The sequence below is a fragment of the Enterobacter sp. 5-4 genome (assembly GCF_000612205.1).
GTDB lineage: Bacteria > Pseudomonadota > Gammaproteobacteria > Enterobacterales > Enterobacteriaceae > Enterobacter > Enterobacter roggenkampii.
In genome coordinates this window covers 341,502-399,172 of sequence record NZ_JFHW01000010.1, presented here as the reverse complement: position 1 = coordinate 399,172, position 57,671 = coordinate 341,502, and the positions used below count along the sequence as shown (strand labels likewise).

The following is a 57,671-nucleotide window of genomic DNA, read 5'->3' as shown; positions in this document are numbered from 1 at the left end:
GTACCCCACAGGACAGCATGCCGTTCCCGATGCCTGTTCCAGTGCCGTTCAATATGGGTATGCCAATGCTGGGTGGCCCAATCTCCACCGCCGGTAACGTGCTGTTTATCGCGGCAACCGCAGATAACTACCTGCGCGCGTACAACATGACCAACGGTGAAAAACTGTGGCAAGGCCGTCTGCCAGCCGGTGGACAGGCAACGCCAATGACCTATGAAGTGAATGGCAAACAGTATGTTGTCATCTCCGCGGGTGGTCACGGTTCGTTTGGCACGAAGATGGGCGACTATATTGTCGCGTATGCACTGCCTGACGACGCTAAGTAACGAAAAAGCCCGGTGGCGCTAACGCTTACCGGGCCTACGATTTCCATATGTTGGCCGGGTAAGGCGAAGCCGCCACCCGGCTTTTTTTATACGGTAAAACCGAGCATCATCCCCGTATCTTCATGCTCCAGCAGATGACAGTGGGCCATATAGGCAAACTCTTTCGGTGCCTCGTGGTCGAACTTCACCAGCACCTCGCTGACGCCGCCTTCCACCTTCACCGTATCCTTCCAGCCCGCGCGATGCGCGTCCGGGGCTTTGCCGTTCTCAGAGAGAATGCGGAACTGCGTGCCGTGGATGTGGAACGGGTGCAGCATCATGTCCCCTTCACCTGAAATCACCCAGCGCTCAAGCTGCCCTTTTGTCGCTGCAAACATCGGCGTGTTCATGTCGAACGCTTTACCGTTGATCATATTGGCGTTGTGGAAATCAAAGCCATGGTCGCCGTGATTCATGTTCCCCATGCCGCCCATGTTGCCGTGGTCCATGTTCATGTGACCCATCATCTGCCCGTGATGCATCCCCGCCATCGCCTTATCGCCATATTTCGCCATCAGCGCCTGCATGCCCATCATATCGAGCATCGGGTTCATGGAGAGCTGCAGTTTCCGTTGCGTAAGCCCATCCAGCGACGGAAGTGCCGGCAGCGTGGTTAACGTATCAGGGAGCGTGCCGGAAGCGGTCACCCGTAACGGCTGGATACGCAGCACCGGATGCGGCTTGTCAAACGGCGCGACCGCCATCCCCATCTGGCTAACCGGCAGGGTCACAAGATCGAACGGCTTGCCGTCGCTGATATCCACCAGCACCTCAAAGCGCTCCCCCATCAGCATCGGCAGTTCGTTGACCTTCACCGGCTCAGGCAGCAGCCCGCCGTCGCTGGCGACCACGTACAGCGGACGCTTATCGCTGGTGGCGAAGTTGAGGGAACGCGCGTTACAGCCGTTAAGCAGACGCAGGCGCAGCCAGCCTTTCGGCGCGGCGTGCTGAGGATAAATGGCGCCGTTGGTCAGCAGCGTGTCGCCAAACCAGCCGACCGCCGCGCTCATCACATCCAGCTGGTAGTCGATTTGCCCGTCAGCGGTGAATTTCTTGTCCTGCACAATCACCGGCACATCGTCGATGCCCCACTGCTTCGGCAGGCGCAGCAGGCGGCTTTCGTCGTCTTCAATCAGCACCAGCCCCGCCAGCCCCATCGCTACCTGATGGCCCGTTTTGCCATGCTGATGCGGATGGAACCAGCAGGTCGCGGCGCGCTGGTTGGGCGTAAAGGTGACGCTGCGCGTGCCGCCCGCTTTGATGATGCCCTGCGGCCCGCCGTCTACCTCGCCCGGCACTTCCAGTCCGTGCCAGTGCACCGTCGTCTCTTCAGCAAGCGTATTGTGGATATCCACCGTCACCGCTTTACCTTTGCGCAGCTGTAGCGCAGGACCGAGAAGATTGCCGTTATAGCCCCAGGTTGTCGCGTTGTGCGCACCGAACAGCGTGTTACCGGACTGAACGACAAGCTGGAAACGGCTGCGGGCGTCAGCGGTCAGCAAATCAGGGATGGGTAAGGCAGGCCTGTCAGCCGCGAAAACCGCACGGCTCCAGAGGGGTAAGGCGCTGGCAGCCCCCAGAGCCACGGAATATTTTAAAAAATCACGACGTTGCATGTTCATTTCCTTATTTCCAGCAGGCGATCTTTTGAGCATAAACCCTCCCCTTACCGGAAGGTCAAGTAAAGCGGCAATAATAAAGATCGTCGCACTGGCATCAAGTATGCTAACGTTAATTTTCCGTGAAGAAGTGGTAGAAGCAATGAAGACGTTTTTCAGGACAATTTTGTTCGGTAGCCTGATGGCAATGTGTGCGAACAGCTATGCGCTCAGTGAAAATGAAGCGGAAGATATGGCCGATTTAACGGCGGTTTTTGTATTCCTGAAAAATGATTGTGGCTACCAGAATTTACCCAACGGGCAAATTCGCCGCGCGCTGGTCTTTTTTGCCCAGCAGAACCAGTGGGATCTCAGCAACTACGACAGCTTTGACATGAAGGCGCTCGGCGAAGACAGCTACCGTGACCTAAGCGGTATTGGCATTCCCACGGCTAAAAAATGCAAAGCGCTGGCTCGCGATTCGCTCAGCCTGCTCGCCTACGTCAAATAACCTTCCCGACGCCTCCTGTTAAACCTATAGCCGTGCAACCACGGTTATAGTTAGCTATCATGTTTCGCTCATTTTTTGTGAGCGTAACGGATGTTAACAAAGGAGGAGTCCGCGTATGGCCGACCACACGTTGTGGCATGAAACACTGCATGACCAGTTTGGTCAGTACTTTGCCGTTGATAACGTGCTCTATCATGAAAAAACCGATCACCAGGATCTGATCATCTTCGAGAATGCTGCCTTTGGCCGCGTCATGGCCCTGGACGGCGTCGTGCAAACGACCGAGCGAGATGAGTTTATCTATCATGAAATGATGACCCACGTCCCGCTGCTGGCTCACGGCCATGCGAAGCATGTCCTGATTATCGGCGGTGGCGATGGCGCAATGCTGCGTGAAGTTTCCCGCCATCGTTCCATTGAAACCATCACCATGGTGGAAATCGATGCGGGCGTCGTCTCGTTCTGCCGCCAGTACCTGCCCAACCACAATGCCGGTAGCTATGACGATCCGCGTTTTAATCTGGTGATTGATGACGGGGTTAACTTTGTTAACCAGACAACCCAGACCTTTGATGTCATTATCTCCGACTGCACCGACCCTATCGGCCCTGGCGCGTCGCTGTTTACCTCCTCGTTCTACGAAGGCTGCAAGCGTTGCCTGAACCCGGGCGGGATCTTCGTCGCCCAAAACGGCGTCTGCTTCCTGCAACAGGATGAAGCGCTGGATAGCCATCGCAAGCTCAGCACCTATTTCGAGGATGTCAGCTTCTATCAGGCGGCCATTCCGACGTACTACGGTGGGATCATGACCTTTGCCTGGGCGACGGATAACGACGTATTACGTCATCTTTCCACCGAAATTATTCAGGCCCGCTTCCATCAGGGAGGTCTACAGTGCCGATACTACAATCCGGCTATTCATACCGCAGCGTTTGCTCTGCCGCAGTACCTGCATGACGCATTATCCACTAAGGGGGTGAGCTAATTGAAAAAGCTTAAACTGCATGGCTTTAACAACCTGACCAAAAGCCTGAGTTTTTGTATTTACGATATCTGCTATGCCAAAACAGCGGAAGAACGCGATGGTTACATCGCCTATATCGACGAACTCTACAACGCCAACCGTCTGACCGAGATCCTGTCAGAAACCTGTTCCATTATCGGCGCCAACATCCTGAATATTGCCCGACAGGATTATGAACCCCAGGGCGCCAGCGTGACCATACTGGTCAGCGAAGAACCGGTCGATCCGAAGCTTATCGACAAAACGGAACATCCGGGCCCGCTGCCGGAAGTGGTGGTTGCTCACCTGGATAAAAGCCATATCTGCGTCCATACCTACCCGGAGAGTCACCCGGAAGGCGGGCTGTGTACGTTCCGCGCCGATATTGAAGTGTCGACCTGCGGCGTGATTTCCCCACTGAACGCACTGAACTATCTCATCCACCAGTTGGAATCGGATATCGTCACGATTGATTACCGCGTGCGCGGTTTTACCCGTGACGTCAACGGCATGAAGCACTTCATCGACCACGAGATCAACTCTATTCAGAACTTTATGTCCGAGGACATGAAGTCGCTGTACGACATGATGGACGTGAACGTGTATCAGGAAAACATCTTCCATACCAAGATGTTACTTAAGGAGTTCGACCTTAAGCACTATATGTTCCACACGAAGCCGGAAGATTTGAGCGAAGAAGAGCGTAAGGCGATTACTGACCTGCTCTGGAAAGAGATGCGCGAGATCTACTACGGCCGCAACATTCCGGCCGTGTAAGTGTTGCCCGGAGCAGGGATGCTTCGGGAAATTACCGCTGTTTCATGAACTCGCGGTAGGCATTCACCACCTGAAGGAAGTCTTCTACGCCGCACAGCGACAGGCTTTCTTCGTCATAGTAGCTCATCCCCTCTTCCATCTCGTCGCCTGAAAACTCGAGCTGGTTGGCACGCACCATGACCTCTTCACCGTCCATCCACAGCGTGTATTCGTGCCCGGCGCGTTGCCAGGAGCGCTCACTGCCTTTCACCGTCTTTGCCGCCTGTTCAACCTCATCAAGAAGGGAGAGATTTTCTTTCACCTCTTCGTTAAACCAGTGTCCAACGGCTTCGTGGCCCATCGACATACGCACTTTCACCACTCCGGTGATGTCGCGCAGAAATTCGTAATCCATAGTGTTTTCCTCTGCAAAGCCATTAAGGTAATTATCGCAGCAGCGAGGAAGAAAAAAAGCGTGGGAGGTGGGAGGAATGAAAATAAAAAGGTGAGAGCAAGACCCTGCGGCCTGATGCCCTCACCCCGTCCCTCTCCCACGGGAGAGGGTGCAAACACTAAAAACCGTCTCGTAGAGACGGTTTTGCTGTTTATACTGCCGTCTGGAAGATCACCCCGTCAGCCTTCTCGGTGTACTGAGAGAGCTGGTCGAAGTTCAGGTAGCGATAGGTATCCACCGCGGTCTTATCCACCTGCGCCACGAAGGTCTGGTACTCTTCCGGCGTTGGCAGTTTGCCAATCAGCGCCGCAACCGCCGCCAGCTCAGCAGAAGCCAGGAAGACGTTCGCACCGGTACCTAAACGGTTCGGGAAGTTACGGGTCGAGGTGGAGACCACCGTCGCGCCGTCGGCTACGCGCGCCTGGTTGCCCATACACAGGGAACAGCCAGGAATTTCGATACGCGCGCCGCTCTTACCAAACACGCTGTAGTAGCCCTCTTCGGTCAGCTGAGCCGCGTCCATACGGGTTGGCGGCGCCACCCACAGACGGGTTGGCAGCTGGCCTTTGTGGGTATCCAGCAGCTTACCGGCCGCGCGGAAGTGACCGATGTTGGTCATGCACGAACCAATGAACACTTCGTCGATCTTCTCGCCCTGGACCTCAGACAGCGGACGCGCGTCGTCCGGATCGTTCGGTGCACACAGGATTGGCTCTTTGATATCCGCCAGATCGATGTCGATCACCGCCGCGTACTCTGCGTCAGCATCGGCTTCCAGCAGCTGCGGATCGGCCAGCCATTTTTCCATGCCCTGGATACGACGCTCCAGCGTACGACGGTCGCCGTAGCCTTCTGCAATCATCCACTTCAGCAGCACGATGTTAGAGTTCAGATACTCAATAATCGGCTCTTTGTTCAGCTTGATGGTACAGCCCGCAGCCGAACGCTCGGCGGAGGCATCGGTCAGCTCGAACGCCTGCTCTACTTTCAGATCCGGCAGACCTTCGATTTCCAGGATACGGCCAGAGAAGATGTTTTTCTTCCCTTTCTTCTCAACGGTCAGCAGACCCTGTTTAATCGCATACAGCGGGATCGCGTGAACCAGGTCGCGCAGGGTAATACCCGGCTGCATTTTACCTTTGAAGCGCACCAGCACCGATTCCGGCATATCCAGCGGCATCACGCCGGTCGCGGCAGCAAACGCCACCAGACCGGAGCCCGCCGGGAAGGAGATACCGATTGGGAAACGGGTATGGGAGTCACCGCCGGTACCCACGGTATCCGGCAGCAGCATGCGGTTCAGCCAGGAGTGGATAACGCCGTCGCCCGGACGCAGGGAGACACCGCCACGGTTCATAATGAAGTCAGGCAGCGTGTGGTGCGTGGTCACGTCAACCGGCTTCGGATACGCCGCAGTGTGGCAGAAGGACTGCATCACCAGATCGGAAGAGAAGCCCAGGCACGCCAGGTCTTTCAGTTCGTCACGGGTCATTGGGCCAGTGGTGTCCTGAGAGCCTACGGAGGTCATCTTCGGCTCGCAGTAGGCGCCAGGACGGATACCGGCCACGCCGCAGGCGCGACCGACCATTTTCTGTGCCAGCGAGAAGCCGCGGTTGCTTTCCGCCACGTCTTTCGCATGACGGAACACGTCTGAGTGCGGCAGGCCCAGCGCTTCACGCGCTTTGGTGGTCAGGCCGCGGCCGATGATCAGCGGAATACGGCCACCGGCGCGCACTTCGTCAATCAGCACGTCGGTTTTCAGCTCGAAGCTCGCCAGCAGCTCGTTGGTTTCGTGGTTACGCACTTCGCCTTTATACGGGTAGACGTCAATCACGTCGCCCATGTTCAGGTTAGAAACATCCACTTCAATTGGTAGTGCGCCCGCATCTTCCATGGTGTTAAAGAAGATTGGCGCAATCTTACCGCCCAGGCACAGGCCGCCGCCGCGCTTGTTCGGCACGTGCGGAATGTCGTCGCCCATGAACCACAGCACGGAGTTGGTGGCAGACTTACGGGAAGAGCCGGTACCCACAACGTCACCCACGTAAGCCAGCGGGAAGCCTTTTTTCTGCAGGGCTTCGATCTGTTTGATCGGGCCGACAACGCCCGGCTGATCCGGCTCAATGCCTTCACGGGCGTTTTTCAGCATCGCCAGGGCGTGCAGCGGGATATCCGGGCGAGACCACGCGTCCGGTGCCGGAGAGAGGTCATCGGTGTTGGTTTCACCGGTCACTTTGAAAACAGTAACGGTAATTTTTTCAGCCAGCGCTGGACGATTCAGGAACCATTCGGCATCAGCCCAGGACTGCATCACCTGCTTCGCATAGACGTTGCCTGCTTTGGCCTTTTCTTCCACATCGTAGAAGTTATCGAACATCAGCAGCGTAGACGAGAGCGCTTTAGCGGCAATCGGTGCCAGCTTGTCGTTATCCAGCGCGTCAATCAGCGGATGAATGTTGTAACCACCCTGCATGGTGCCGAGCAGTTCGATGGCTTTTTCAGGAGTAACCAGTGGGGAGGTGGCTTCGCCTTTGGCGATAGCAGCAAGGAATCCGGCTTTTACGTAGGCAGCTTCATCTACGCCAGGCGGTACGCGGTTGATCAGCAGATCTAACAGGAATTCTTCTTCGCCCTTAGGCGGGTTCTTCAGCAGCTCGACGAGCGCGGCCATTTGGGTTGCATCTAAAGGTTTGGGTACAATTCCCTCGGCGGCACGTTCTGCTACGTGCTTACGGTATTCTTCTAGCACGACGGTTCTCCTCGCTCTCATTGTCATATGCGGCGGGCGTTCTCTTCACGCTCCTGTGAGACAGCAGTTTGTAGGGTAAATGCCCGATACCGCGTCGGGCAGCATAGCAGGATTTCTGCACAGTGTTAATCCGTTTACAAAAAAGCAACATTAAAAAGTTTGCTGAATCGTTAAGCATGGTGTAGCGGGGATTTAGGGCATCATTTTGCGGTTCTTCTGCACCGTGACGCTTCAGTTTTTTCTTCATCAGATATAATTGTGTAATAAATACTCACACTCTTTATCCGGACGTACCGGACGCTTCCCAATAAAAGTCAAAACAGCAAAAGACGGGTGAATAATACTCACGCCAACCGTAACGCCTCACGGCACAGCGCTGGTCTCGTTGGAGTCATTTTATGAAGTTGCCCTTTAAGCCACATCTGCTCATCCTTCTGTGCAGTGCCGGGCTGCTTGCCGCCTCAGGCGTCTTGTTTGTCAAAAGTCGTGCAACGGAACCCGTTGCGCCAGCCCCCGTCGCTCAACAACCGGCGGCACCTGCCGTAGCCCAGCCCGCCCCTGTGGTCGCGCCGACCTACACTGCCGCGCAAATCGATCAGTGGGTTGCCCCCATTGCGCTCTACCCTGACGCCCTGCTTTCGCAAATTCTGATGGCCTCGACTTACCCGGCCAACGTGATTCAGGCGGCTCAGTGGTCAAAAGACAACCCTAAAATGGAAGGGGACGCCGCCATTCAGGCCGTTGCCAGCCAGCCCTGGGATCCGAGCGTAAAATCGCTGGTCGCGTTTCCTCAGCTTATGTCGCTGATGGGTGAAAACCCGCCGTGGGTACAAAATCTGGGCGATGCGTTTCTCGCGCAGCCGAAAGACGTGATGGATTCCGTTCAACGCCTGCGCGCGCTGGCACAGAAGACCGGTGCTTTACAATCTACGCCTCAGCAGACGGTCACCACCGTGACAAAGCCAGCACCAGCGAAAACCCGCGCCACCGAGGCAACGACAACAACCGCGTCTGCGCCCGCCCCAACGGTGATCAAAATTGAATCTGCCGATCCGCAGGTCGTTTATGTTCCCACCTATAACCCCAATACGGTTTACGGGACCTGGCCCAACACCGCCTATCCACCCACCTATCTCCCGCCCACGCCCGGAGAGCAGTTTGGCAACAGCTTCGTCAACGGCTTAGGCTTCAGCCTGGGCGTTGCCACAACCTATGCCATTTTCAGCAATATCGACTGGGATGACGACGATGACTGGGACCACCACCATGACGGTGACTGGGATAATCACGGCGGCTATAACCGCAACGGTGATAACAACATCAATATCAACGTTGAGAACTTCAATAAAATCAGCGGACAGCGTCTGACGGACGCCAACCGTACCTGGCAGCATAACCCGGCCTACCGAGAAGGTGTGCCCTATCCGACTAACCAGCTCAACACCCGTTTCCACTCCACCAGTACAGTCACCGGGCTAAGCTCAACGCAGCAAAAACCGGTTAACCGGGATAGCCAGCGTCAGGCGGCCCTGAGCCAGATGGAGAAATCCACGGGGAAAACCTTCCCGCAAACGGCACGTCCCGGCACGAAGGATGTGCAGCGTCAGGCCTCGAGTGAACAGCTGAAGCAAATTTCGCAGCGCAACAACTACCGTGGCTACGACACCAAACCGCAGACGGCGAAGCGGACCACCACGCAGCAGCGAGAAAATCGTCAGGCTGTAACCCAAAGACAGGAGAAACGCGTTTCACAGCCCGCGCAGCAACGCGCCCTGCAGCAGCGAAACGGTCAGCCCCGGGCCAATGCGCTGAGCGGCAACGACAGCCGTTCCGCGAACTGGCAGGCGCAGCAGCAGCGCGGTGCGCAAAGCAGGCAGCTTGCGGCTCGCCAGCAGCAGCCCCGTCAGGTGTCTGGTGGACGCGCTGAACGCCGTGAATTTAGACATCGCTAAGGGAACCGACATGAAAAGTAAACTACTCAGTGGAATGGTGTTGTTCATGCTTTCGGCCTCGGCGATAGCGCAGCAGTCCTTTAGCACGCCCGACCAGGCGACCGATGCGCTGGCCAGCGCCATTAGTGAGCATAATGAGCGCGCGATGAGCAATCTGCTTGGAGAGAACTGGCGCGATTTTCTCCCTCCCGAAGGCGTTGATCCGGATGCCGTCGATCGTTTCCTGCGCGACTGGAAAGTTCGTCATAACACCGTTGTCGAAGGAGATACGGCGCATCTTGTTGTTGGAGACAACGACTGGCAGCTTCCCATCCCGGTGATCAAAACCGCCGCCGGCTGGCAATTCGATATCAAAGAAGGGGCTGAAGAGATCCTGACCCGTGAAATCGGGCGTAACGAACTTGCCGCCATTGAAGCCCTGCATGCCTATGTTGATGCGCAGCAAAGCTACTTTGCGATGAACCAGAAATACGCGCAGAAGATTGTCAGCTCGGAAGGGAAGAAAGACGGTTTGTACTGGCCCGTCTCACCCGGCGAAACGCCCAGTCCGCTCGGACCGGCATTTAGCCCGAAAGAGCCGGGTACCGGCTATCACGGCTATCGCTTCCGGATCCTGCCGGATAATAACGGTTTTGCGATGGTGGCGTGGCCGGTCAGCTACGGTCAAACGGGCGTGATGAGCTTTGTGATAAATCAGGACGACAAGGTGTATCAGTCCGATCTCGGCAAGGATTCTGAGCAGAAAGCCCGGGCGTTAACCGCCTATAACCCGGATAAAACCTGGCAACCCGTGGCTCCCTGAACGCAGCGCATAAAAAAAGCGGCCTCAGGCCGCTTTTTTTCATCTGAAGAAACTTATTTCTTCTTCGCTTTCGCGTTTGGCAGGTCGGTGATGCTGCCTTCAAACACTTCTGCCGCCAGGCCCACGGACTCGTGCAGAGTCGGGTGAGCGTGGATGGTCAGCGCGATGTCTTCCGCGTCGCAGCCCATTTCGATAGCCAGACCGATTTCACCCAGCAGCTCGCCGCCGTTGGTACCGACAATCGCACCACCGATTACGCGGTGAGTCTCTTTGTCGAAGATCAGTTTGGTCATACCGTCTGCGCAGTCGGACGCGATAGCACGGCCAGAAGCAGCCCACGGGAAGGTGGCGGTTTCGTAGCTGATGCCTTTCTCTTTCGCTTCTTTCTCAGTCAGACCCACCCATGCCACTTCTGGCTCGGTATACGCGATAGATGGGATCACTTTCGGATCGAAGTAGTGCTTCATGCCGGCGATAACTTCAGCGGCAACGTGACCTTCGTGAACACCTTTGTGCGCCAGCATTGGCTGACCGACGATATCGCCGATAGCAAAGATGTGCGGCACGTTAGTGCGCAGCTGTTTGTCAACGCGGATGAAGCCACGGTCGTCCACTTCCACGCCAGCTTTGCCCGCGTCGAGGTTCTTACCGTTCGGCACACGGCCGATCGCCACCAGCACGGCGTCGTAACGCTGTGGTTCGGATGGGGCTTTTTTGCCTTCCATGGAAACGTAAATACCGTCTTCTTTCGCTTCAACGGCAGTCACTTTGGTTTCCAGCATCAGGTTGAATTTCTTGCTGATGCGCTTGGTGAAGACTTTAACGATGTCTTTGTCAGCAGCCGGGATAACCTGGTCGAACATTTCAACCACGTCGATCTCTGAACCCAGCGCGTGGTACACGGTACCCATTTCCAGACCGATGATACCGCCGCCCATCACCAGCAGACGCTTAGGAACGGTTTTCAGCTCCAGCGCATCGGTGGAATCCCACACGCGTGGATCTTCATGTGGAATGAATGGCAGTTCGATTGGGCGAGAGCCTGCCGCGATGATCGCGTTGTCGAAGTTGATCACGGTTTTGCCGTTTTCGCCTTCCACTTCCAGGGTGTTCGCACCGGTGAATTTACCCAGACCGTTTACCACCTTCACTTTACGGCCTTTGGCCATACCCGCCAGACCGCCGGTCAGCTGAGTGATAACTTTCTCTTTCCAGGTACGAATTTTGTCGATGTCGGTTTTCGGCTCGCCGAAGACGATACCGTGTTCAGCCAGCGCTTTGGCTTCTTCGATAACTTTCGCTACGTGCAGCAGCGCTTTAGAAGGGATACAGCCGACGTTCAGACAAACACCGCCGAGGGTGCTGTAACGTTCTACGATGACGGTTTCCAGACCTAAATCCGCTGCGCGAAATGCTGCGGAGTAACCTGCCGGGCCTGCCCCAAGTACTACGACCTGAGTTTTGATTTCTGTGCTCATCATGACCTCTTAGTTTATACCCGTCGTCCACCGGGTCGTTCTATCCGCCCGCAGTTTACAAAATTGTTAACAATTTTGAAACAACAAACGGCTCACGAATTGTCGCTTTCGCCAATAACCTCACAAACGCCATGAGATTATCAGAAAAAAGCCGGCCGACTGGCCGGCTTTTCGATTACATCACCAGGCGGCGAATGTCGCTCAGCATGTTGTTGATGATGGTGATGAAACGCGCACCATCAGCACCGTCGATCACGCGGTGGTCGAAGGACAGAGAGATTGGCATCATCAGACGCGGCACGAACTCTTTGCCATTCCACACCGGCTCCATCGCGGACTTGGACACACCGAGGATAGCCACTTCCGGCGCGTTCACAATCGGCGCGAAGTGGGTGGTACCCAGGCCGCCGATGCTGGAGATGGTGAAGCAGCCGCCCTGCATTTCGCCGGCAGTCAGCTTACCATCACGCGCTTTCTTGGAGATGGTGGTCAGTTCACGGGACAGCTCAGTGATGCTCTTCTTGTTCACGTCTTTGAAGACCGGAACAACCAGACCATTTGGCGTATCAACCGCAACACCGATGTTGATGTATTTCTTCAGCGTCAGCTTCTGGCCGTCTTCGGACAGGGAGCTGTTGAAGCGTGGCATCTGTTCCAGAGCCGCAGCAACCGCCTTCATGATGAAGACCACTGGGGTGAATTTCACGTCCAGTTTACGCTTCTCAGCTTCGGCGTTCTGCTGTTTACGGAACGCTTCCAGATCGGTGATATCGGTCTTATCGAAGTGCGTAACGTGCGGGATCATCACCCAGTTACGGCTCAGGTTCGCACCAGAGATTTTCTGGATACGGCCCAGCTCCACTTCTTCGATTTCGCCGAACTTGCTGAAGTCTACTTTCGGCCATGGCAGCATGCCCGGGATACCGCCGCCTGCGGCTGCAGCTGGTGCAGCTTCAGCGCGTTTCACGGCGTCTTTCACGTAGGTCTGAACGTCTTCGCGCAGGATACGACCTTTACGGCCAGTCCCTTTCACTTTCGCCAGGTTCACGCCGAATTCGCGCGCCAGGCGACGAATCAGCGGGGTCGCGTGGACGTAAGCGTCGTTTTCAGCGAACTCAGATTTGCTTTCCGCTTTTGCAGCAGGTGCCGCTGGTTTAGCAGCCTGAGCCGGAGCAGCAGCCGGTGCTGGAGCAGCCGCGGCAGCCGGAGCGGCAGCAGGCGCAGCGCCTTCCACTTCGAAGACCATGATCAGAGAACCGGTAGAGACTTTGTCGCCGGTGCTGATTTTGATCTCTTTAACGGTACCCGCGAACGGCGCAGGCACTTCCATGGAAGCCTTGTCGCCTTCAACGGTGATCAGTGACTGTTCAGCGGCAACTTTGTCGCCCACTTTCACCATCACTTCGGTCACTTCAACTTCGTCACCGCCGATGTCCGGTACGTTAACGTCTTTCGCGCCGCCAGCAGCAGCTGGTGCTGCGGCTGGCGCCGGAGCAGCGGCCTGTGCAGGCGCGGCAGCAGGTGCAGCACCTGCCACTTCGAAGATCATGATCAGAGAGCCGGTAGACACTTTGTCGCCGGTGTTAATCTTGATCTCTTTAACGGTACCTGCGAACGGCGCTGGCACTTCCATAGAGGCTTTATCGCCTTCTACGGTGATCAGTGACTGCTCGGCCGCAACGGTATCGCCCACTTTCACCAGGATCTCAGTGACTTCAACTTCGTCACCGCCGATGTCAGGCACGTTCACTTCTTTCGCGCTCGCGGCAGCTGCTGGAGCAGCGGCGGCCGGAGCGGCTTTCTTCTCTTCCTGCGCAGGTGCAGCAGCTGCTGCACCGTCGGCGGAATCGAAAATCATGATCAGTTTGCCAGTCTCGGTTTTATCGCCAACAGAGACTTTGATCTCTTTAACGATGCCAGCCTGAGGAGATGGGACTTCCATAGAGGCTTTGTCGCCTTCTACGGTGATCAGCGACTGTTCAGCTTCAACTTTGTCGCCTACTTTGACCAGGATCTCGGTGATTTCAACTTCATCAGCCCCGATGTCCGGTACATTGATTTCGATAGCCATTATTCTTTTACCTCTTACGCCAGACGCGGGTTAACTTTTTCTGCATCGATGTTGAATTTGGTAATTGCGTCTGCAACCACTTTCTTATCGATTTCGCCACGTTTAGCCAGTTCGCCCAGTGCTGCTACAACCACGTAAGAAGCATCAACTTCGAAGTGGTGACGCAGGTTTTCGCGGCTGTCAGAACGACCGAAGCCGTCAGTACCCAGAACGCGATAATCATCAGCTGGAACGTAAGTACGAACCTGCTCAGCGAACAGTTTCATATAGTCAGTAGACGCCACCGCTGGCGCGTCGTTCATCACCTGAGCGATGTACGGTACGCGTGGGGTTTCCAGTGGGTGCAGCATGTTCCAGCGCTCACAATCCTGGCCATCACGCGCCAGTTCAGTGAAGGAGGTCACAGAGTACACGTCGGAACCGACACCGTAGTCTTTCGCCAGGATCTGCGCTGCTTCACGAACGTGACGCAGGATAGAACCGGAGCCCAGCAGCTGAACTTTACCTTTGCTACCTTCGATGGTTTCGAGTTTGTAGATACCTTTACGGATACCTTCCTCGGCACCTGCTGGCATTGCCGGCATGTGGTAGTTTTCGTTCAGGGTGGTGATGTAGTAGTAAATGTTCTCTTGCGCTTCACCGTACATGCGCTGCAGACCGTCATGCATGATGACTGCCACTTCGTACGCGTAAGACGGATCGTAAGAGATACAGTTAGGGATAGTCAGAGACTGAATGTGGCTGTGACCATCTTCGTGCTGCAGACCTTCACCGTTCAGGGTCGTACGACCGGAAGTACCACCGATCAGGAAGCCGCGAGCCTGCTGGTCGCCTGCCTGCCAGCACAGGTCACCGATACGCTGGAACCCGAACATGGAGTAGTAAATGTAGAACGGGATCATCGGCAGGTTGTTGGTGCTGTAAGAGGTCGCAGCAGCCAGCCAGGATGCGCCTGCGCCCAGCTCGTTGATACCTTCCTGCAGGATCTGACCTTTCTCGTCTTCTTTGTAGTATGCAACCTGCTCACGGTCCTGCGGGGTGTACTGCTGGCCGTTCGGGCTGTAGATACCGATCTGACGGAACAGACCTTCCATACCGAAAGTACGCGCTTCGTCGGCGATGATTGGCACCAGGCGATCTTTGATCGACTTGTTCTTCAGCATCACGTTCAGGGCACGAACGAAAGCGATAGTGGTAGAGATCTCTTTGTTCTGCTCTTCCAGCAGCTGAGAGAAGTCTTCCAGCGCTGGCAGTTCCAGCTTCTCGGTGAAGTTAGGCTGACGAGCTGGCAGGTAGCCTTTCAGCGCCTGACGACGTTCGTGCAGGTACTTGTGCTCTTCGGAGCCTTCCGGGAAGGTGATGTAAGACAGGTTTTCGACCTGCTCATCGGTCACTGGAACGTTGAAACGGTCGCGGATATAGCGCACGCCGTCCATGTTCATTTTCTTAACCTGGTGAGCGATGTTTTTACCTTCTGCGGTATCACCCATGCCGTAACCTTTGATGGTGTGGGCCAGGATTACAGTCGCTTTACCTTTGGTTTCACGCGCTTTTTTCAGTGCAGCGTAGATTTTCTTCGGATCGTGACCACCGCGGTTCAGGGCCCAGATCTGCTCATCAGTCCAGTCTGCAACCAGGGCTGCGGTTTCTGGATATTTGCCGAAGAAGTGCTCACGCACGTAGGCACCGTCTTTGGATTTGAAGGTCTGGTAGTCACCGTCAACGGTTTCGTTCATCAGCTGGATCAGTTTACCGCTGGTGTCTTTACGCAGCAGTTCGTCCCAACGGGAACCCCACATGACTTTGATCACGTTCCAGCCAGCACCTGCGAAGATGCCTTCCAGTTCGTTGATGATCTTGCCGTTACCGGTTACCGGACCATCCAGACGCTGCAGGTTACAGTTGATGATGAAGCACAGGTTGTCCAGCTTCTCACGGGTCGCGATGGTGATCGCGCCTTTAGATTCTGGCTCATCCATTTCGCCGTCGCCCAGGAAGGCGTATACGGTCTGCTCAGAGGTGTCTTTCAGACCACGGTGTTCCAGATACTTCAGGAATTTCGCCTGGTAGATCGCACCGATTGGGCCCAGACCCATTGATACGGTTGGGAACTGCCAGAATTCAGGCATCAGTTTAGGGTGCGGGTAAGAAGACAGACCTTTACCGTGAACTTCCTGACGGAAGTTGTTCATCTGCTCTTCAGTCAGACGACCTTCCAGGAATGCACGTGCATAGATGCCCGGAGAGATGTGGCCCTGGAAGTACACCAGATCGCCGCCGTCTTTCTCGTTCGCTGCACGGAAGAAGTGGTTGAAGCACACTTCGTAAACGGTCGCAGAAGACTGGAAGGACGCCATGTGGCCACCCAGTTCCAGGTCTTTCTTGGATGCGCGCAGAACGGTCATGATGGCGTTCCAGCGGATTGCAGAACGGATACGACGTTCCAGATCCAGATTGCCCGGGTATTCCGGTTCGTCTTCAACGGCAATCGTGTTTACGTAGTTGCTAGCCCCTGCACCTGAAGCAACCTTCACGCCGCCTTTGCGGGCTTCAGAAAGCAGCTGATCAATCAGATACTGAGCGCGCTCAACACCTTCTTCACGGATGACCGATTCGATCGCCTGTAGCCAGTCGCGAGTTTCGATCGGATCCACGTCATTTTGGAGACGTTCTGACATGGGGGTATTCCTTATCTATCTAATACGTTGATTTGTCTGGAACCTGTCCCATTGTGCTCTTGGGCAAGAACACAATAAGACAGGTTCTGCGTTTAGTTGCCGCGCTCTAAAAGTACCTGGCGCTTAATCCTTTCGTTGCTGTATGCGGCGTAATGAACGTTCGCGACGCGATTGTTCACGGCTGCGGTCCAGCAAGATTTCCTCAATGAAAGCCAGATGGCGGTGCGACGCTTCGCGCGCCTGCTCCGGTTCCCCGGCCATTATCGCCTCGAATACTCGGGTGCGATGGTTGCTTACCAGTGGGAGCATGTCCCGACGGGCATACAACAATTCAAAATTTTGACGAACGTTCTGGGCCAGCATCGGCTCCATGCAGCGTAGCAGATGGAGGAGCACCACGTTGTGGGCCGCTTCGGTGACGGCAATTTGATACTGGACGACGGCGCTGGACTCGGCGTCTAAATCGCCGGACTGCTGTGCCCGTTCAATGGCCTGATGCAGCTCGCGGATACGCACGCGATCTTCATCAGTGCTGCGAAGGGCGGCGTAATAGGCCGCAATACCTTCCAGCGCGTGACGGGTCTCAAGCAGGTCAAACTGGGATTCTGGGTGGTCAGAGAGAAGTTCTACCAGCGGATCGCTGAAGCTCTGCCACAGGCTGTTTTGCACAAAGGTTCCGCCGCCCTGGCGACGAAGCAGCAAGCCCTTTGCTTCGAGACGTTGAATCGCCTCACGCAGAGAGGGACGTGAAACGTCGAACTGTTTTGCCAGTTCGCGTTCTGGCGGAAGTTTCTCACCCGGGCGCAGAGTCCCTTCGAGGATTAAAAACTCCAGCTGCTGCTCAATCACATCAGATAGTTTTGGTTGGCGAATTTTGCTGTAGGCCATATTCCCTGTCTTACGCCTTTTTGCCCGGAGTCAATTGGTCTTACCAATTTCTATTTCGTATCGCTAAAGTAACAAAGTATTCACCTTCTGTCCATATTGGTTTTGATTGAAATCAGTAAACCCTGCACATTTTAACAACCTTACAGAAATAACGTTTCAGAAATGTAACTTTGCACAAATGAGTTGATTACCCCCAAAGAGGGAGTTGTAACCATAATGAAACGAGGGTTTTTGCAATCTGAAGCGATTCAACAAGGCAAATAATGAAAATTCGCCCACTTAAGGCGCATTTCTATTCTATAGGTTGGGTGAGGAACAACGAGCGGGCCGATTTACAAATGCTTTCTTTTTATTCAAGTCGTCATCACCCCTTCATAAAGCAGGTGCATTCGCAGGCACTTACCACTATTCTGGCGCTTACGGAAGTCATCTCCGTTTTTTTCGGTCTCGTTAACCGTAAAGAAATAAATACAGAATATGGATTTTCATAATTACACACGCTCAGCGTGAACATAACAACCACACACGAGGTTTCAAATGGAAGCTCAACAGCACGGCGATCAGCTAAAGCGCGGGCTTAAAAACCGCCATATTCAGCTCATCGCACTGGGCGGTGCGATTGGTACCGGCCTGTTTCTGGGCAGCGCATCCGTTATCCAGTCTGCCGGTCCGGGCATTATTTTGGGTTACGCGATTGCGGGTTTCATTGCTTTTCTGATCATGCGCCAGCTGGGCGAAATGGTCGTGGAAGAGCCGGTCGCAGGCTCTTTCAGCCACTTTGCCTATAAGTACTGGGGCAGCTTTGCCGGTTTCGCCTCGGGCTGGAACTACTGGGTGCTGTACGTTCTGGTTGCCATGGCCGAACTGACCGCCGTCGGGAAATACATTCAGTTCTGGTATCCCGAAATCCCAACCTGGGCTTCTGCTGCAGCCTTCTTCGTCATTATCAACGCCATTAACCTGACCAACGTTAAAGTGTTCGGGGAGATGGAGTTCTGGTTTGCCATCATCAAGGTCATTGCCGTGGTGGCGATGATTATCTTCGGCGGCTGGCTGCTGTTCAGCGGCAACGGCGGCCCGCAGGCCACGGTGCGCAACCTCTGGGAACAGGGTGGCTTCCTGCCTCACGGCATGACCGGCCTGGTGATGATGATGGCGATCATTATGTTCTCCTTCGGCGGCCTGGAGCTGGTGGGCATCACCGCTGCTGAAGCCGACAACCCGGAGCAGAGCATCCCGAAAGCCACAAATCAGGTTATCTACCGCATCCTGATCTTCTATGTGGGCTCACTGGCGGTGCTGCTCTCCCTGCTGCCGTGGACGCGCGTGACTGCTGACACCAGCCCGTTTGTGCTGATCTTCCACGAGCTGGGCGATACCTTTGTCGCCAACGCGCTGAACATCGTGGTGCTGACCGCAGCGCTCTCCGTTTACAACAGCTGCGTATACTGCAACAGCCGCATGCTGTTCGGCCTGGCCCAGCAGGGTAATGCGCCGAAGATGCTGCTTAACGTTGATAAACGCGGCGTGCCGGTGAATACCATCATTGTTTCCGCCATCGTGACCGCCCTGTGCGTGCTCATTAACTACATGGCACCGGAATCGGCGTTTGGCCTGCTGATGGCCCTGGTGGTCTCTGCGCTGGTCATCAACTGGGCGATGATCAGCCTGGCGCACATGAAGTTCCGCCGCGCGAAGCAGCAGCAGGGCGTCACCACGCGCTTCCCTGCCCTGCTCTATCCGCTGGGTAACTGGATCTGCCTGCTGTTCATGGCGGCCGTGCTGGTGATCATGCTGATCACCCCAGGTATGGCGATTTCCGTCTACCTGATCCCGGTCTGGATTGCAGTACTCGGCGTTGGCTATCTCTTCAGTCAGAAAAGCCGTAATGCCATGAAGGCGCACTAAGCCTCCCGCCGCGGTGCCTGCTTTTGCGGGTGCCGCGCGTTGTTACCTCCTTCACACTTTCACGCCCACAGCGCATTTATCCATATCACCGCCCTGATACTGCAACGCATATATCCCTTCGCCAGCGAATAATTCTCTCCATACCGTAAACCGGAGAGCTGTCGATGGATAACAACACACTGTCAGTAAAAGAAAAGATCGGCTATGGGATGGGCGACGCCGGATGCAACATTATCTTTGGCGCCATCATGCTGTTTGTTAACTATTTTTATACGGATATTTTTGGTCTGGCCCCTGCGCTGGTCGGCGTGCTGCTGCTGTCTGTCCGCGTGATTGACGCCGTAACGGACCCGATCATGGGCGCGATTGCCGACCGCACCCGCAGTAAATATGGCCGGTTTCGTCCATGGCTACTGTGGATTGCGTTCCCCTACGCGCTGTTCAGCATCCTGATGTTCACCACGCCAGAGTGGAGCTATAACAGCAAAGTTATCTATGCCTTTGTCACCTACTTCCTGCTGTCGCTCACCTACACCGCCATCAACATCCCCTACTGCTCGCTGGGCGGGGTGATCACTAACGATCCTAAAGAGCGCGTCGCCTGCCAGTCGTATCGCTTCGTGCTGGTCGGCATCGCCACGCTGCTGCTCTCATTAACGCTGCTGCCGATGGCAGACTGGTTTGGCGGGGACAACAAAGCCAAAGGCTACCAGATGGCCATGACCGTGCTGGCGCTAATTGGCACCTGTATGTTCCTGTTCTGCTTCGCCACCGTGCGCGAGCGCGTGCGCCCGGCGGTGCAGACCAACGACGAGCTGAAAAACGATCTGAAAGACGTGTGGAAGAACGACCAGTGGGTGCGCATTCTGCTCCTGACGCTCTGCAACGTCTGCCCGGGCTTTATCCGCATGGCGGCCACCATGTATTACGTCACCTGGGTGATGGGCCAGAGCACCCACTTCGCCACGCTGTTTATCAGCCTGGGCGTTGTCGGCATGATGCTCGGCAGCGTGCTGGCAAAAGTGCTGACCGACCGCTGGTGCAAGCTGAAGGTCTTCTTCTGGACCAACATCGTGCTGGCGATTTTCTCCTGCGCCTTTTATTTCTTCGACCCGAAAGCGACCGTCACCATCGTGGTGCTCTACCTCCTGCTGAACATCCTGCACCAGATCCCGTCTCCGCTGCACTGGTCGCTGATGGCCGACGTGGATGACTACGGCGAGTGGAAAACCGGGAAGCGCATCACCGGCATCAGCTTCTCGGGCAACATCTTCTTCCTGAAGCTGGGGCTGGCGATTGCCGGGGCGATGGTTGGTTTTCTGCTCTCCTGGTACGGCTACGATGCGGGCGCGAAAGCGCAAAGCGCGGACGCCATCAACGGGATTGTGCTGCTGTTTACCGTTATCCCGGGGGTGGGTTATTTGATTACCGCGGGCGTGGTGCGCCTGCTGAAGGTGGATCGTGAAACCATGAAGCAGATCCAGCTCGATCTGGAAAAACGCCGCAACAACTACCACGAGCTGAACGATTATCAGGAACTGAAAGCCGCTGAGACTAAATAAGGAAAGCCGAATGCAAACCTGGCCAAACCCGTTTATTGAACAACGCGCCGACCCGTATATCCTGCGCCACGATGGGCAATATTACTTTATCGCCTCCGTGCCGCAGTACGACAGGCTGGCGATCCGCCGTGCAGACTCGCTGGAAGGCTTACGTCATGCCGCAGAGGTGGTGGTCTGGCGTAAACCCGACGCCGGCCCAATGAGCCAGCTGATATGGGCGCCGGAACTGCACCACATTGACGGAAAGTGGTACATCTATTTTGCCGCGACGCACACCCAGGCGCTCGACGCGCTCGGGATGTTCCAGCACCGCATGTTTGCCATTGAATGTACCGACGACGATCCACTCACCGGCAGGTGGGTAGAAAAAGGCCAGATCGAAACCCCGTTCGACACCTTCGCCCTGGACGCTACCACCTTTGTGCATCAGGGAAAACGCTGGTATCTGTGGGCGCAAAAAGCGCCGGACATCTCCGGGAACTCCAACCTTTATCTGTGTGAAATGGCGAACCCGTGGACGCTGAAAGACGAGCCGGTGATGCTCAGCAAGCCGGAGTATGACTGGGAGTGTCGCGGGTTCTGGGTCAACGAAGGCCCGGCGGTGCTGTTCCATGGCAACAAACTGTTTATCAGCTATTCCGCCAGCGCCACCGATGAGAACTACTGCATGGGGCTGCTGTGGATAGACCTGAATGCCGATCCGCAAAACCCATTGAACTGGCACAAATCCCCGCGCCCCGTATTCGCCACCAGCTACGAAAATCGCCAGTACGGCCCGGGACACAACAGCTTTACGCAAACGCCGGAAGGGGAAGATGTGCTGGTGTATCACGCGCGGAACTACACCGAAATTGAGGGCGATCCGCTGTACGATCCAAACCGCCATACCCGCCTGAAGCGCGTCCGCTGGGACGAAAACGGGATGCCTGATTTCGGCATCCCGCCTGCGGACACGCTTTAATCGTTACGCCGCGCTGGCTTACACCAGCGTGCCGTAGATCGTCAGCAGCGCCACGATAACCACGACCACAAACGACGTTTTCTTCGCCATGGAGACAGCGGCTTTCGGCGTTTCAATCTTGTCGGTATGCGGCTCGCGCGCCAGCGAGAACTGCGCCAGACGCGTTAACACCTGATACTGCGACGTATGGCGGTCGGCAAGCGAGGCGAACCACGCGGGCAGCGCTTTTTCACCGTGGCCAATTAACGCGTACACCACGCCCACCAGACGCACCGGAAGCCAGTCAACCACGTGCAGGATGGCATCAATGCCGGACAGCAAACGCTCGTGCGGCGTCAGATAGCGGGCAAGCCAGGTCTGCCAGGCGCGCAGGAACGCATACCCCATCAGCAAGACCGGTCCCCATGGACCGCCCACCACAAACCAGAACAGCGGCGCCAAGTAGTAACGGAAGTTAATCCACAGCAGCGCGTTCTGCAGTTCGCGCAGGAACTCGCGTTCGTCGCAGTCCGGCGGCACGCCGTGGATCATCGTCAGCTCGCTCGCCATGGCATTGCGCGCATGGGCATCGTCACGGGAGGCAGCTTTCAGGTACGCGTGATAGTGCAAACGCACCTTGCCCGCACCAATGCACAGCACGCCGAGCAGGATCCACACCACCAGCAGCGGCACGTTGAAAAAGAGTCCATACAGCGCGCGCAGCAGCAGGAACGTAATCACCATCGCACCCGCCATCATCAGCAGCGTGCGCAGCATGGAAAAGTGCTTGATACGGCGGAATAACACCTCCAGCCGGTGATCCAGATGCCAGTGCTCACCGAGCTTGAACAGGCGTTCAGCGATGATAACCAGCAGCATGGTAAACAACGTCATGGTATCTCCTTATTCTGACGACGCGGTGAGCATGGCGCGGAACCGCGGCCAGTCAAATGCCGGGCCGGGATCGGTTTTTCTCGCCGGAGCGATATCGCTGTGCCCGGTAATATTGTCGGCGATGGCCGGGTAAAGTCCGATAAGCGTGCGGGTCACAGCCGCTAGCTGTTGATACTGTGAATCGGTGTAGGGCGTGGTATCCGTGCCTTCCAGTTCTATCCCGATAGAAAAATCGTTGCACCGTTCGCGCCCGTGATACATCGACACCCCGGCATGCCAGGCGCGCTTATCAAAGGGAACATACTGAACCACTTCACCATCGCGACGAATCAGGCAATGAGCCGACACGCGCAGATGCGCAATCTCAGCAAAGAAAGGATGGGCATCGGGATCTATCGTTCCCGTGAATAACGCATCGATCCACGGGCCGCCGAATTCCCCCGGCGGGAGACTAATATTATGAACCACCAGCAGTGTGGGCTTTTCATCCTCCGGGCGGCAGTCGTGGTGCGGCGAAGGCACATGCCGCGCATCCACCAGCCATCCGTTTTCTAACAACATGCTGGAACTCCTTATGTATGGTGCTGTTACTCGGTTCAGAGTAGCATGTTTCAATATTTTGATTCGTTACCAATTTGGAGTTTTATCATGCCGCCTCGCCGCTACAACCCCGACCACCGACGTGAAGCGCTTCTGGAACGTATTAATATGGATATTCCGGCAAGCGTTGCCCATGCTTTGAAAGAAGATCTGGGCGGTGACGTCAATGCCGATAAAGATATTACCGCACAATTGTTGCCGAAAGAGACGCGCTCCCACGCGGTCATTATCACCCGCGAAGAAGGTGTGTTTTGCGGCAAGCGCTGGGTTGAAGAGGTCTTTACCCAGCTGGCGGGCGATGATGTGCAGGTCACATGGCACGTGGAGGACGGCGATAGCGTCACGCCAAACCAGCCGCTGTTCGAGCTGGACGGCCCTTCCCGCGTCTTGCTGACCGGCGAACGTACCGCGCTTAATTTTGTACAAACGCTCTCTGGCGTCGCCAGCGAAGTGCGTCGTTACGTTGACCTGCTGGCCGGCACCCGAACCCAGCTGCTGGATACCCGCAAAACGCTGCCTGGCCTGCGCACGGCGCTGAAGTACGCGGTGCTCTGCGGCGGCGGCGCAAACCATCGTCTGGGCCTGTCCGACGCTTTCCTGATTAAAGAGAACCACATTATTGCATCGGGTTCCGTACGTCAGGCGGTGGAGAAGGCCTTCTGGCTGCATCCGGATGTGCCGGTTGAAGTAGAAGTAGAAAACCTGGACGAGCTGGAGCAGGCGATTAAGGCCGGGGCCGATATCATCATGCTCGATAACTTCGAAACCGAGCAGATGCGTGAGGCGGTAAAACTGACCAATGGCCGGGCCCAGCTCGAAGTCTCCGGAAACGTCACCTTCGAAACGATCCGTGAATTCGCCGAAACCGGCGTGGATTACATCTCCGTCGGCGCGCTGACCAAGCACGTTCGCGCCCTCGACCTCTCGATGCGTTTTAAATAGTGATTCCTCCCCTCTCCGCCTGGAGAGGGGAATTTCAGCCCCGCTCGCAAATCCGCTGTTCTTTCCTGCAACACCGCATTAATTCTCTGAACGCGCTTTCCCGTTCCCTTTTTTGCCCCTCGTTTCTGCCCTTTTGCGCTGACAGAGTAGCGCCACTTAACGTAAGGAGCAGATATGAACAGACAACACGGATTCACTCTTATTGAGCTGATGGTGGTCATCGGCATTATTGCGATTCTGAGCGCCATCGGCATACCTGCCTATCAGAACTACCTGCGCAAAGCGGCGCTGACCGATATGCTGCAAACCTTCGTTCCCTACCGCACCGCCATTGAACTTTGCGCGCTGGATCACGGTGGTGTGGAGAGCTGCGATGCCAACAGCAACGGCATCCCTTCCCCCACCACGACACGCTACGTTTCCGGAATGAGCGTAGCGAAAGGGATCGTGACCTTAACAGGACAGGAAAGTCTTAACGGGCTGGAAGTGGTCATGACGCCGCAGTGGAGCGATGGTAACGGTATGACGGGCTGGACGCGCGTCTGCAACATCAGTGCTGATAGCGCTCTGAAGCAGGCCTGCGAAGACGTTTTCCGCTTCAGCAATAACTGAGGAGCGGAGAATGAATACCGATCAACTCGTGGCGCTTTGTCTTCGCCATCACGCACTGCTGTTATCCAGCGACAGTGAGAGGATCAACATTGCCGTCGTGGGAAAGCCCGCGGCCGAACTCATGGAGGCGCTGCGTTTCGCGACCCAGAAACGGATTGATATTGAGTGCTGGAGCGCGGAGCGCATGGAAAAACACCGGCAGCTGACGTCTCAATCGCATCTGCCCGGCGTTTCGCAAACACACTCTACGGTAGATGTCCTTAACCACACGCTGCAGCAGGCAATCAACCAGCGCGCCTCTGATATTCATATCGAACCGATGGAGCACGCGTGCCAGATTCGTTTACGTATCGACGGCGTACTTTGTCCGCAGCCTCCGCTTGCCGCTGAACTGGCTAACCTGTTAAGCGCACGTTTAAAAGTGCTGGGTAACCTGGATATTGCAGAACGCCGGCTGCCTCAGGACGGCCAGTTTACGATTGAACTGGCCAATGAGCCGGTCTCGTTTCGGATCGCGACGCTTCCCTGCAGCGGCGGCGAAAAAATTGTGCTGCGCCTCCTGCATCAGGTTCCGCAGGCCCTTGAGCCGAAAGCGCTTGGCATGAATGCTGAACAGTTGGCCTGTTTTAATGCGGTTCTCCACCAGCCGCAGGGGCTGATTCTGGTCACCGGCCCTACCGGCAGCGGCAAAACCGTGACGCTGTACAGCGCTTTGCAGTCGCGTAACACCCCTGACGTCAACATCTGCAGCGTGGAAGATCCTATTGAGATCCCCCTTGCCGGATTAAACCAGACGCAGATTAATCCCCGGGCGGGTTTAACCTTCCAGAACGTGCTGCGCGCACTGCTACGTCAGGATCCCGACATCATTATGGTCGGCGAAATCCGTGACGGAGAAACGGCCGGGATTGCCATTAATGCTGCCCAGACCGGGCATCTGGTGCTGTCGACCCTGCACACCAACTCGACGACGGAAACGCTCATTCGCCTGGAGCAGATGGGCGTCGCGCGCTGGATGATTTCTTCCGCGCTGACGATGGTGATTGCCCAGCGACTGGTCCGGCGTTTGTGCCCACATTGTCGCCGGGAAACCCGCGATCAGGCTCAACTACCTCGCTCAGTATGGCCCAGGCCGCTTCCACGCTGGCAGCCCACCGGCTGCGATCGCTGTTATCACGGCTTTTATGGCCGCGTGGCCATTTTTGAAGTACTCGCCATCGACAATGCCCTCCGGCAGGCCATTGCCAGCGGGGCGGGAACTGACGTCATAGAGGCGAGCGCCCGGCAGGCGGGGATGGTTTCTCTTTTTGAACACGGCTGCAGGGCCGTCGAACAAGGGCTAACCACGATTGAAGAGTTGCTGCGCGTCCTGGGAATGCCCAATGGCGGCTAATCAGCTCTGGCGCTGGCGTGCGCTCACCAAAGATGGAGAACCCCGAAGCGGGACACTCTGGGCCACAGACCGCAATGCGGCCTTCACCCGGCTGATGCGTAACGACCTCCATCCTCTGACGCTGACCCGATGCGCGCAGCGACAGCGCTGGCGGCCACACCACTGCGACGAGATGTTTCATCAGCTCGCCTCGCTGCTGCAGGCTGGGCTGACGCTGTCCCACAGCCTGCAAATGCTGGCAGAGCAACATCCGTTAAAACCGTGGCAGGCGCTGCTGCAAAGCATTGCCGATGAGCTCAGTGAAGGATGCCCGTTTTCTGAGTCGCTAAAAAAGTGGCCAGCCGTTTTTAGCCCGCTGCATGTCTCGATGGTGAAAACCGGAGAGCTGACGGGGAAGCTGGAGGTTTGCTGTCGTCAGCTCGCGCAGCAACAAAAAGCGCAGCAGCAGCTCAGTGCAAAAGTGAAAAAGGCGCTGCGCTACCCGGCGATCGTCCTGACGCTGGCTGTGCTCGTCGTGCTGGCGATGGTTACTCTGGTCCTGCCCGAGTTTGCCGCGATCTACAAAACGTTTAATACCCCGCTTCCCGTGCTGACACAGATGGTTATGGGGATGGCCGCCTTTATGCAGTCATATGCCCTTGCGTTGTTCCTCCTGCTATTGGCCCCTTTAGCCGTCGCCTGGGCTCTGCGGCAGAACCCTCGCTGGCAGTGCATCCTGCTGCATACGCCCGTGATGGGCGCACTGGCAAAAGGTCAAAAGCTGGGACACATCTTTACCGTGCTGTCACTCACGCAACAGGCGGGTATCCCCTTTTTACAGGGCCTGGAGAGTGCCGAGGAGACCGTTGAAAGTCAGTACTGGCAGGGAATGCTGCGCGGCGTGCGGGAGGACATTGAAAAAGGCCTTCCCGTCTGGTCATCCTTTCAAAGAGCGGCAATCTTTACCCCGCTCTGTGTTCAGCTTTTACGAACCGGTGAAATGTCAGGTGCGCTGGATATCATGCTGGCAAACCTTGCCCGCCATCATACGGAACAGACCTTTCAACGTGCAGAGAATCTGGCGGCGCTTCTGGAGCCAGTGCTTCTGATAGTGACGGGGGTCATTATTGGTACGCTGGTGGTGGCAATGTACCTGCCGATATTCCACCTGGGAGATGCGATGAGCGCGGGATAGTACAACAGGGCTGGCGCACGGGCATGCGCCAGCGATAGCCATTACAGGCTGTTGAATACGCGGTTTTCTTGTTCCTGAACGCGAATAAACGTCGTACGCTTTGTCAGCTCTTTCAGGCGGGAGGCGCCAACGTAGGTGCAGGCAGAGCGCAGGCCGCCGAGGATATCGCGTGCGGTGTTTTCAACCGGACCGCGCAGAGGCAGCTTGACGGTTTTACCTTCTGCCGCACGGTATTTCGCCACGCCGCCGACGTGACGGGTCATCGCAGACTCAGAGCTCATACCGTAAAACAGCATAAATTTCTCGCCGTTCTCTTCAACGACGGTACCGCCGCTCTCTTCGTGACCTGCCAGCATGCCGCCGAGCATCACGAAGTCCGCGCCGCCGCCGAAGGCCTTTGCGACATCACCCGGCATGGTGCAACCACCGTCGCTGATGATCTGGCCGCCCAGCCCGTGCGCCGCATCGGCACATTCAATGACGGCAGAGAGCTGCGGATAACCGACGCCGGTTTTGACGCGCGTGGTGCATACGGAGCCCGGACCGATGCCCACTTTCACGATATCGGCACCGGAGAGGATCAGCTCTTCACACATTTCACCGGTCACCACGTTGCCCGCGATGATGGTTTTCGTCGGCCAGGCCTCACGCGCCTTGCTGACGAACTGTACGAAGTGCTCGGAGTAACCGTTCGCCACATCAATACAAACGAAGTTCAGCGCCGGGTTAGCATTCAGGATCTGTTTGGTCTTCTCGAAATCCGCATCGGAGGTACCGGTGGAGACCATCACGTGCTTCACCACATCAGCAGAGGCGGACGCCACAAACGCATCCCACTCTTCAGGGCTGTAATGTTTGTGCACGGCGGTGAGGATGTCGAACTGTGCCAGCGCGGTTGCCATCTCAAAGGTTCCCACAGTATCCATGTTGGCAGCGATGATCGGCACGCCAGACCAGGTCTGACCGGAATGCTTAAAGGTGAATTGACGTTCGAGTTCAACGTCTGAGCGACTTTTCAGTGTAGAGCGTTTAGGGCGGATAAGAACGTCTTTGAAACCTAACTTCAGATCTTCTTCGATACGCATGTGCGGATTCCTGGGGTTAGAGGCAAATATGTTAAAAGCACAACTCCAGTGACGCTATCATACGCACTAATACCTGCTCCGCAAGACTGCGAAATTCTCTTTTTTTACGCTACAATCCTATAAATTTACCTGGTAAAAAGCCGGTAAACAGGGCTAAACAGTTGCTGGCGCACCTGAGAGTTTTAATCAACTGATTTTAATAATGAATAATTCCCAGGATTTGATTTAATGGGGTATATCGTTGCATTAACCGGTGGCATCGGTAGTGGCAAAAGTACCGTTGCAGACGCGTTTTCTCGTTTGGGTATCACGATTATCGATGCCGATATTATTGCCCGCCAGGTGGTAGAGCCCAATACACCCGCGCTTAAGGCCATCGCAGAACATTTTGGCCAGGCAATCATCAATGCCGATGGCACGCTAAATCGCCGTCAGCTTCGCGAATGCATTTTTTCCGATTCAGCGGAAAAAGCCTGGCTTAATGCCCTGCTCCATCCCATTATCCACCAGGAAACACAGCGTCAGATAGCCGAAGCCCGCTCGCCCTATGTCTTGTGGGTGGTTCCGCTGCTGGTGGAAAATCAGCTGCATCAGAAAGCCGATCGGGTACTGGTGATTGATGTCGCACCCGAGACGCAAATCCAGAGAACCATGATGCGAGACCATGTCTCGCGCGAGCATGCTGAACATATTCTCGCCGCTCAGGCCACGCGCGCTCAGCGCCTTGCCGTGGCGGATGATGTTATTGATAATAACGGCGCACCAGATGCTATTGCATCGGATGTTGCCCGTCTGCACGCGCAGTATCTGACGTTAGCCGGGCAGGCCGTTGCACAGGAAAAACCATAATGTCGACTCACATCCTTTTTGAGCATCCGCTCAACGAAAAAATGCGTACCTGGCTGCGCATCGAATTCCTCATTCAGCAGCTTTCACAACATCTGCCGGTTAACGATCACGCTACGGCGTTGCACTTCTTCCGCAATGTAGGCGATCTGCTGGATGTGATTGAACGCGGCGATGTCCGCACAGAATTGCTTAAAGAGCTGGAGCGCCAGCAGCGTAAATTGCAGGCATGGGCTGAGGTTCCGGGGGTGGACGTAAGCCGTATCGATTCCCTTCGTCAGCAGCTTAAAACCAGCAGCAGCATCCTGATGGCCGCACCGCGCGTCGGGCAGTTTTTGCGTGAGGACCGCCTGATTGGCCTGGTGCGCCAGCGCCTGAGCATCCCTGGCGGTTGCTGCAGCTTCGACCTGCCGACGCTGCATATGTGGCTCCATATGCCACAAGCGCAGCGTGACGCGCAGGTGAACAGCTGGCTGGCAAGCCTGGAGCCGATGCACCAGACGCTGTCGCTGATCCTCGATCTGATCCGTAACTCAGCGCCGTTCCGCAAGCAAACCAGCCTGAACGGTTTCTACCAGGACAACGGTGATGATGCCGATCTTCTGCGCCTGAATTTATCGCTTGGCGAACAGCTTTATCCGCAAATTTCCGGGCATAAGAGCCGCTTTGCGATTCGCTTTATGCCGCTGGACAGCGAAAATGGCACCGTGCCGGAACGCCTCGATTTTGAACTGGCCTGTTGTTAAGGAGTGCCGATGTCTGATGTCACCACCGTAAACTGCCCGACCTGTGGCAAAACCGTTGTCTGGGGCGAAGTGAGTCCATTCCGCCCATTCTGCTGCAAACGCTGCCAGCTTATTGACCTGGGCGAATGGGCGGCGGAAGAGAAACGCATTCCGAGTAAAGGCGATCTTTCGGACAGCGATGACTGGAGTGAAAGCCAGCAGTAATCCGTAAAGCCTGCTGGCGCGTCGCTTAGCAGGCCTTCGGTTGTTCGACTAACCGCAGGATCACAGGCTCATTAGCTGGCGGGAATTTTTCGGCATCACTTGCCTGAAGCTCCACCCAGTTACCCGGCTGCCCCTCTTTCCCCCAGGGTTCACCTTCCCAGTTTTCCACCAGCCAGAACCACAGCGTGATGTGTCTGTCCGGGAACTGGTACTCAAGCTTATCAAACAGCGTTGCGCCAAGCGGGGTGATCCCAACTTCTTCCTGAAGCTCGCGAACCAGCGCCGCTTCCGGGGTTTCACCGGCCTCAATTTTTCCGCCAGGAAACTCCCATTTGTTCGCCATATGGGCGTCGGCAGCACGCTGGGTGATAAAGATTTGGTTTTGCGGGTTGCGAATAATCCCGACGGCAATTTGCAGTATTTTCATATTGTCACTTCCATAAAAAAGGCGCAGATTTCTGCGCCTTTTTGTTTTTTTATGAACTTAGCTCAGACGGCCGTGGCACGCCTTGTACTTTTTACCAGAACCGCAAGGGCATGGATCGTTACGACCCACTTTACGATCGCCGGTTTGCGCGGCGATCGCCGCTGCGGCTTCGCTGTCGTCGGTCTGATGGCTCAGCTGTTGCATTTGCGCCAGACGCTCGGCTTCTTCACGACGCTGCTGTTCCATCGCTTCCACCTCTTCCGGCATACGCACCTGAACCTTGCTCAGGGTGCTGATGACTTCATACTTCAGCGACTCAAGCATAGAGGCAAACATGGAGAAGGACTCACGCTTGTATTCCTGCTTCGGATCTTTCTGCGCATAGCCACGCAGGTGGATACCCTGACGCAGGTAGTCCATCGCCGCCAGGTGCTCTTTCCACAGGGAGTCCAGCGTCTGCAGCATCACGCCTTTTTCGAAGTGACGCATCATTTCAGCGCCAACCACTTCTTCCTTGCGCTTGTAGACGTCCAGCGCGGTTTCGTAGATACGCTCGCGCAGGGTCTCTTCGTGCAGCTCAGGCTCTTTATCCAGCCACTCTTTGATTGGCAGGTCGAGGTCGAAGTCGTTTTTCAGGCGTTCCTGCAGGCCTTCGATGTCCCACATCTCTTCCAGAGACTGCGGCGGAATGTGCGCATCAATCGTGGCTTTAAACACATCTTCGCGAATGCTGTTGATGGTTTCGCTCACGTCGGACACGTCCAGCAGTTCGTTACGCTGGGTGTAGATCGCACGACGCTGGTCGTTAGCCACGTCATCGTATTCCAGCAGCTGCTTACGAATATCGAAGTTGCGGCTTTCCACTTTACGCTGTGCGTTCGCGATCGCTTTGGTAACCCACGGGTGCTCAATGGCTTCACCCGGCTTCATGCCCAGCTTACGCATCATGCCGGACACGCGGTCGGAGGCGAAAATACGCATCAGCGCATCTTCCATCGACAGGTAGAAGCGGGAAGAACCGGCATCACCCTGACGACCTGCACGACCACGCAGCTGGTTATCGATACGACGCGATTCGTGACGCTCGGTACCGATAATGTGCAGACCGCCGGATGCCAGCACTGCGTCGTGACGCACCTGCCAGTCGGCCTTAATCTGAGCAATCTGTTCAGGCGTTGGGTTTTCCAGCTCAGCCACCTCGGCCTGCCAGCTTCCGCCCAGCATAATATCGGTACCACGACCCGCCATGTTGGTGGCGATGGTTACCGCTGCCGGATAACCTGCCTGCGCAACAATATCCGCTTCTTTGGCGTGGAATTTGGCGTTCAGTACGTTGTGCTTGATGCCCGCTTTCGTCAGCTCGTGAGAAACCACTTCGGATTTTTCAATGGAGATGGTCCCCACCAGAACCGGCTGGCCTTTAGCAGTACGCTCGCGAATGTCTTCGATGATCGCCTGAATTTTTTCCGCTTCGGTCATGTACACCAGGTCCGGCATATCCTTACGGATCATCGGACGGTTGGTTGGAACGACCACGGTATCCAGCTTGTAGATAGAGCTGAATTCAAACGCTTCGGTATCGGCTGTACCGGTCATGCCCGCCAGCTTCTCGTACAGACGGAAGTAGTTCTGGAAGGTGATAGACGCCAGCGTCTGGTTTTCGTTTTGAATATCCACGCCTTCTTTGGCTTCTACAGCCTGGTGCAGACCGTCTGACCAGCGACGTCCCTGCATGGTACGACCGGTGTGCTCATCGACAATGATCACTTCGCCGTCTTTTACGATGTAGTCGACGTCGCGGGTGAACAGCGCGTGGGCACGCAGCGCGGCGGTCACGTGGTGCATCAGCATGATGTTGCTCGGAGAGTACAGAGACTCGCCCTCTTCCATAATGCCTTCAGCCACCAGCAGCTCTTCGATTTTCACCAGACCACGCTCGGTCAGGTTCACCTGGCGCGCTTTTTCATCCACGGAGAAGTGACCTTCACCCTGGAAGGTATCCGAGTCTTCTTTCTCCTGGCGCAGCAGGTGTGGAATGATTTTGTCGACTTTACGGTACATCTCGGAGCTGTCTTCAGCCGGGCCGGAGATGATAAGCGGAGTACGCGCTTCATCAATCAGGATGGAGTCCACCTCATCCACCAGCGCGTAGTGCAGCTTACGCTGGACGCGCTCTTCAGGGCTGAACGCCATGTTGTCACGCAGGTAGTCGAAGCCGTATTCGTTGTTGGTGCCGTAGGTGATGTCCGCGTTATACGCTTCGCGCTTGGCTGGTGCGGGCAGTCCGGACATGTTGATGCCGACGGTCATACCGAGGAATTCGAACAGTGGACGGTTGTTTTCGGCGTCACGCTGCGCCAGATAGTCGTTGACGGTAACGACGTGAACGCCTTTACCGGTCAACGCATTCAGGTAAGCCGGCAGCGTTGCGGTCAGGGTTTTACCTTCACCGGTACGCATTTCCGCGATGCAGCGTTCGTTAAGCACCATCCCGCCCAGCAGCTGAACGTCGAAGTGACGCATGCCGAACACGCGCTTACTTGCTTCACGTACGACAGCAAATGCTTCCGGGATCAGGCTTTCTAAGGTTTCACCTTTTTCCAGACGCGCACGAAATTCCGCCGTTTTCGCTTTCAGCTCATCATCAGAGAGCTTCTCCATCGCCGGTTCCATACCGTTGATGACGGCAACAGCTTTGCGCATACGGCGCAGGGTACGATCGTTACGACTACCAAAAACTTTAGTTAATAATTTGATTAGCATAATAAATTCTCAAACGCCCCATCATGGGCAGATAAATTAAGGTATTGAAAAAGTTAATTTAGCTGAGGCGTTGAGGCCCGGCGCGAATGCCGTGAACCTGGCTAATCCAGGTTGAAACAGAGAATGAAACAGGAGGAACGAGCGCGCGTTGCGCCGTCTGGCGAACCATAACCGGCGGCTGGCTGTCCTGCGTGAGCAGTGCGTTGAGCGTGTCCAGCAGGGCAAGATGCTGCGCCTGCACCGGCAGCGCCTCTTCCGCAACAGGCATTGCCTGCGGCGCCATCGCGAAGGAGAGATGGCGGATAACCGTGCGGATAGCGTGCTGGTGCCAGTAATCAACGGAGAAATTCGGGCGGCGACTGGCTTCGAGCCAGGCGAGATTTGTAAAGTTAACCCGCGTATTGAGATCGTGTTTGCTGGTAGAGGTCTTCGTCGGCGTCGCCGCTTCGGCACTGTTGCTGAGCGCAGGCAAGCCGAAACTCGCCGCGACCATCCCTAATAAGAGATGCGGCCAGAAGTAACGTCTGCCAAATTGTCGCCAGCGCGTCAGTATTCCGCTCACTTGCTCCACCACATAAGCCAGCCTGCTACAGGCTATCTTCAGTTATTTTTTTAAGCGCCCAGATATTACCACTAAAGCCAATACACATCAGCAGGAATGAGGCGCCGCCGCGGGGAAAAACGGTCAAGAATGCAGCTAACGCACACACTTTCTGCGCAAGACAGACTAGAAATAACGCTGGGGCAAACAAAGAAGGGTAAAAATAAAAACGACTGGTCTTCCTGGCCGGAGAGAGTACCAGGTTAACCAGTCGATTTTTTACGAAACGGCGTGAACCGTTACGCCAGAACCATGCTTGGCGCTTTGAAAGCCAACGGCAGTTCTGCTTCGTCTTCGAAGGTCACATATTCCCAGGCTTCCTGTTTTGCCAGGACGGCCTGCAACAGTTTGTTGTTCAGCGCATGACCGGATTTGAACGCGGTAAATGCACCAATGATGTTGTGACCACACATGAACAGGTCGCCGATAGCGTCCAGCATTTTGTGACGAACGAATTCATCTTCGAAACGCAGGCCGTCTTCGTTCAGTACGCGATAATCGTCAACAACGATGGCACAATCGAAGCTGCCGCCCAGGCACAGGCCGCGGGACTGCAGATATTCGATATCACGCATGAAGCCAAACGTACGGGCTCGGCTGATCTGGCGCATAAACGCATCGGCAGAGAAGTTCATCGCATAGCGCTGGGTGCTGGAATCAATCGCCGGATGGTTAAAGTCGATGGTAAAGTCCAACGAGAAACCATTGTACGGTTTAAATTCGGCCCACTTGTCGCCATCTTCGACGCGAACGGTCTCTTTGATGCGAACAAATTTCTTCGCGCAGTTCAGTTCTTCGATGCCAGCATCCAGCAGCAGATAGACGAACGGTGCAGCACTGCCATCCATAATCGGGATTTCTGGCGCATCGACTTCAACAATAATGTTGTCGATACCCAGCCCCGCCAGGGCGGCGTTCAGGTGCTCTACGGTAGAAATCCGCACGTCATGCTCGTTCACCAGACAAGTACAGAGCATAGTATCACGCACAGATTTGGCATCGGCCGGAAAATCTACCGGTGGATTCAAGTCGGTGCGACGATAGATGACCCCGGTATTGGCCGGCGCAGGGCGTAACGTCAGCGTGACTTTCTTGCCGGTATGTAAACCGACACCCGTCGCCTGAACGATACGTTTAAGTGTCCTTTGTTTGATCATCGTATAATCTCGCCAAATTAACTATCCAACCGAGAGTGTATATCACTAACGGTGGGCCAGTTTAGCACAAAGAGCGCAAATCCCCTAATTCCAGCCAATTCTTAATCAGCTTGCTTACGCAGGAACGCCGGGATATCCAGATAATCTGGCTCTTTCGCCGTTTGCGGCGTTGGGTCGTTCACCACTTTCGCGGCCGGTTTCTGCTCCTGAGTCAGCGGAGACATACCGTGCTGCTGGTAACGATCCATTACCGGTTGCTGAGTCTGCTTGTTAGTTACTAAGGTGATCTCAGGACGCTTGTCCATACCGATACCGGTTGCCACAACGGTAACACGCAGCTCGTCGTTCATTTCAGGGTCAAGTGAAGTACCGATTACCACGGTAGCGTTGTCAGAGGCGAACGCACGGATGGTGTTACCCACGGTTTCGAACTCATCCAGACGCAGGTCAAAGCCAGCGGTAATGTTGACCAGCACGCCGCGCGCACCAGACAGGTCGATATCTTCCAGCAGTGGAGAAGAGATAGCCATTTCAGCCGCTTCTTCTGCACGGTCTTCGCCGCTCGCCACGCCAGAGCCCATCATCGCGTAGCCCATTTCGGACATCACGGTGCGAACGTCTGCAAAGTCAACGTTCATCAGGCCAGGACGGGTAATCAGTTCAGCGATACCCTGAACCGCGCCTTTCAGCACGTCGTTTGCTGCGCCGAAGGCGTCAAGCAGGGAGATACCGCGACCCAGAACCTTCAACAGTTTGTCGTTCGGGATGGTGATCAGCGAGTCCACATGTTTGGACAGCTCGGTGATACCCTGCTCCGCGAAGGCCATACGCTTCTTGCCTTCAAAATTGAAAGGCTTGGTCACGACAGCAACGGTCAGAATACCTAAATCTTTAGCCACTTCAGCTACAACAGGTGCTGCGCCGGTACCGGTACCGCCACCCATACCTGCTGCAATGAAGACCATGTCCGCACCTTCCAGTGCAGCGCGCAGGGCTTCACGATCTTCTTCAGCCGCATTGCGGCCCACTTCCGGGTTAGCCCCAGCTCCCAGCCCTTTGGTGATACCACCGCCGATCTGGATAGTCTGGCCTACCGCCGTCTTACGCAGTGCCTGCGCATCGGTGTTAACCGCGAAGAATTCAACACCTTCAATGCGTTCACGCACCATATGCTCTACGGCGTTACCGCCGCCGCCACCGACGCCGATGACTTTAATCACCGCGTCGTTGGTCAGTTCCATAGGTTCAAACATAATTTCTCTCTCCGTTGTGCCTGTCGCCCGAGACCGCTAATTCTCTCCGGTCTCTTAAAAAAATTAAAACTCTTTTCGCAACCAGTTGTTCAGTCGTTTGACCCACGACCCCACTGAGACGCGTTTTTCCACTTCCGCTTCACCACTGAGATGAGATTCCTTCCCGTAGTGGAGCAGGCCCACAGCCGTTGAATAATACGGCTCCTGAGCATAATCCGTTAAACCGGTGATATTCAGCGGCGCCCCAATACGTACCTGCGTATGGAAGACGCGCTGCGCACAGGCCGCAAGACCTTCAATTTGCGCTGCACCGCCGGTTAATACAATCCCCGCCGCAAGATGATGTTTAACACCCTGCTGACGAAGCTGTTCCTGTAACTGTAGAATTTCTTCGTTGACCAGGTTGAGCAGCTCGGTATAGCGCGGCTCAATCACCTCAGCCAACGTCTGGCGCTGCAGGCTGCGCGGTGGACGACCACCGACGCTTGGCACTTCAACGCTCTCATCTTTGCCAACGATAGAACCCAGCGCACAGCCGTGGCGCACTTTAATCGCTTCTGCATCGCTCGGTGGCGTACCAAAAGCGTAAGCAATATCGCTGGTCACGACGTTCCCTGCGTACGGGATCACTTTGGTGTGGCGCAGCGCACCGCCGGTATACACGGCCATGTCCATTGTACCACCACCAATATCGACCACACAGACACCCAGTTCACGTTCATCTTCGGTCAGTACGGAATAACTTGCCGCCAGACCGGCGAAAATAAGTTGGTCAACTTTCAGGCCACAACGTTCAACGGCTTTAACAATGTTCTTCGCCATATCGTTGTGACATGTGATCAGGTGCACTTTTGCCTGCATACGAACGCCTGACAGACCAACCGGGTTTTTGATCCCTTCCTGGTAGTCAATCGCATATTCCTGCGGGATCACGTGCAATACGCGATGCTCATCGCGAACACGCACGGACTTCGCCGTATGCACAACGTTTTCAACGTCTTCCTGCGTCACTTCCTCTTCGGAAATCGGCACCATGCCGATTTCGTTCTGGCAGCTAATGTGCTTACCAGAAAGGGCAAGATAGACAGAAGAAATCTGGCAATCTGCCATCAATTCAGCCTGATCGATGGCGCGCTGGACGCATTTCACCACCGATTCAAGATCGTTTACCCCACCTTTATCCATACCACGTGACGGGCAACTGCCCACGCCAATGATATTGACCATACCGTCGGGCAGAACTTCCCCTACTAAAGCGGCAACCTTCGCGGTGCCAATCTCCAGTCCAACTACCAGTTTTCTGTCCGTCGCCTTGATCATTGTTGTTCTGCCTGTACCTGTGCCTGATTCTGTTGCTGATTAGGTTCCTCGACCGGAGCCGGTACCCAACCGACTGCTGCGCCTGAGTCATAGCGCAAATCAACGTAGCTTATCCGTTTGCCGTCAGTCTGTGCCTGCTGCTGTAAAACCGGGTAAAGTTCGACAAAACGCGCCAGACGCTTCATGGTGTCCCCGCGTCCCAGGTTGAGCTTAATGCCGTTCGTTAACGTAAGCTGCCAGGAGCGGCGCGCCGTCATTGCAGCATCTTTTAACGTAAACCTGTCCTTCGCCAGCACCTGGCCCATTTCACGAAAACCCTGTAAAACCTCGTTTTCGCTGCCTTCAGGGCCATACAACATCGGTAAATTCTGCTTGTTGACACGATCGGTCGGGACGCTGAAGGAATTTCCGTCGACGTCAACCATGTGCTGATCATTCCAACGCGCAATGGGCACATATTCAACCAGATGAATCTTCAATTCATCAGGCCATTGCTTTCTTACGCTCGCCTGTTTTATCCATGGCAGACGTTCAATCTGGCTCTGGATAATATTGACGTCCTGCGTCATAAAGGTGCCAGGCGAACCCAGCGCCAGTATTGACTGGCGAATATCGTCGTTACGCGTGTAGTGACGCTCACCGGTGACCACCAGCTTAGAAAGCGGCAACCGCTGCGCATCTTCCATCCAGCCCAGGACCATCCAGCCGCTGATAAACACGGTGCACAGCACCCCGAGCAGGAAAATGATGCCTGCAAGACGCGTTCCATTACTGCGGCGTGAAGAGGTGTATTCTTCCTCGTCATCGCGGTTGCGCGTGTTCAATGCAGCCTGAGACATATCAGCCCGCCTGGTCCAGAATGCGTACGACTAACTGCGAGAAGCTCATCCCCGCCTGACGCGCAGCCATCGGCACAAGGCTGTGGCTCGTCATACCCGGAGAGGTGTTGGCTTCCAGCAGATAAAATTGTCCATCTTTGTCCTGCATCACATCGATGCGTCCCCAGCCCTGGCAACCCAGAACATGCCAGGCTTTAAGCACCAGGGACTGTAAATCGGCTTCACGCTCAGCTTCAAGACCACTTGGGCAGAAATATTGCGTCTCATCAGAGAGATACTTCGCCTCATAATCATAGAAGACTCCGGCGGGTTGGATACGGATTGACGGTAAAATTTCTTCGCCAAGCATCGCGACGGTAAATTCCGGCCCGCTAAGCCATTTTTCTATCAGAACTTCATCATCATGTTGAAATGCCAGCGCTAAAGCGGACGCTAAATCGTCAGCTTTGTCGACTTTGGACATTCCCACGCTGGAGCCTTCCCGGCTGGGCTTTACAATAACCGGTAAGCCCAGTTCAGCAATGCGTGCATTAACGCTATCCGGCAGGCCCAATTCAAATTCGCGACGCGTCAGTGCCACCCATGGCGCAACAGGTAAACCAGCGCCCTGCCACAGCAGCTTGCTGCGCAGTTTATCCATAGAGATAGCAGACGCCATCACGCCGCTGCCGGTGTACGGCAGACCGATCAGATCCAGAAGCCCCTGCAGGGTGCCGTCTTCACCGCCACGACCGTGTAAAGCGATAAAGACTTTATCGAAGCCCATGGCTTTTAACTGCGTCACGTCGACCTCTTTTGGATCGACCAGGTGCGCATTGACGCCACCTTCACGCAGGCCCGCCAGTACAGCGGCGCCGGAATTCAGGGAAACCTCGCGCTCGGCGGAGGTGCCGCCAGACAGGACAGCAATCTTATCAGCCATGATGCTCATCCTCCTGGTTTTGCGGCTTCAGTTTGATTTCAGCTAAGGTACGGGCGATTTTGCCGATATTTCCCGCGCCCTGAATCAGAATCAGATCGTTACCTGTCAGGACAGGTGCCAGAATTTCCGCCACCTGCGCAGGGTCAGAAACCAGAATAGGGTCAACTTTACCGCGTCCACGAATGGTGCGACACAGAGAACGACTGTCTGCACCAGGAATCGGCGTCTCGCCTGCGGCGTACACATCCAGCATTAACAGGGTGTCTACCTGTGACAGGACGCTGGCGAAATCGTCATACAGATCGCGCGTACGCGTGAAGCGGTGCGGCTGGAACACCATCACCAGATTTTTGTCTGGCCAGCCTGCACGAGCGGCTTTAATGGTGGCGTCCACTTCGGTCGGATGGTGGCCATAGTCGTCCACCAGCATCGCCGTACCGGCTTTACCGTTCACGGCATCCAGCGGGAATTCACCGAGGAAATCGAAACGACGCCCGGTGCCCTGGAAGCTTTCCAGTGCGCGCAGAATCGCATCATCATCAATGCCTTCTTCCGTCGCGACGGCCACTGCCGCTGCGGCATTGAGCGCGTTATGGCGCCCTGGTGCATTCAGCGTCACGTGCAGCAACTCTTTGTCCTGACGCGCCAGCGTGAAGTGTCCCTGCGCGCCAATCTGTTTGTACTCTTCCACGCGGACGTCAGCGTCTTCGCTGAAGCCGTAGGTGGTGATTTGACGACCCACGCGCGGCAGCAACTCGCGGATCACCGGATCGTCCACGCACATCACCGCGCGCCCGTAGAACGGCAGGTTGTGCAGGAAGTTGATAAAGGTCTGCTTTAAGTTCTCGAAGTCACCCTGGTAGGTATCCATATGGTCAGCTTCGATGTTGGTGACAATCGCCACCATCGGCTGCAGGTGCAGGAACGACGCGTCGCTCTCGTCCGCTTCAGCAATCAGATAACGACTGTGGCCCAGACGCGCATGTACGCCCGCGGCTTTGACCAGGCCGCCGTTGACGAACGTCGGGTCGAGACCCGCTTCTGCATAAATACTGGAAACCATCGCCGTGGTCGTGGTTTTACCGTGGGTCCCGGCAATCGCGATGCCGTGGCGGAAGCGCATCAGTTCCGCCAGCATTTCGGCACGGCGGATCACCGGAATGCGCGCGTCATGCGCGGCAACGATTTCCGGGTTGTCAGAGGAGATGGCGCTTGAGACCACCACCACGCTCGCATCGCGCACGTTTTCCGGGCGATGGTTGAAATAGATAGTCGCCCCAAGCGACGCCAGCTGCTGCGTTACAGGGTTTGGCGCCAGGTCAGACCCGCTGATCTGATAGCCTTCGTTAGCTAACACTTCGGCAATACCGCCCATGCCGGCACCACCGATGCCAACAAAGTGAATGTGCCGGACGCGACGCATCTCGGGCACGATTGAACGCAGTTTTGCCAGTTGTTGTGTATTCATTCTCTAAACGCCATCGACTACTTAAAATTCGTGCCGCGCTTCACGCGCTGCGAGGGTTAAGCCTGGGCTGCCAGGCTCACTTCTTTTGCCACCCGTTCCGTCGCATCAGGGATAGCCGCCGCGCGCGCGCGTTCAGCCATCTCAAGCAATACGTCTCTGTTCCAGCCCGCCAGGGTGGTGGCGACCGCGTCAGCGGTAAATTGTGGCTGCTCAAAAATTTTCGCCGCACCGGCTTTCTCAAGCGGCAGGGCATTCCAGTACTGCTGTCTGTCTTTGTGCTGGAAAGGCACAAACAGGGCTGGCAAACCCGCGGCAGCGATTTCGCTTACCGTTAAGGCTCCAGAACGACAGACCACGACATCGGCCCAGGCATAGGCTGCCGCCATGTCGTCGATAAATTCCGTCACGTTATGCTGCGGCTGCCCCGCCTCGGCGTAAGCCTGCTCAACGGTCTGCTGAGCGCCTTTTCCGCTCTGGTGCCAGATGGTGACGGCATCCCCCAGCTTTGCAGCAACCTGCGGCATCGTCTGGTTTAAAATGCGTGCCCCCTGAGAGCCACCGACGACCAGCACACGAACCGGCCCTTCACGGCCCGCCAGGCGAGCGTCCGGCAACGGCAGTGCCAGTACGTCCACACGGACCGGGTTACCTACTACGTCCGCTTTCGGGAACGCGCCGGGAAACGCCTGCATGACTTTGGTGGCGATTTTCGCCAGCCATTTGTTGGTCAGACCCGCAATACCGTTCTGCTCATGCAGGACGACGGGAATACCTAACGACCACGCGGCTAACCCGCCCGGCCCCGAGACATAGCCGCCCATGCCCAGCACCACATCGGGCTTAAAGCGCTTCATAATGGTGCGCGCCTGACGCCAGGCGTTAAAAATGCGCACCGGAGCCAGCAGCATTGCCTTGAGGCCTTTGCCGCGCAGGCCGGAAATACGAATAAAGTCGATCTCAATACCGTGTTTCGGTACCAGGTCGGCCTCCATGCGGTCTGCGGTTCCCAGCCAGCGTACCTGCCAGCCCTGATCCATTAAATGGTGCGCAACCGCCAGTCCCGGGAACACATGTCCGCCGGTACCGCCTGCCATCACCATTAACCGCTTCGGTTGATTCATCGTGAACCTCGTGTAAACGCCTGGGCTTTTTCCAGACGCGTTTCATAATCTATGCGCAACAACAGCATGATGGCCGTCGACATAATCAACAGACTGGAACCACCATAACTGATCAACGGCAACGTCAGACCTTTGGTCGGCAGCATACCCGCTGCGGCCCCGACGTTAACCAATGCCTGGAAACTAAACCAGATACCAATTGAGCAGGCCAGGAAGCCTGAGAAACGGTGATCGATCTCCAGCGCTTTCCGGCCGATGGACATGGCGCGGAAAGCGACGAAGAATACCATTAATAGCGCTAATACCACACCGATATAACCCAGTTCTTCCGCAATAATGGAGAAGATGAAGTCAGTATGCGCTTCCGGTAAATACTCCAGTTTCTGTACCGAGTTACCCAGCCCCTGCCCCCAGAGCTCACCACGACCAAAGGCCATGAGTGACTGCGTCAGCTGATAACCGCTGCCGAACGGGTCTTCCCACGGGTTCCAGAAAGAGGTCACGCGGCGAATACGGTAAGGCTCGGCGAGGATCAGCAGCACAACCGCTGAAATCCCCATCCCAATGATGGCGATGAACTGCCACAGCTTCGCGCCCGCCAGGAACAGCATGGCCAGCGTGGTCACAAACAGTACCACCACGGTACCGAGGTCAGGCTGCGCCAGCAGTAAGACCGCCAGCACCAGAATCACGCCCATCGGTTTTAAGAAGCCGCGCAGGTTATTACGCACTTCATCTACTTTACGCACCAGGTAGTTCGCCAGGTAGCAGAACAGGGAGAGCTTGGTAAATTCCGCAGGCTGAATACGCAGCGGGCCAAAGGCGATCCAGCGTGATGCCCCGTTTACGGAACTCCCCACCACCAGAACGATCAGCAGCATAATGATCGAGGCGATCAGCATCGCCGTACTGTGCCGCTGCCAGAACTCCATCGGTAGACGCAAGGTCACCAGCGCCAGGCAGAATGCCAGGATGATGTACAGACCATCACGTTTGGCAAACAGGAAAGGATCGTTCGCCAGACGCTGCCCGACGGGCATTGACGCTGACGTCACCATAATAAAGCCGACCGCCGCGAGCCCCATTGTGAGCCAGAACAGCGTGCGGTCGTACATGATCAGGCTGTCGTTATCTTTTTGACGAGAGCCCATCACCCAGCCTTTGAGCGCCGCAAACAACCACACCAGGATCCCAAATCCTGGCAGGCGCGGCATTTTCAGGCGAGGGAGAGATAAACGCATCAGCCTAACTCCTTCGCCAGGCGGGTAAAGACATCACCACGCTGTTCGAAATTCTTGAATTGATCGAGACTGGCACAGGCCGGAGAGAGCAGCACCATATCACCCGGCTTCACGCGAGGGGCAATCAGCCGCATCGCCTGTTCCATGGTTTCGGTTTGCTCGGCGATCTCAGGGCGCAGTTCAGCCAGCTCGCTGCCGTCACGGCCGAAGCAGTAGAGACGGATGTTATCGCCGGAGAGATACGGCTTCAGGGACGAGAAATCAGCAGACTTACCGTCGCCGCCCAGCAGCAGATGCAGGGTACCGTCAACGTGCAGCCCGTTCAGCGCGGCCTCCGTGCTGCCCACGTTGGTGGCTTTGGAGTCGTTGATCCAGCGCACGCCGTTGTGCTCCAGCGCCAGCTGGAAACGGTGCGCCAGACCAGAAAACGTGGTTAACGCTTTCAGGCTCGAGGAGCGCGGCAGCCCCACGGCATCCGCCAGCGCCAGCGCCGCCAGCGCATTGGTATAGTTGTGCTGACCAGAGAGCTTCATCTCTTTCACGTTCAGCACTTTCTCACCTTTCACGCGCAGCCAGGTTTCACCCAGCTGGCGGTTCAGATGGTAATCCCCCATGGTGATGCCAAAACTGATGCAGCGCTCGTCTGCGCCACGCACCGGCATGGTCAGCGCATCATCGGCGTTCACCACGCAGACTTTGGCATTCTCATAAACGCGCAGCTTGGCGGCACGGTACTGCTGCAGACCAAAGGGATATCTGTCCATATGATCTTCAGTCACGTTGAGGATCGTCGCAGCGGCAGCATGCAGGCTGGAGGTCGTTTCCAGCTGGAAGCTGGAAAGCTCGAGAACATACAGTTCACAGCCTTTATCCAGCAGCATCAGAGCAGGCAAACCAATGTTACCGCCAACGCCGACGTTCATGCCCGCCGCTTTCGCCATTTCCCCCACCAGGGTGGTGACGGTGCTTTTACCGTTAGAACCGGTAATCGCGATAACGGGAGCCTGCGCTTCGCGGCAGAACAGCTCGATATCGCCAACAATCTCAACGCCCGCATCTGCGGCAGCGCTCAGGGAAGGATGCGCCAGCGCCATACCCGGGCTGGCGACAATCAGATCGGCTGCCAGCAGCCAGTCATCATTCAGACCACCCAGGTGGCGTTCAACCTGTTCCGGCAGCTTGTCCAGACCCGGCGGAGAGACACGCGTATCCATCACGCGCGGCGTCACGCCACGCGCGAGGAAAAAGTCCACGCAGGAGAGCCCCGTGAGGCCCAACCCGATGATAACGACTTTTTTGCCCTGGTAATCTGCCATGATTAACGTACCTTCAGCGTTGCCAGGCCAATCAGCACCAGCATCAGCGAAATAATCCAGAAGCGCACAATGACGCGCGGCTCCGGCCAGCCTTTCAGTTCATAGTGGTGGTGAATCGGCGCCATACGGAAGATGCGCTGACCGCGCAGCTTGAAGGAGCCGACCTGCAAAATCACCGACAGCGTCTCAACCACAAACACGCCGCCCATGATCACCAGCAGGAACTCCTGGCGCAGCAGCACGGCAATAATGCCCAGCGCGCCGCCCAAAGCCAGTGAACCGACGTCACCCATAAAGACCTGAGCCGGATAGGTGTTGAACCACAGGAAGCCAAGACCCGCGCCGACAATCGCCGTACAGACGATCACCAGTTCACCCGCATGACGCAGATAAGGGATGTGCAGGTAGTTCGCAAAGTTCATGTTACCTGTCGCCCACGCCACCAGCGCAAAACCGGCCGCCACGAAGACGGTAGGCATGATTGCCAGGCCATCCAGACCGTCGGTCAGGTTAACGGCGTTACCGGTGCCGACAATCACAAAGTACGCCAGCAGAATGTAGAACAGACCCAGCTGCGGCATCACGTCTTTAAAGAACGGCACGACCAGCTCGGTCGCTGGCGTGTCTTTCCCGGCAAGATACAGTGCGAAGGCCACGCCCAGCGCGATCACCGACATCCAGAAATACTTCCAGCGGGCAATCAGGCCTTTGGTATCTTTGCGGACGACTTTGCGGTAATCATCGACGAAACCGATGATCCCGTAACCCACCAGTACCGTCAGCACACACCAGACGTACGGGTTGGACGGGTACGCCCACAACAGCACGGAAACGACGATGGCAGTCAGGATCATGATCCCGCCCATGGTCGGCGTACCGCGCTTGCTGAAGTGCGATTCCGGGCCGTCGTTACGCACAACCTGGCCGAAAGAGAGCTTTTGCAGACGGGCAATCATGCGCGGGCCCATCCACAACGAGATGAACAGCGCAGTCAGCAGGCTGACGATGGCGCGAAACGTCAGATATGAAAAGACGTTAAAGCCTGAGTAATATTTGACCAAATGTTCGGCCAGCCAAACTAACATGTCCCGTTCTCCTGTAATGCGTGCACAACCTCTTCCATGGCGGCACTACGTGAACCTTTCACTAACACTGTCACAATTTGTTTTTCTGTCATTAATGCCTTAAGGCGCTCAATCAAGGCGGCTTTATCGGCAAAATGCTCACCAACGCCGCTGGCCTGGCTAATCGCCTGGCTCAATTTTCCTGTGCTCAGTACACAGTCCAGCCCCGCCGCTTTCGCCGCTTCACCGACCTGGGTATGACAGGCTTCGCTTTCGTCGCCCAGTTCTGCCATGTCGCCAACCACCATGATGCGGTAGCCCGGCATTTCAGATAACACCTGCACCGCCGCCGTCATCGAGCCAACATTCGCGTTATAGGAGTCATCCAGCAGTAGCTTGTTTTCCGAAAGCTGAATCGGGAACAGGCGTCCCGGCACGGCTTTCAGGTTCGCCAGCCCGGCTTTGATTGCCGCATGTGAAGCGCCCACCGCCGTTGCCAGCGCCGCCGCCGCAAGGGCATTGGCGATGTTATGGCGACCCGGCAGCGGCAGCAGCACCTCCACGCCACCCGTTGGGGTAGTGAGGGTGAACTCGGTGCCGTGCGACGTCACATGGATATTGGTCGCCGTAAAATCACTGTTGGCCGCATTTGGTGAGAAGCGCCAGGTTTTACGCGCACCAATGATGCTCTGCCAGTTAAGCCAGTCGTTGTTATCGGCGTTCAGAATGGCAATACCGTTATCCGGCAGGCCGGTGTAAATTTCACCTTTCGCTTTCGCCACGCCTTCCAGCGAGCCAAAACCTTCCAGGTGCGCAGCCGCGAGGTTATTCACCAGCGCCGCTTCCGGGCGAGTCAGGCTCACGGTCCAGGCGATTTCACCCTGGTGGTTTGCGCCTAACTCGATCACCGCATAGTCATGCTCTTTGGTCAGGCGAAGCAATGTCATCGGCACGCCGATGTCATTATTGAGGTTGCCCGCGGTAAAAAGCGTATTGCCGCACTGGCTGAGGATCGCCGCCGTCATCTCTTTCACTGACGTTTTGCCTGATGACCCTGTCAGCGCGACGACGCGAGCCGGCACCTGCTGACGAACCCAGGCAGCCAGCTCACCGAACGCGAGACGTGTATCTTTCACCACAACCTGCGGCAGATCGATATCAAGCTTGCGGCTGACCAGCAGCGCACCGGCGCCGTTCTCTTTGGCCTGCTCGGCAAAATCATGCGCGTCAAAACGCTCGCCTTTCAGCGCCACAAAGAGACAGCCTGCGGTGACTTTACGGGTGTCCGTCGTCACGGCATCGATGGTCAGGTCTTGCCCGTGCAGGTCGCCGTGCAGTACTTCTGCGGCCTGGCTTAAGGAGAGGCTAATCATGCGACAACTCCCAGCAGGCGAGCTGCCGTTACGCGATCCGAGTAGTCCAGACGGCGATTGCCAACGATCTGATAATCTTCATGGCCTTTGCCCGCCAGCAGAACAACGTCATTCTCCTGCGCCTGCATGATGGCGTTTGTCACGGCTTCAGCACGGCCTTCCACGACGCGCGCGCGGCCTGCGTCCAGCATACCCGCCAGAATGTCATTAATGATGGCGCGCGGCTCTTCGGTACGCGGGTTGTCATCGGTGACAACCGGAATATCCGCGAACTGTTCCGCAATCGCCCCCATCAGCGGGCGTTTGCCTTTGTCGCGATCGCCGCCGCAGCCAAACACGCACCAGAGCTTACCGGTACAGTGCAGGCGCGCCGCTTCCAGCGCTTTTTCCAGCGCATCCGGCGTGTGGGCATAATCAACCACAACGGTCGGCTTACCCGGCGCGCTAAATACTTCCATACGGCCACAAACCGGCTGCAGTCGCGCGGCGGTTTTCAGCAGTTCAGCCATCGGGTAACCCAGCGCCAGCAGCGTTGCCAGGGCCAGCAGTAGGTTGCTGACGTTAAACGCCCCCATCAGGCGGCTTTCAATTTCGCCTTCACCCCAGGAAGAGGCAAAGCGGATGGTCGCCCCGCTGTCGTGATAATTCACCTCAACCGCTTTCAGCCAGCGGCCGTGGCAGTTCGGATTGATATGGTCTTCCATCGAGACGGCAACTGCATCTGGCAGCTTCGCCAGCCAGCGGCGGCCCACTTCATCGTCGGCGTTGATGATGGCCTGACCGTAATGGTGAGTAGAGAACAGCAGCCATTTCGCGGCTTCGTAGTGCTCCATATCGCCATGATAATCAAGATGGTCGCGGCTCAGGTTGGTAAACACGGATGCAGCAAATTTCAGCGCCGCGACGCGGTGCTGTACCAGACCGTGCGAAGAGACCTCCATCGCGGCGAAGGTTGCGCCCTGCCCTGCCAGACCGGCAAGCACGTGCTGTACGTCAACCGCCGAGCCGGTGGTGTTTTCCGTCGGGCTCACTTTGCCCAGCAGACCGTTACCCACGGTTCCCATCACCGCACCGGTTTCACCCAGCAGCTGTGCCCACTGCGCCATCAGCTGCGTGGTGGTGGTTTTACCGTTCGTACCCGTTACGCCAACCAGACGCAGCTGGTCGGAAGGTTCGTGATAAAAACGTCCCGCCAGTGCGGAAAGACGTTCGTTTAACTGGCTGAGATAGATGACCGGCACGCCGTGCATTTCACGGATCTCACCGTCGGTTGCCTCATCTTTAGCCTCAGCAATAATGGCAGCCACACCTTGCGCAATCGCCTGCGGGATATAACGACGCCCGTCCGCCTGATGACCGACCACCGCCACAAAAAGATCGCCAGAAGCCGCTACGCGGCTGTCCAGAACCATCTCTCGCAGTGCTCGCTCCGGTGCATTTGGCACCCACGGAGCGAGAAGGTCGCGCAAATTACGATCTGCCACCTGTACCCTCGCCTTGATTAATTACAAATTCACTTTTTTCGCCCGTCGCCAGCGCATCCGGTTCAATGTTCATGGTGCGTAACACGCCGCCCATGATGGCCCCGAACACAGGCGCGGAGACGGCGCCGCCGTAGTATTTACCCGCCTGTGGATCGTTTATCACGACCACCAGCGCAAAACGCGGATTGCTTGCAGGCGCAACGCCTGCGGTATAGGCAATGTATTTGTTGATGTAGCGGCCGTCTGGCCCCACTTTTTTCGCTGTACCGGTTTTAATGGCGATACGATAGCCTTTAATCGCCGCCTTCACGCCGCCGCCGCCCGGCAGCGCCACGCTTTCCATCATGTGCACCACGGTACGAACGATAGATTCCGGGAAGATACGCTCGCCCGGGACCGGTGGATCAACTTTGGTAATCGACAGCGGGCGATAGACGCCATAGCTGCCAATCGTTGCGTAGACTCGCGCTAACTGTAACGGGGTTACCATTAGCCCGTAGCCGAAAGAGAAGGTGGCCCTCTCTATGTCAGACCACCGTTGTTTTTGAGGATATAAGCCACTGCGTTCTCCGACCAACCCCAAATTGGTCGCCTTTCCCAGTCCAAAACGTGAGTAAGTTTCTACTAACGCTGAGGACGGCATCGCTAACGCCAGCTTTGAAACACCGACGTTACTCGACTTCTGTAACACCCCGGTCAGGGTCAATTCGCTGTAGCGCGCCACGTCTTTTATCTCGTGGCCGTTAATACGGTATGGGACAGTGTTCAGGACCGTGTTTTCATTGACAATACCGCGCTGGAGCGCGGTCATCACCACCATCGGCTTCACCGTGGAGCCGGGTTCGAACACGTCGGTAATTGCCCGGTTACGCATGGCATCTTTTGCGGTGCCGGTAAAGTTGTTCGGGTTGTAGGACGGGCTGTTGGCCATCGCCAGCACTTCACCGGTGCTGACGTCCACCAGCACGGCGCTGCCTGACTCCGCCTTGTTGAACGCCACCGCGTTGTTCAACTCGCGGTAGACCAGCGCCTGCAGGCGCTCGTCGATACTCAGGGCCAGGTTATGCGCTGCCTGACTGTCCGTGGAAGAGATATCTTCGATGACGCGCCCGTAGCGGTCCTTACGCACGATTCGCTCGCCCGGCTGGCCGGTGAGCCACTTATCGAAGCTTTTCTCAACGCCCTCAATCCCCTGGCTGTCGACGTTGGTAAAGCCAATGAGGTGAGCGGTTACTTCGCCGGATGGGTAGTAACGGCGGGATTCTTCACGCAGATGAATACCCGGCAGCTTCAGTTTGCGAATGTAGTCCGCCATGTCAGGGTTAACCTGACGCGCCAGATAGATAAAACGTCCTTTCGGGTTCGCGTTAACGCGGGAAGCCAGCTGATCCAGCGGCATTTTCAGCGCATCAGAGAGGGCTTTCCAGCGGTTATCAAGGGTAATGCCACCGGCGTCGTGCAGCTCTTTCGGATCGGCCCAGATCGCTTTCACCGGCACGCTCACCGCCAGCGGACGACCGGAGCGGTCGGTGATCATCCCGCGGGACGTGGAAACCTCCTGAACGCGAAGAGAGCGCATATCGCCCTGGCGTACCAGCATGTCAGGGGCGACGATTTGCAGCCAGGCCACGCGGCCCAGTAGAAAACCCAGCGCCAGTAAAATGCAGCCGCAAAGCAACGCAAAACGCCAACTGATAAAGTTGGCCTGTTCTTCCTGACGTTTTGGTTTTAGCGTTTTTGCCGCTGCTTTCATGCGTCGCGTTTTCCCTTATTTTTGTACTACGATATTTTCCTGTGAAGGATCAACATGCTGCAGCTGCAGCTTTTCCGTTGCGATCCGTTCAACCCGGCTGTGATCGCCGAGCGCGTTTTCTTCAAGGATCAGATTTCGCCATTCAATATCCAGCGCATCGCGTTCCAGTACCATCTGCTCGCGTTGCGCAGTCAATAAACGTGTGTGGTGGGCGGTGGTGACCACCGTCACAGCCGTGACAATGATGCAAATGAACAGACAGAGTGGCAGTTTCCCAAACCGCAAAAGATCGTCGCCGATCACGCCAGGCAAGGCATGGCGCTCGTTGCTTCCTAACGAATCCTTAACTTTGCTTAGGGTCTCTGTCACTCTGCCGATCATGCGTTCGTCCTCTCTGCAACACGCAGCACTGAACTGCGGGCGCGTGGATTCTCTGCCACCTCTTCTTCGCCCGGCATCAACTTGCCTAATGCTCGCAACTGACGGCCACCCAGCTTCCTGAGTTGTTCTTCCGTCATCGGCAGCCCCGCGGGTACCTGTGGACCGCGGCTTTGTTCACGCATAAAGCGTTTCACAATACGGTCTTCCAGCGAATGGAAGCTAATGATGGATAACCGCCCACCCGGGGCCAGCACGTCGAGCGAGCTTTTTAGCGCCAGCTCTATTTCCTCCAGTTCACTGTTTACCCAGATGCGAACCGCCTGGAAGGTACGGGTCGCGGGATGTTTGTGCTTATCCTTCACCGGCGTTGCCGCCGCGATCACCTCGGCCAACTCTTTGGTGCGGGTCATCGGCTCAATGCGATTGCGCTCAACAATGGCGCGCGCAATACGTTTGCCAAAGCGCTCTTCGCCGAAGGTTTTGATGACCCATGCAATATCCGCTTCGTCAGCGGTCTGTAACCACTCGGCGGCAGACTGGCCGCGAGTCGGGTCCATACGCATGTCCAGCGGACCATCACGCATAAAGGAGAAACCGCGTTCAGCATCATCAAGTTGGGGTGAAGAGACGCCAAGATCGAGAAGAATCCCGTCGATCTTGCCCGTCAGGCCGCGCTCAGCCACATAGTCCGCGAGCGCAGAAAAGGGTCCATGCACGATGGAAAAGCGTGGGTCATTGATAGTCTGTGCAACGGCAATTGCCTGCGGATCGCGATCGATTGCCAGCAGACGCCCCTCCTCACCCAGTTGGGAGAGGATCAAACGCGAGTGACCACCGCGACCAAAAGTGCCATCAATGTAGATGCCATCCGGACGAATATTCAGGCCGTTAACGGCCTCGTCCAGTAACACCGTTTTATGTTTATAATTTTCCATCATATTTATAGAGACAAGTCCTGCAGCCGTTCCGATAATGTCGCGGAATCAGACTGCTCAGCGTCGATATCTTCCTTGACCTGTTGATACCAGGTCGTTTCATCCCACAGTTCAAATTTGTTGAACTGCCCGACCAGCATCACTTCTTTGGTCAGACCGGCATGTTGCCGTAACACAGGTGCGATCAGTAATCGCCCTGCGTTATCCATCTGACATTCACTGGCATGTCCCAATAACAACCGCTGCACGCGGCGTTCCTGCGGGTTCATGCTCGACAGTCGCGACAGCTTTTGCTCAATAATTTCCCATTCAGGCAGGGGGTAAAGCAGCAGGCAGGGGGAGTTAATGTCAATGGTGCAAACCATTTGACCCGCAGCGTTCTCAATCAGCTGGTCGCGGTATCGGGTTGGTACCGATAAACGCCCTTTACTGTCGAGATTGACTAACGTAGCTCCACGGAACATGCCAGTCTCACCCCTCCTCACCACTTTAACCCACAAATTCCCACCTAAAGGAGTTTACGGAGCGAGGGAAAAGCTTGTCAAGCCAGGACTCTCGGCATAAGGACTCGAAAGCCCTCTATTTACAGAGATAAACAGTCCTGGTCAATAACTGCACAACTGGCGAGGCAAAATTAACGTTATGAATATTTGTAAGAAAAAAACCGAATATGCACACTAGCGTTAAGGCTCACTCAATATCATCGCAGATAAATATAAAGTGTCAGTTTGCGACGCGGGCAGCATTTTATGACAGATTCTCAGGGGATGACAGCGCCAGATTCACTCAGGCGAGCGGTAAGCGCAGTGGTTATCGCGTAAGCTGTCAAAGGAAGAGGAAAAAACGTCTGAATATTCATCGACCGAAGAGGGTTTGTAACAAAATAATACAAAGAGTGCCGTTTAAAATCGCTGAGATGTTGTTTAAAGGGCAATTTAAAAGCCAAAATGAATAAAGAAAAATAGGCGATTATGATCTCCCAAGAATTATCCTAATTTCTCTCCGGGAATTATCTGCACGAATTATTGCAGCAAAAAGGGGCAGATTTCACCGCCCCGGTCATTTCATTTTTGGCGGCTCAAAATTCCGCGATGGTAGAGGTTACGTTTGATACGCGTCAGGCCCGGCTTCGGTTTGCGGGGTTCATCCAGACTTGCCAGCACAATCTCCAGCACGCGTTCAGCCACATCGCGATGGCGCTGTGCAACCGCCAGCACCGGGCACTGAAGGAAGTCGAGCAGCTCATTATCCCCGAACGTGGCAATCGCCAGATCGGAAGGCAGTTTACCTTCACGACGTAAGGTCACATCCATGACACCCTGCAAGAGCGCAAACGAGGTAGTGAACAGCGCCTGAGGCATTGGATGCGTTTCCAGCCATTTTTCGAACAGCTGCGCGGCGGCTTCACGTTCGTAGCTGTTGGCATAGAGGTAGTGAACCTCGCGCGGATCGTCTCTCCATGCCGTTCTGAATCCCTGCTCGCGCAGGAAGCTCACGGAAAGTTCAGGCAGCGCGCCAAGATACAGCACCGTTTCCGCCGGGAACGTCCGCAGCTCTGCGGCCAGCATTTCGGCATCATCCTGATCGGCACCCACCACGCTGGTGAAATGCTCGCGATCGAGGGCACGGTCAAGCGCAACGATCGGGAACGGATCATTCGCCCAGCGCTGGTAGAAAGGATGCTCCGGCGGTAAGGAGGTCGAAACAATAATGGCATCCACCTGGCGCTGAAGCAGATGTTCAATGCAGCGCATCTCGTTATCAGGCTGGTCTTCCGAGCAGGCAATCAGCAATTGATAGCCGCGCTGACGCGCCTGACGTTCAAGATAGTTGGCGATACGGGTATAGCTGGTGTTTTCCAGGTCCGGGATTACCAGACCAATAGAGCGGGTGCGCCCGGCGCGCAGACCGGCTGCGACAGCATTCGGATGGTAGTTATGTTCACGAACCACCGCCATAACTTTTTCAACGGTCTTGTCGCTGACACGGTACTGCTTTGCTTTACCGTTAATCACATAGCTGGCCGTTGTTCGTGACACGCCGGCTAGCCGGGCGATTTCATCCAGTTTCACAATTGCCCCTTAAAAAAAGAAAAGAGTCCATGGCCCTGTCAAGGTTATGGTTAAATCTTTTAACATCTAAACGCAGAAAAGCCTTCGCGGCAACCGCTTTTATCTGCGTTGTCGGCTGATTACGCAAAAAAAAGCCCGGCTTTGGTGACCGGGCAGAAAGAGGCGAACCTTTTTGACAACTAACGCATGATTTTCTCGCCGCGTGACAGACCCACAACACCCGATCTCGCCACCTCGACAATTTTTGCGACATCCCGTACGGACGCCAGGAACGCATCCAGCTTGTCGCTCGTCCCGACCAGCTGAACGGTATAAAGAGAAGGCGTGACGTCGATAATCTGTCCGCGGAAAATATCCGCATTGCGTTTGACTTCTTCACGCCCGTAGCCGCTGGCCTGAATTTTCACCAGCATGACCTCACGTTCAACGTAGGCCCCTTGCCCCAGCTCGCTCACGCGCAGCACGTCGACCAGCTTATGCAGCTGTTTCTCAATCTGTTCAAGCACCTTAGCGTCGCCGACGGTTTGGATCGTCATGCGCGACAGCGTTGGGTCTTCCGTCGGGGCGACGGTCAGGCTTTCAATGTTATAACCGCGCTGCGCAAAAAGGCCAATGACGCGCGACAGTGCGCCAGACTCGTTTTCCAGTAAAACTGATAATATCCGGCGCATATCAGGTTCTCTCCGTTTTGCTTAACCACATTTCATCCATACCACCACCCCGAATATGCATCGGATAGACGTGCTCGGTTCCATCAACAATCACATCCATAAAGACGAGGCGGTTGTTTTTAACGTGCTCAAGCGCTTGTGCGAGCTTCGTTTCCAGCTCGGCCGGATCGGTTACCCGCATGCCAACATGGCCGTAAGCTTCAGCAAGACGAACAAAATCCGGCAGCGATTTCATGTATGACTGTGAGTGACGGCCAGAATAAATCATATCCTGCCACTGCTTCACCATGCCGAGGTAGCCGTTATTCAGGTTCAGCACGAGAACCGGCAGTTCATACTGCAGCGCGGTAGACAGCTCCTGAATGTTCATCTGGATACTACCGTCTCCGGTCACGCAGACGACGGTTTCATCCGGCAGCGCCAGCTTCACGCCCAGCGCGGCAGGCAGACCAAAGCCCATGGTGCCTAAGCCACCCGAGTTGATCCAGTGTCGCGGTTTATCAAACGGATAATACAGGGCAGCAAACATCTGATGCTGGCCCACGTCTGAGGTCACATACGCTTCACCTTTCGTCAGTCGCCACACCGCTTCGATGACCGCCTGCGGCTTAATGTTTTCGCTCTGCGTGTCATATTTCAGGCACTGACGCGCGCGCCACTGTTCAATCTGCTGCCACCAGTCGCGGATCTCATCCAGCGGCTGGGTCGCTTTCTCCTGGGCCAGCAGCTCCAGCATCTGTTCCAGAACCTGACGGGCATCACCGACGATCGGCACATCAGCCGACACCGTTTTAGAAATTGACGTCGGATCGATATCAATATGCAGCACGGTGGCATTCGGGCAATATTTCGCCAGGTTGTTGGTGGTACGATCGTCAAAACGCACACCGACGGCAAAGATCACATCGGAGTGATGCATCGTCATGTTGGCTTCATAGGTACCGTGCATACCCAGCATACCCAGCGCCTGGCGGTGGGTGGCGGGAAACGCCCCCAGCCCCATCAGCGACGACGCAACAGGAAGGTTGAGTTTTTCAATCAGTTCACGAAGCTGGGCTTCACAGGCTGCATTGATCGCTCCGCCCCCGACATAGACGACCGGTTTCTTGGCTGCCAGAAGCGTTTGCAACGCCCGCTTGATCTGACCTTTATGCCCTTGCGTTGTCGGGTTGTAAGAACGCATGCTCACCGATTCCGGCCAGACGTAAGGCAGCTTGTTTGCCGGGTTCAGAATGTCTTTAGGCAGATCGACCACCACCGGTCCCGGGCGTCCGCTTGCCGCCAGCCAGAAGGCTTTTTTCAGTACGCCGGGAATATCTTCGGTTTGCTTAACCAGGAAGCTGTGCTTCACCACGGGACGCGAAATCCCGACCATGTCGCACTCCTGAAAAGCATCGTAGCCAATCAGCGAGGTGGCTACCTGCCCGGAGAGGATCACCAGCGGGATAGAGTCCATATACGCCGTCGCAATGCCGGTAATGGCGTTTGTCGCGCCGGGGCCGGACGTGACCAGGACCACGCCCACTTCACCCGTCGCACGCGCCAGGCCGTCGGCCATGTGTACGGCCGCCTGCTCGTGACGTACCAGAACATGGTCAATGCCCCCTACCGTATGGAGGGCATCATAAATATCGAGGACCGCGCCGCCAGGGTAGCCGAACACTTGCTTTACGCCCTGATCGATCAGCGACCGCACGACCATTTCCGCGCCAGACAACATCTCCATGCTTTGCCTCCAGGCATTTTGTTATAGACGGACTGCCGAATTCATTTCCGCACCGTCTTACGATTGGGATGAACCAATCTTATATTTTGCAGAGTGTTCTTTACCTTAACCGCTCGTTATGAGGCAGGCAATTAGCAAACCCGGGGAGATAAACGGTGCGTAAAGCAGAAAACGCAGCCGTTAACAGAAGATATGGTTAATTCCTCTGAGAATAGAGGACGGTGTGATAAATCATCACTGAAAAGCGCGACAATGCAGGAAATCATCTATTTTTGCGTGCCGAAGAGCCGCCCGAAAAAAAGACTCACAGAACAAAATAGCAACTATCCAAAAAAACTCAGGATAAATCACATGATCCGATGCGATTTATCCCGATGCGTTTACCGGCGACAGATACCAACCAGCAACTCTTCCATCCACTGGTGTCCTTTATCCCGTCCGGCCGCTTCATGCCAGGAGAGATAACAGGTTCGGCTATTTAACTTAAGCGGCAGTGGCAAAATTTGCAGATTTAATGGGTCAGAAAACTCTTCTGCCAGCCAGCGCGGTGCAATCGCCACCAGCTGTGTCTGGGAGACCACATTTAATACGCTGACCATAGCCATGCCCTGATAAGCCACGCACGCCTGTTTATCCGCAGTGTCATACCACGGCAGGCTAAAGGAAGCATATCTGTCGAGAGCAACAACGGCGTGCTGTTCGTTATAAACATCGTGTTCTCGCAGCGGAGAATTCAGACGTGGGTGTTTTTTACTGGCGACAAGAACCATTTCATCTTTAAAGAGCGGCACGCAGGAAAATTCCGGACGACGGAACTCTTCATACCCCAGAACGAATTCGATCTCCTGATAGCGTAACTGATGTTCCGTGTTTTGATTCAGGGATGATTTAAAAACCAGATTGATATTTGGTGCGATTTCTTCAACTTTATTATAAATAATCGACGTTAAATAATTATCTAATGGACTGCAGACACAAAGATGGAATACGCGCTCGCTGCTCAAGGGTTCAAAGCCCGATCCCGGCAGCTCATTTTGCACCAACTGCAACGCCTGGCGGATGGAACCGAACAGCTGGAATGCGCGTGCCGTAGGCTGGATCCCCCTCCCGTAACGAACGAATAATTCGTCGTTAAACATGAGCTTGAGTCTGGCAACGGCATTACTCACAGCAGGTTGCGACATCCCCAACGCCTGGGCGGCGCGGGTGATATTCTGTTCCTGCATGACCGCATCAAACACCGTCAGAAGATTAAGATCCACCGTGCGTAACTGCGGTTTAATCCCATCAGTAGCTTGAGGTTGTTTAATATTATTTTCTGGCACTTCTGACTCCACTGTCACGCTAAACTCCCTTTGCCAACGTACGCTAATCATCTCGAAAAATATGATTTATCATGCAAATACGATCAGCGAAAGAGAATTATTTAAAATTCAGAATATATAAAGACGCTATATAAACGAAAAGAAAATAGCGCAAATGATATGTTTGACTTTAGGATTGAAATGAAACCATAAACCAAACAAATACACAATGACCGCCAGGTTAATGATGACTTAAGTATTATTAAACT

Annotated in this window: 50 protein-coding genes (1 of these 50 only partly in view); 17 read left to right on the top strand and 33 right to left on the bottom strand. The window is 55.6% G+C overall.

Features of this window, described 5'->3' with window-relative positions; all coding sequences use genetic code 11:
- Positions 1-326, top strand: partial view of a glucose/quinate/shikimate family membrane-bound PQQ-dependent dehydrogenase gene (locus AA74_RS0108025; protein WP_025912185.1) — the 3' portion only. The gene continues 2,065 nt to the left of window position 1, outside the view; only the last 326 of its 2,391 coding nucleotides appear in the window; its start codon lies off the left edge, out of view; the stop codon is at positions 324-326.
- Positions 327-412: 86 nt separating this feature from the next.
- Here AA74_RS0108025 and cueO read toward each other — a convergent pair whose 3' ends face one another.
- The gene (gene cueO, locus AA74_RS0108020; protein WP_025912184.1) at positions 413-1,981 is read right to left on the bottom strand and encodes a multicopper oxidase CueO; all 1,569 of its coding nucleotides are present in this window, start codon (positions 1,979-1,981) and stop codon (positions 413-415) included.
- A 145-nt stretch (positions 1,982-2,126) separates the two neighbouring features.
- Between cueO and AA74_RS0108015 the strand changes: the two genes are divergently transcribed.
- From AA74_RS0108015 to speD, 3 genes are all read left to right on the top strand, one after another.
- Positions 2,127-2,474 (top strand): YacC family pilotin-like protein, encoded by a 348-nt coding sequence (locus AA74_RS0108015; protein WP_014882582.1) that lies wholly within the window; start codon positions 2,127-2,129, stop codon positions 2,472-2,474.
- A 115-nt stretch (positions 2,475-2,589) separates the two neighbouring features.
- Positions 2,590-3,459: a polyamine aminopropyltransferase gene (gene speE, locus AA74_RS0108010; RefSeq protein WP_025912183.1), complete on the top strand. Its 870-nt coding sequence runs from the start codon at positions 2,590-2,592 to the stop codon at positions 3,457-3,459.
- Positions 3,460-4,254 carry an adenosylmethionine decarboxylase gene (gene speD / locus AA74_RS0108005; RefSeq protein WP_008501953.1) on the top strand — a complete coding sequence of 265 codons (795 nt, stop codon included), beginning with the start codon at positions 3,460-3,462 and terminating at the stop codon, positions 4,252-4,254. It begins immediately after the preceding gene.
- A gap of 31 nt (positions 4,255-4,285) precedes the next feature.
- Here the strand turns inward: speD and yacL are convergent, their stop codons facing one another.
- Together yacL and acnB are read right to left on the bottom strand one after the other, a co-directional pair.
- Positions 4,286-4,648 (bottom strand): protein YacL, encoded by a 363-nt coding sequence (yacL, locus tag AA74_RS0108000; RefSeq protein WP_008501954.1) that lies wholly within the window; start codon positions 4,646-4,648, stop codon positions 4,286-4,288.
- A gap of 190 nt (positions 4,649-4,838) precedes the next feature.
- Positions 4,839-7,436 (bottom strand): bifunctional aconitate hydratase 2/2-methylisocitrate dehydratase, encoded by a 2,598-nt coding sequence (acnB, locus tag AA74_RS0107995; protein WP_032667326.1) that lies wholly within the window; start codon positions 7,434-7,436, stop codon positions 4,839-4,841.
- Positions 7,437-7,834: 398 nt separating this feature from the next.
- Here acnB and AA74_RS0107990 point away from each other — a divergent pair, with 398 nt between their 5' ends.
- The gene (locus AA74_RS0107990; protein ID WP_023293271.1) at positions 7,835-9,388 is read left to right on the top strand and encodes a DUF3300 domain-containing protein; all 1,554 of its coding nucleotides are present in this window, start codon (positions 7,835-7,837) and stop codon (positions 9,386-9,388) included.
- Positions 9,389-9,398: 10 nt separating this feature from the next.
- A complete protein-coding gene (locus AA74_RS0107985) occupies positions 9,399-10,190 on the top strand; it encodes a DUF2950 domain-containing protein (RefSeq protein WP_025912181.1) in 792 nt (263 codons plus the stop codon).
- Between the two features lie 53 nt (positions 10,191-10,243).
- Here AA74_RS0107985 and lpdA read toward each other — a convergent pair whose 3' ends face one another.
- From lpdA to pdhR, 4 genes are all read right to left on the bottom strand, one after another.
- The gene (gene lpdA, locus AA74_RS0107980) at positions 10,244-11,668 is read right to left on the bottom strand and encodes a dihydrolipoyl dehydrogenase (protein ID WP_003856313.1); all 1,425 of its coding nucleotides are present in this window, start codon (positions 11,666-11,668) and stop codon (positions 10,244-10,246) included.
- 175 nt (positions 11,669-11,843) lie between these two features.
- A complete protein-coding gene (aceF, locus tag AA74_RS0107975; protein ID WP_025912180.1) occupies positions 11,844-13,739 on the bottom strand; it encodes a pyruvate dehydrogenase complex dihydrolipoyllysine-residue acetyltransferase in 1,896 nt (631 codons plus the stop codon).
- A gap of 14 nt (positions 13,740-13,753) precedes the next feature.
- On the bottom strand, positions 13,754-16,417 hold the full coding sequence (gene aceE / locus AA74_RS0107970) for a pyruvate dehydrogenase (acetyl-transferring), homodimeric type (RefSeq protein WP_008501959.1): 2,664 nt from the start codon (positions 16,415-16,417) through the stop codon (positions 13,754-13,756).
- A 123-nt stretch (positions 16,418-16,540) separates the two neighbouring features.
- Positions 16,541-17,305 carry a pyruvate dehydrogenase complex transcriptional repressor PdhR gene (gene pdhR, locus AA74_RS0107965; RefSeq protein WP_008501960.1) on the bottom strand — a complete coding sequence of 255 codons (765 nt, stop codon included), beginning with the start codon at positions 17,303-17,305 and terminating at the stop codon, positions 16,541-16,543.
- 263 nt (positions 17,306-17,568) lie between these two features.
- Between pdhR and AA74_RS01000000122065 the strand changes: the two genes are divergently transcribed.
- From AA74_RS01000000122065 to AA74_RS0107945, 4 genes are all read left to right on the top strand, one after another.
- Positions 17,569-17,796 carry a hypothetical protein gene (locus tag AA74_RS01000000122065; RefSeq protein ID WP_084635599.1) on the top strand — a complete coding sequence of 76 codons (228 nt, stop codon included), beginning with the start codon at positions 17,569-17,571 and terminating at the stop codon, positions 17,794-17,796.
- 46 nt (positions 17,797-17,842) lie between these two features.
- Positions 17,843-19,213, top strand: a complete 1,371-nt coding sequence (aroP, locus tag AA74_RS0107955; protein WP_008501961.1) for an aromatic amino acid transporter AroP — start codon at positions 17,843-17,845, stop codon at positions 19,211-19,213.
- 164 nt (positions 19,214-19,377) lie between these two features.
- Positions 19,378-20,775: a glycoside-pentoside-hexuronide (GPH):cation symporter gene (locus AA74_RS0107950; RefSeq protein WP_025912179.1), complete on the top strand. Its 1,398-nt coding sequence runs from the start codon at positions 19,378-19,380 to the stop codon at positions 20,773-20,775.
- A 10-nt stretch (positions 20,776-20,785) separates the two neighbouring features.
- Positions 20,786-21,736, top strand: a complete 951-nt coding sequence (locus tag AA74_RS0107945) for a family 43 glycosylhydrolase (protein ID WP_025912178.1) — start codon at positions 20,786-20,788, stop codon at positions 21,734-21,736.
- A gap of 18 nt (positions 21,737-21,754) precedes the next feature.
- Here the strand turns inward: AA74_RS0107945 and ampE are convergent, their stop codons facing one another.
- Positions 21,755-22,609 carry a beta-lactamase regulator AmpE gene (ampE, locus tag AA74_RS0107940; RefSeq protein WP_025912177.1) on the bottom strand — a complete coding sequence of 285 codons (855 nt, stop codon included), beginning with the start codon at positions 22,607-22,609 and terminating at the stop codon, positions 21,755-21,757.
- Positions 22,610-22,618: 9 nt separating this feature from the next.
- Positions 22,619-23,170, bottom strand: a complete 552-nt coding sequence (gene ampD, locus AA74_RS0107935) for a 1,6-anhydro-N-acetylmuramyl-L-alanine amidase AmpD (protein ID WP_008501965.1) — start codon at positions 23,168-23,170, stop codon at positions 22,619-22,621.
- An 87-nt stretch (positions 23,171-23,257) separates the two neighbouring features.
- Between ampD and nadC the strand changes: the two genes are divergently transcribed.
- The 4 genes from nadC to hofC all read left to right on the top strand — a co-directional run bounded on the left by nadC (position 23,258) and on the right by hofC (position 27,330).
- Positions 23,258-24,151, top strand: a complete 894-nt coding sequence (gene nadC / locus AA74_RS0107930; protein WP_021240514.1) for a carboxylating nicotinate-nucleotide diphosphorylase — start codon at positions 23,258-23,260, stop codon at positions 24,149-24,151.
- Positions 24,152-24,325: 174 nt separating this feature from the next.
- The gene (gene ppdD / locus AA74_RS0107925) at positions 24,326-24,763 is read left to right on the top strand and encodes a prepilin peptidase-dependent pilin (protein WP_023293279.1); all 438 of its coding nucleotides are present in this window, start codon (positions 24,326-24,328) and stop codon (positions 24,761-24,763) included.
- Between the two features lie 10 nt (positions 24,764-24,773).
- On the top strand, positions 24,774-26,156 hold the full coding sequence (gene gspE, locus AA74_RS0107920) for a type II secretion system protein GspE (RefSeq protein ID WP_025912176.1): 1,383 nt from the start codon (positions 24,774-24,776) through the stop codon (positions 26,154-26,156).
- Complete coding sequence (gene hofC, locus AA74_RS0107915; RefSeq protein ID WP_025912175.1) at positions 26,146-27,330, top strand: protein transport protein HofC; 1,185 nt, start codon at positions 26,146-26,148, stop codon at positions 27,328-27,330. Before gspE ends, hofC begins: the two co-directional genes overlap by 11 nt.
- A gap of 41 nt (positions 27,331-27,371) precedes the next feature.
- On the opposite strand, the gene AA74_RS0107910 is transcribed toward hofC, so the two are convergent.
- Positions 27,372-28,415 carry a GMP reductase gene (locus AA74_RS0107910; RefSeq protein ID WP_025912174.1) on the bottom strand — a complete coding sequence of 348 codons (1,044 nt, stop codon included), beginning with the start codon at positions 28,413-28,415 and terminating at the stop codon, positions 27,372-27,374.
- Positions 28,416-28,643: 228 nt separating this feature from the next.
- Here AA74_RS0107910 and coaE point away from each other — a divergent pair, with 228 nt between their 5' ends.
- The 3 genes from coaE to yacG are packed head-to-tail and all read left to right on the top strand — an operon-like array spanning position 28,644 to position 30,211.
- Entirely contained in the window at positions 28,644-29,264 is a 621-nt protein-coding gene (coaE, locus tag AA74_RS0107905) for a dephospho-CoA kinase (protein WP_008501971.1), read from the top strand.
- Positions 29,264-30,007 carry a cell division protein ZapD gene (zapD, locus tag AA74_RS0107900; protein WP_008501972.1) on the top strand — a complete coding sequence of 248 codons (744 nt, stop codon included), beginning with the start codon at positions 29,264-29,266 and terminating at the stop codon, positions 30,005-30,007. The genes coaE and zapD overlap by 1 nt, the downstream gene beginning before the upstream one ends.
- Before the next feature lie 9 nt (positions 30,008-30,016).
- Positions 30,017-30,211 (top strand): DNA gyrase inhibitor YacG, encoded by a 195-nt coding sequence (gene yacG, locus AA74_RS0107895; protein WP_021240519.1) that lies wholly within the window; start codon positions 30,017-30,019, stop codon positions 30,209-30,211.
- A 25-nt stretch (positions 30,212-30,236) separates the two neighbouring features.
- On the opposite strand, the gene mutT is transcribed toward yacG, so the two are convergent.
- The 23 genes from mutT to leuO all read right to left on the bottom strand — a co-directional run bounded on the left by mutT (position 30,237) and on the right by leuO (position 57,423).
- Positions 30,237-30,638, bottom strand: a complete 402-nt coding sequence (gene mutT / locus AA74_RS0107890) for an 8-oxo-dGTP diphosphatase MutT (protein WP_021240520.1) — start codon at positions 30,636-30,638, stop codon at positions 30,237-30,239.
- Positions 30,639-30,695: 57 nt separating this feature from the next.
- Positions 30,696-33,401 (bottom strand): preprotein translocase subunit SecA, encoded by a 2,706-nt coding sequence (secA, locus tag AA74_RS0107885; protein ID WP_021240521.1) that lies wholly within the window; start codon positions 33,399-33,401, stop codon positions 30,696-30,698.
- 58 nt (positions 33,402-33,459) lie between these two features.
- Entirely contained in the window at positions 33,460-33,963 is a 504-nt protein-coding gene (gene secM / locus AA74_RS0107880; protein ID WP_074165536.1) for a secA translation cis-regulator SecM, read from the bottom strand.
- Between the two features lie 278 nt (positions 33,964-34,241).
- Complete coding sequence (gene lpxC, locus AA74_RS0107875; protein ID WP_008501977.1) at positions 34,242-35,159, bottom strand: UDP-3-O-acyl-N-acetylglucosamine deacetylase; 918 nt, start codon at positions 35,157-35,159, stop codon at positions 34,242-34,244.
- A 101-nt stretch (positions 35,160-35,260) separates the two neighbouring features.
- Positions 35,261-36,412 carry a cell division protein FtsZ gene (gene ftsZ, locus AA74_RS0107870; RefSeq protein ID WP_008501978.1) on the bottom strand — a complete coding sequence of 384 codons (1,152 nt, stop codon included), beginning with the start codon at positions 36,410-36,412 and terminating at the stop codon, positions 35,261-35,263.
- A gap of 63 nt (positions 36,413-36,475) precedes the next feature.
- The gene (gene ftsA, locus AA74_RS0107865; RefSeq protein WP_006173845.1) at positions 36,476-37,732 is read right to left on the bottom strand and encodes a cell division protein FtsA; all 1,257 of its coding nucleotides are present in this window, start codon (positions 37,730-37,732) and stop codon (positions 36,476-36,478) included.
- A complete protein-coding gene (gene ftsQ, locus AA74_RS0107860) occupies positions 37,729-38,571 on the bottom strand; it encodes a cell division protein FtsQ (protein ID WP_008501979.1) in 843 nt (280 codons plus the stop codon). The genes ftsA and ftsQ overlap by 4 nt, the downstream gene beginning before the upstream one ends.
- Position 38,572: 1 nt before the next feature.
- Complete coding sequence (locus AA74_RS0107855) at positions 38,573-39,493, bottom strand: D-alanine--D-alanine ligase (protein ID WP_023293286.1); 921 nt, start codon at positions 39,491-39,493, stop codon at positions 38,573-38,575.
- Complete coding sequence (murC, locus tag AA74_RS0107850; RefSeq protein ID WP_023326695.1) at positions 39,486-40,961, bottom strand: UDP-N-acetylmuramate--L-alanine ligase; 1,476 nt, start codon at positions 40,959-40,961, stop codon at positions 39,486-39,488. Before murC ends, AA74_RS0107855 begins: the two co-directional genes overlap by 8 nt.
- A 56-nt stretch (positions 40,962-41,017) precedes the next feature.
- Positions 41,018-42,082, bottom strand: a complete 1,065-nt coding sequence (murG, locus tag AA74_RS0107845) for an undecaprenyldiphospho-muramoylpentapeptide beta-N-acetylglucosaminyltransferase (protein WP_021240525.1) — start codon at positions 42,080-42,082, stop codon at positions 41,018-41,020.
- Positions 42,079-43,323 (bottom strand): cell division protein FtsW, encoded by a 1,245-nt coding sequence (gene ftsW / locus AA74_RS0107840; protein WP_008501983.1) that lies wholly within the window; start codon positions 43,321-43,323, stop codon positions 42,079-42,081. The genes murG and ftsW overlap by 4 nt, the downstream gene beginning before the upstream one ends.
- Entirely contained in the window at positions 43,323-44,639 is a 1,317-nt protein-coding gene (murD, locus tag AA74_RS0107835) for a UDP-N-acetylmuramoyl-L-alanine--D-glutamate ligase (protein WP_023345434.1), read from the bottom strand. The genes ftsW and murD overlap by 1 nt, the downstream gene beginning before the upstream one ends.
- Positions 44,640-44,641: 2 nt before the next feature.
- Positions 44,642-45,724 (bottom strand): phospho-N-acetylmuramoyl-pentapeptide-transferase, encoded by a 1,083-nt coding sequence (gene mraY, locus AA74_RS0107830; protein ID WP_008501985.1) that lies wholly within the window; start codon positions 45,722-45,724, stop codon positions 44,642-44,644.
- A complete protein-coding gene (murF, locus tag AA74_RS0107825; RefSeq protein WP_025912172.1) occupies positions 45,718-47,076 on the bottom strand; it encodes a UDP-N-acetylmuramoyl-tripeptide--D-alanyl-D-alanine ligase in 1,359 nt (452 codons plus the stop codon). The genes mraY and murF overlap by 7 nt, the downstream gene beginning before the upstream one ends.
- A complete protein-coding gene (gene murE, locus AA74_RS0107820) occupies positions 47,073-48,560 on the bottom strand; it encodes a UDP-N-acetylmuramoyl-L-alanyl-D-glutamate--2,6-diaminopimelate ligase (protein ID WP_023326692.1) in 1,488 nt (495 codons plus the stop codon). The genes murF and murE overlap by 4 nt, the downstream gene beginning before the upstream one ends.
- Positions 48,547-50,313 carry a peptidoglycan glycosyltransferase FtsI gene (locus AA74_RS0107815; RefSeq protein WP_008501988.1) on the bottom strand — a complete coding sequence of 589 codons (1,767 nt, stop codon included), beginning with the start codon at positions 50,311-50,313 and terminating at the stop codon, positions 48,547-48,549. Before AA74_RS0107815 ends, murE begins: the two co-directional genes overlap by 14 nt.
- A gap of 15 nt (positions 50,314-50,328) precedes the next feature.
- Entirely contained in the window at positions 50,329-50,694 is a 366-nt protein-coding gene (ftsL, locus tag AA74_RS0107810) for a cell division protein FtsL (protein WP_008501989.1), read from the bottom strand.
- Positions 50,691-51,632 (bottom strand): 16S rRNA (cytosine(1402)-N(4))-methyltransferase RsmH, encoded by a 942-nt coding sequence (rsmH, locus tag AA74_RS0107805; RefSeq protein WP_021240527.1) that lies wholly within the window; start codon positions 51,630-51,632, stop codon positions 50,691-50,693. Before rsmH ends, ftsL begins: the two co-directional genes overlap by 4 nt.
- A gap of 2 nt (positions 51,633-51,634) precedes the next feature.
- On the bottom strand, positions 51,635-52,093 hold the full coding sequence (gene mraZ, locus AA74_RS0107800) for a division/cell wall cluster transcriptional repressor MraZ (RefSeq protein ID WP_021240528.1): 459 nt from the start codon (positions 52,091-52,093) through the stop codon (positions 51,635-51,637).
- 600 nt (positions 52,094-52,693) lie between these two features.
- On the bottom strand, positions 52,694-53,701 hold the full coding sequence (gene cra / locus AA74_RS0107795) for a catabolite repressor/activator (protein WP_025912170.1): 1,008 nt from the start codon (positions 53,699-53,701) through the stop codon (positions 52,694-52,696).
- 179 nt (positions 53,702-53,880) lie between these two features.
- Positions 53,881-54,372 (bottom strand): acetolactate synthase small subunit, encoded by a 492-nt coding sequence (gene ilvN, locus AA74_RS0107790; RefSeq protein WP_008501994.1) that lies wholly within the window; start codon positions 54,370-54,372, stop codon positions 53,881-53,883.
- 1 nt (position 54,373) lies between these two features.
- Positions 54,374-56,098: an acetolactate synthase 3 large subunit gene (gene ilvI / locus AA74_RS0107785; RefSeq protein ID WP_008501995.1), complete on the bottom strand. Its 1,725-nt coding sequence runs from the start codon at positions 56,096-56,098 to the stop codon at positions 54,374-54,376.
- 380 nt (positions 56,099-56,478) lie between these two features.
- The gene (leuO, locus tag AA74_RS0107780) at positions 56,479-57,423 is read right to left on the bottom strand and encodes a transcriptional regulator LeuO (RefSeq protein WP_025912169.1); all 945 of its coding nucleotides are present in this window, start codon (positions 57,421-57,423) and stop codon (positions 56,479-56,481) included.
- Between the last annotated feature and the right edge of the window lie 248 nt (positions 57,424-57,671).

Excerpts from the sequence above, each read along its gene's own strand:
- ilvI (WP_008501995.1), bottom strand. The coding sequence starts at position 56,098 with ATGGAGATGTTGTCTGGCGCGGAAATGGTCGTGCGGTCGCTGATCGAT.
- murD (WP_023345434.1), bottom strand. The coding sequence starts at position 44,639 with ATGGCAGATTACCAGGGCAAAAAAGTCGTTATCATCGGGTTGGGCCTC.
- mutT (WP_021240520.1), bottom strand. The coding sequence starts at position 30,638 with ATGAAAATACTGCAAATTGCCGTCGGGATTATTCGCAACCCGCAAAAC.
- lpdA (WP_003856313.1), bottom strand. The coding sequence starts at position 11,668 with ATGAGCACAGAAATCAAAACTCAGGTCGTAGTACTTGGGGCAGGCCCG.
- gspE (WP_025912176.1), top strand. The coding sequence starts at position 24,774 with ATGAATACCGATCAACTCGTGGCGCTTTGTCTTCGCCATCACGCACTG.
- AA74_RS0107910 (WP_025912174.1), bottom strand. The coding sequence starts at position 28,415 with ATGCGTATCGAAGAAGATCTGAAGTTAGGTTTCAAAGACGTTCTTATC.
- ftsA (WP_006173845.1), bottom strand. The coding sequence starts at position 37,732 with ATGATCAAGGCGACGGACAGAAAACTGGTAGTTGGACTGGAGATTGGC.
- murG (WP_021240525.1), bottom strand. The coding sequence starts at position 42,082 with ATGAATCAACCGAAGCGGTTAATGGTGATGGCAGGCGGTACCGGCGGA.
- secA (WP_021240521.1), bottom strand. The coding sequence starts at position 33,401 with ATGCTAATCAAATTATTAACTAAAGTTTTTGGTAGTCGTAACGATCGT.
- ppdD (WP_023293279.1), top strand. The coding sequence starts at position 24,326 with ATGAACAGACAACACGGATTCACTCTTATTGAGCTGATGGTGGTCATC.
- ftsQ (WP_008501979.1), bottom strand. The coding sequence starts at position 38,571 with ATGTCTCAGGCTGCATTGAACACGCGCAACCGCGATGACGAGGAAGAA.
- ampE (WP_025912177.1), bottom strand. The coding sequence starts at position 22,609 with ATGACGTTGTTTACCATGCTGCTGGTTATCATCGCTGAACGCCTGTTC.
- AA74_RS0107985 (WP_025912181.1), top strand. The coding sequence starts at position 9,399 with ATGAAAAGTAAACTACTCAGTGGAATGGTGTTGTTCATGCTTTCGGCC.
- aceF (WP_025912180.1), bottom strand. The coding sequence starts at position 13,739 with ATGGCTATCGAAATCAATGTACCGGACATCGGGGCTGATGAAGTTGAA.
- AA74_RS0107815 (WP_008501988.1), bottom strand. The coding sequence starts at position 50,313 with ATGAAAGCAGCGGCAAAAACGCTAAAACCAAAACGTCAGGAAGAACAG.
- murC (WP_023326695.1), bottom strand. The coding sequence starts at position 40,961 with ATGAATACACAACAACTGGCAAAACTGCGTTCAATCGTGCCCGAGATG.
- hofC (WP_025912175.1), top strand. The coding sequence starts at position 26,146 with ATGGCGGCTAATCAGCTCTGGCGCTGGCGTGCGCTCACCAAAGATGGA.
- AA74_RS01000000122065 (WP_084635599.1), top strand. The coding sequence starts at position 17,569 with ATGAAAATTCGCCCACTTAAGGCGCATTTCTATTCTATAGGTTGGGTG.
- cueO (WP_025912184.1), bottom strand. The coding sequence starts at position 1,981 with ATGCAACGTCGTGATTTTTTAAAATATTCCGTGGCTCTGGGGGCTGCC.
- lpxC (WP_008501977.1), bottom strand. The coding sequence starts at position 35,159 with ATGATCAAACAAAGGACACTTAAACGTATCGTTCAGGCGACGGGTGTC.
- yacG (WP_021240519.1), top strand. The coding sequence starts at position 30,017 with ATGTCTGATGTCACCACCGTAAACTGCCCGACCTGTGGCAAAACCGTT.
- mraZ (WP_021240528.1), bottom strand. The coding sequence starts at position 52,093 with ATGTTCCGTGGAGCTACGTTAGTCAATCTCGACAGTAAAGGGCGTTTA.
- yacL (WP_008501954.1), bottom strand. The coding sequence starts at position 4,648 with ATGGATTACGAATTTCTGCGCGACATCACCGGAGTGGTGAAAGTGCGT.
- ftsZ (WP_008501978.1), bottom strand. The coding sequence starts at position 36,412 with ATGTTTGAACCTATGGAACTGACCAACGACGCGGTGATTAAAGTCATC.
- coaE (WP_008501971.1), top strand. The coding sequence starts at position 28,644 with ATGGGGTATATCGTTGCATTAACCGGTGGCATCGGTAGTGGCAAAAGT.
- AA74_RS0107990 (WP_023293271.1), top strand. The coding sequence starts at position 7,835 with ATGAAGTTGCCCTTTAAGCCACATCTGCTCATCCTTCTGTGCAGTGCC.
- mraY (WP_008501985.1), bottom strand. The coding sequence starts at position 45,724 with ATGTTAGTTTGGCTGGCCGAACATTTGGTCAAATATTACTCAGGCTTT.
- ilvN (WP_008501994.1), bottom strand. The coding sequence starts at position 54,372 with ATGCGCCGGATATTATCAGTTTTACTGGAAAACGAGTCTGGCGCACTG.
- nadC (WP_021240514.1), top strand. The coding sequence starts at position 23,258 with ATGCCGCCTCGCCGCTACAACCCCGACCACCGACGTGAAGCGCTTCTG.
- murF (WP_025912172.1), bottom strand. The coding sequence starts at position 47,076 with ATGATTAGCCTCTCCTTAAGCCAGGCCGCAGAAGTACTGCACGGCGAC.
- AA74_RS0107855 (WP_023293286.1), bottom strand. The coding sequence starts at position 39,493 with ATGGCTGATAAGATTGCTGTCCTGTCTGGCGGCACCTCCGCCGAGCGC.
- speE (WP_025912183.1), top strand. The coding sequence starts at position 2,590 with ATGGCCGACCACACGTTGTGGCATGAAACACTGCATGACCAGTTTGGT.
- ftsL (WP_008501989.1), bottom strand. The coding sequence starts at position 50,694 with ATGATCGGCAGAGTGACAGAGACCCTAAGCAAAGTTAAGGATTCGTTA.
- AA74_RS0107945 (WP_025912178.1), top strand. The coding sequence starts at position 20,786 with ATGCAAACCTGGCCAAACCCGTTTATTGAACAACGCGCCGACCCGTAT.
- AA74_RS0107950 (WP_025912179.1), top strand. The coding sequence starts at position 19,378 with ATGGATAACAACACACTGTCAGTAAAAGAAAAGATCGGCTATGGGATG.
- ftsW (WP_008501983.1), bottom strand. The coding sequence starts at position 43,323 with ATGCGTTTATCTCTCCCTCGCCTGAAAATGCCGCGCCTGCCAGGATTT.
- zapD (WP_008501972.1), top strand. The coding sequence starts at position 29,264 with ATGTCGACTCACATCCTTTTTGAGCATCCGCTCAACGAAAAAATGCGT.
- ampD (WP_008501965.1), bottom strand. The coding sequence starts at position 23,170 with ATGTTGTTAGAAAACGGATGGCTGGTGGATGCGCGGCATGTGCCTTCG.
- aceE (WP_008501959.1), bottom strand. The coding sequence starts at position 16,417 with ATGTCAGAACGTCTCCAAAATGACGTGGATCCGATCGAAACTCGCGAC.
- pdhR (WP_008501960.1), bottom strand. The coding sequence starts at position 17,305 with ATGGCCTACAGCAAAATTCGCCAACCAAAACTATCTGATGTGATTGAG.
- aroP (WP_008501961.1), top strand. The coding sequence starts at position 17,843 with ATGGAAGCTCAACAGCACGGCGATCAGCTAAAGCGCGGGCTTAAAAAC.
- AA74_RS0108015 (WP_014882582.1), top strand. The coding sequence starts at position 2,127 with ATGAAGACGTTTTTCAGGACAATTTTGTTCGGTAGCCTGATGGCAATG.
- rsmH (WP_021240527.1), bottom strand. The coding sequence starts at position 51,632 with ATGATGGAAAATTATAAACATAAAACGGTGTTACTGGACGAGGCCGTT.